This is a genomic window from Salmonella sp. SG203 (genome assembly GCF_013350575.1).
GTDB classification, from domain to species: Bacteria; Pseudomonadota; Gammaproteobacteria; order Enterobacterales; family Enterobacteriaceae; genus Salmonella; species Salmonella enterica.
In genome coordinates this window covers 114,362-172,032 of the sequence record NZ_SNMT01000007.1, presented here as the reverse complement: position 1 = coordinate 172,032, position 57,671 = coordinate 114,362, and the positions used below count along the sequence as shown (strand labels likewise).

Below are 57,671 nucleotides of genomic sequence, written 5' to 3'. Positions count from 1 at the left end.
AATACCGCCTCTACGCAGGCGTCGATTCGCGGCGAAGAGAGCGAGCAGATTGAGCTGTTGAATATCCGTCAGGAGACCCACGAAGAATATGCGCTCAGCCGCCCGGCTGGCTTGCGCGAAGCGTTGTTAATCGTCGCCTCCTTTTTGTTATTCTTTTTCTGCCTGATAACGCCAGACGTTTTTGTACCGTGGATGATAGGCGGCGCGATCCTGCTGCTGGCAGCCGGACTTTGGGGGCTTTTTGCGCCGCCGTCGAAAAGCGCGCTGCGGGAAATTCACTGTCTGCGGGGAACGCCCCGCCGCTGGGGACTGTTTGGGGAGAATAATCAGGAGCAGATTAACAATATTTCGCTGGGCATCATCGACCTTATTTACCCTGCCCACTGGCAACCCTACATTACGCAAGATCTTGGGCAACAAACGGATATTGATATTTACCTTGATCGCCATGTCGCGCGCCAGGGCCGGTTTTTATCCCTGCATGATGAAGTGAAAAACTTCCCGTTGCAGCACTGGTTACGCAGCACTGTTATTGCTATCGGTTCGCTGCTGGTGTTGTTTATGCTGCTGTTCTGGATCCCGCTGGATATGCCAATCAAGTTCACGCTATCGTGGATGAAAGGCGCGCAAACCATTGAAGCGACAACGGTAAAACAGCTTGAAAAGGCTGGCGTACGGGTGGGCGATACGCTGCACCTGAGCGGTAAAGGAATGTGTAATATTCATTCCGGCGCGACCTGGAGCGGCCAGTCTAACTCACCGTTTATGCCGTTCGATTGCTCGCAAATCATCTGGAATGACGCGCCTGCGCTACCGCTGCCGGAATCAGACCTGGTGAATAAAGCGATGGCGCTAAGCCAGGCGGTAAATCGTCAGCTCCATCCAAAACCCGAAGACGACTCGCGTGTAAGCGCATCTTTACGCTCCGCGATCCAAAAATCGGGCATGGTATTATTAGATGACTTTGGCGATATTGTTCTGAAAACCGCTGATTTGTGCGCGGCGGAAGACGAGTGCGTGCGCCTGAAAAATGCGCTGGTTAATCTCGGTAACAGTAAGGACTGGAACGCGCTGGTGAAACGCGCGAACGCCGGCAAACTGGACGGCGTCAACGTGCTGCTACGCCCCGTAAGCGCAGAGTCGCTGGAAAATCTGGTCACGACCTCAACGGCGCCGTTTATTTCTCGCGAGACCGCGCGTGCCGCCCAGTCGCTGAATAGCCCCGCTCCCGGCGGATTCCTGATCGCCAGCGATGAAGGCAGCGAACTGGTTGATCAGGCCTGGCCGTCAACGCCGCTGTATGACTATCCCGCGCAGGAACAGTGGAGCGCCTTCCAGCGTCTGGCGCAAACGCTCATGCAGACGCCATTTAGCGCCGAGGGCATTGTCACCAGCGTGTATACCGATGCCAACGGCACGCAGCATATCAGCCTGCATCGTATCCCCGATAAATCCGGCTGGTGGCGTTACCTCGGTACCACGCTGCTGATGTTGGCAATGATAGTGAGCGTGGTCTACAACGGCATTCAGGCGTTCAGACGTTATCAACGCCACCGTACCCGTATGGCGGACATCCAGGAATACTATGAAAGCTGCCTCAATCCCAGGTTAACCGTCTCTCCGGAAAATCTCATCTGATAGCGCCGCCGTGCGACAGGGTATGCTACCCTGTCGCGCAAATTGCGTTACCCTGGAGTTCCCCATGCATATTGATATTGACTGGCAAAACGTGGATACCGTTTTGCTGGATATGGACGGCACGCTGCTCGATCTCGCGTTCGATAACTATTTCTGGCAAAAGCTGGTACCGGAAACCTACGGCGCGCAGCAGGGTATTTCGCCGCAGGACGCGCAGGAATATATTCGCCAGCAGTATCATGCCGTACAGCATACGCTAAACTGGTACTGTCTGGATTACTGGAGCGAGCGTCTGGGTCTGGATATTTGCGCCATGACGACGGCGCAAGGGCCGCGCGCCGTTTTGCGCGACGATACCGTACCGTTTCTGAATGCGTTAAAAGCCAGCGGAAAACGTCGGATTCTGCTCACCAATGCGCATCCACATAACCTGGCGGTGAAGCTGGAGCATACCGGTCTGGCCTCACACCTTGATTTATTACTTTCCACCCACACATTTGGTTATCCCAAAGAGGATCAGCGGTTATGGCGCGCTGTCACTGAGGAAACGGGAATAAGCGCAGAGAAAACGCTGTTTATCGATGACAGCGAACCGATTCTCGACGCCGCCGCCCGGTTTGGTATTCGCTACTGTCTTGGCGTGACGAATCCCGATTCCGGCCTGGCGGAAAAGCACTATACGCGCCATCCGTCCCTGAACGACTACCGCCGTCTGATCCCCTCGCTGATGTGAAGGAGACGCCATGAAAGAAAAGTCCTCCGTTGAGGTCAGACTGGATAAATGGCTGTGGGCCGCGCGTTTTTATAAAACCCGCGCGCTGGCCCGCGAGATGATTGAAGGCGGTAAGGTGCATTACAACGGCCAGCGCAGTAAGCCGAGCAAAATCGTCGAGCTGAACGCAACCCTTACCCTGCGTCAGGGAAATGACGAACGGACGGTGATCGTTAAAGCCATCACCGAACAGCGCCGTCCGGCCAGCGAAGCCGTCGCTCTGTATGAAGAGACGGCGGAAAGCGTGGAAAAACGCGAAAAAATGGCGCAGGCGCGCAAGCTTAACGCCCTGACCATGCCGCATCCGGACAGGCGACCGGACAAGAAAGAGCGCCGCGACCTGTTACGATTTAAACACGGCGACAGCGAATAACTGTCACCCGCAAGAGAGATGATTATGCCGCAACATGACCAATTACATCGTTATCTGTTTGAAAACTTTGCCGTTCGCGGCGAGCTGGTGACCGTTTCGGAAACCTTGCAACAGATCCTCGACAATCATACCTACCCGCAGCCGGTGAAAACCGTACTGGCCGAACTGCTGGTCGCCACTAGCCTGCTGACCGCAACGCTGAAGTTTGCCGGTGACATTACGGTACAGCTCCAGGGCGACGGGCCGTTAAGCCTGGCGGTGATCAATGGCAATAATCAGCAGCAGATGCGCGGCGTGGCTCGCGTTCAGGGCGATATCCCTGACAATGCGGATCTCAAAACGCTGGTTGGCAACGGCTATCTGGTGATCACCATTACGCCGGAAGAGGGTGAACGCTATCAGGGCGTGGTGGGTCTGGAAGGCGATACTCTGGCGGCGTGCCTGGAAGATTACTTCCTGCGCTCCGAGCAGTTGCCGACGCGCCTGTTTATCCGTACCGGCGATGTCGACGGTAAACCGGCGGCAGGTGGAATGTTGCTCCAGGTGATGCCGGCACAGAACGCGCAGGCGGAGGATTTCGACCATCTGGCTATGTTGACGGAAACCATTAAAAGCGAAGAGCTGCTGACGTTACCGGCAAATGACGTGCTGTGGCGTTTGTATCACGAAGAAGAAGTCACGCTCTACGATCCGCAAGATGTTGAATTCAAATGCACCTGTTCACGCGAACGTTGCGCGGGCGCGCTGAAAACATTGCCGGATGAAGAAGTGGACAGCATTCTGGCGGAAGAAGGCGAAATCGATATGCACTGCGATTACTGCGGCAATCATTACCTGTTCAATGCGATGGATATCGCGGAGATCCGTAACAACGCCTCTCCTGCCGATCCACAGGTTCACTAATCGCCTCGTAGTCAGCAACGTCATTGCCTGATGGCGCTGCGCTTATCTGGCCTACAGCATCCCGCTCCGTAGGCTGGATAAGGCATTTATGCCGCCATCCGGCAAAAAGCTTACTCGTTGTAGTAATCCACATCCAACCGCTGACCATCAACAATGATATCGCGCCAGGCTTTGGGAGCTGAGTCTAACCGATGCCCGGCAATCGCGTGCAACAGTTGCGTCTTAGAAAACCCGTCCGGCAGTCGGGCGAACGCTTTCTGCGTCCATTTCCCCTCTTTTAAGCCGTAGACCTGGCTCTCGGCAACAATAAAGTTATACAGCACCTGCTCAGGCTGACCGTCGCCGTTAAGATCCTGACTCACCAGCACGCAGGCATCCGGTTCAAGGCAGGAATCGTCCGAATAACTCTGCTCTTTGACAAACGCCCAAAATGCGGCATCCGGCTTCTGGCTACCGGGCGCAATCATCACCACCCGCGCTAAATCGTCCGCCGTCGGAGAGACCTTATTTCTCTGCAAAAACGTCATCAGTTCACGATTGCGCTTTCTGTTCTGCGTAAACGCCTCGTCATCCCGCAACGATTTCAGCGCTTCCTGGCCAGGTTTGCCGCTGTGATCCAGCATATACAGGCTGATCTGATCCGCAGTAATTTTACCGCTATGGTAACGCGCCATATGGCTGTTGACGCTAATACGCCAGACATCAAGTACAGGCGAGGCCAGCAACAGCAATATCACCAGCGTCAACAAAGAGACGCTCAGTATCACCTTGCCTTGCCACTCACCAGGGTCGCGTCCGCGGCGTAACAGACCGATCAGATAACCGAAGGACCATATCAGCAAGACAGACACCGTCAGCGCGCCATACAAACGATCCGGCGTCCAGCCGTATTGCTGAATGCGTACCCATAGCGCCCAGCCCGCCAGCAGCATATATATCGGGGCAACGCACAGCGAGGCGCTAATCAAACCGCGTAATACGCGCGGATAGGGTAATACGCGCTTTTGCGGTTCGTTGACAATCGCCACGAGGAGCAGCAGCATCAGCGTCAGCGTGGATAGCAGCCCCGCAGCGGAAACACGCGCAGAAATCGCCTCCAGTCCGGTAAAGGGTAACGTCACAATAAACAGCAATGCCAGCAGCGACACCACTGGCAGTAAACCCGTCGCGATCAGCGCCAGCAGCTTTTGCACCGCCGCCACAAGGCGCGACTGCGTGCGGGCGAGAATGACCGCCAGCGCCGTAATCAAGCCGATGGTCACATAAATAAAGGTTTCAGTTTCAAAGAAAAGGGTGCTGAAAAAGCGGATGCCCACCAGCCTGAATAGCGCGCTCCAGAGCAGGAGAACCAGCCAGAACAGTCCGTTGGCGACCAGGACGATAAACAATGTCAGTACGTTATGCCATAACCGCAGATAAAACTGGGGATAACGCGCCGAACCGGTTTGCGAATGTAACTGATATTGCATCCAGGGTAAGACCAGCATCGCCATCAACACAAGCCGGAGACCATACAGCCAGAGGAGCTCGGCCAGGCGCCATTTCTCCACCGCCTCAACCTGCCATTTCAGCCAGCCGCTCATTGCCAGCACGACCACAAAGATCAGCCCCAGCCAGCCCCACAGCGCGCGCTGTTTAAAAGAGACCACGGTAAGCAATAGCATTGACGACAACGCTATCGTCGCAGGCATACCATAGAACAGCCAGTCGCTATTTTGTGGTACCAGCCAGGCCATCAGCAGGTAGCACAAGACGCCCTGCAGCAAACCGGTGAGCAACATACCCCAGCGAGTAGTACGTGAAAGCGCTACACTTTCCATGTCGTTATCCAGAATGATGAGAAAGTCGCATTATTGCATCATCTGTTCACCGCCAGACGTCGTCATGCATAATTCAGAAAAAAACGCAGAGAGGTGAATCGATATTGTTAATGTTGGTGTTACGTAACTTTCTTACATGAATGCGATTACAGTCACATTATGTCGGTCAAAAACACTTCCTTTTAACGTTTTCAGAACATTTTCCACAACAAAAGTAGGTTTCCTGCCATAATAACCGCCGCTGCGTGACAGGAGTCACAGTGTTTTTCGTCAATCGTGATTTTGTCCAGATACGTAAATCTATGAGCCTTGTCGCGGTTAACCAACCTCAAAAAACCTTACTATTTTCGGTAATATATATTGGCTAAGGAGCAGTGATATGCGCGTTAACAATTTAACCCCGCAAGATCTCAAGGCTTATGGTATCAACGACGTCCAGGATATCGTTTACAATCCCAGCTACGACACCCTTTATCAGGAAGAACTTAATCCTGGTCTGGAAGGCTATGAGCGTGGCGTGTTAACTAACCTGGGCGCTGTTGCCGTTGATACCGGTATTTTTACCGGTCGTTCGCCTAAGGATAAGTATATTGTTCGCGACGACACCACGCGTGATACGCTGTGGTGGTCCGATAAGGGTAAAGGTAAAAACGATAATAAGCCGCTTTCCCAGGAAACCTGGCAACACCTGAAAGGTCTGGTGACGCATCAGCTTTCCGGTAAACGCTTATTCATTGTTGATGCGTTCTGCGGCGCAAATGCCGATACGCGTCTTTCCGTGCGCTTTATTACGGAAGTCGCCTGGCAGGCCCACTTCGTTAAAAATATGTTCATTCGCCCAACGGACGAAGAGCTGGTAGGCTTCAAACCTGACTTTATTGTCATGAACGGCGCGAAGTGCACCAACCCGCAGTGGAAAGAGCAAGGGCTGAACTCGGAAAACTTCGTGGCGTTCAACCTGACTGAACGTATTCAGCTTATTGGCGGCACCTGGTACGGCGGCGAAATGAAAAAAGGGATGTTCTCGGTAATGAACTATCTGCTGCCGCTCAAAGGTATCGCCTCAATGCACTGTTCCGCCAACGTGGGTGAAAAAGGCGATGTCGCGGTCTTCTTCGGCCTTTCCGGTACCGGAAAAACCACTCTCTCCACCGACCCGAAACGTCGTCTGATTGGCGATGATGAGCACGGTTGGGATGACGACGGCGTGTTCAACTTTGAAGGCGGCTGCTACGCCAAAACCATCAAACTGTCGAAAGAAGCGGAGCCAGAAATTTATCATGCGATTCGCCGTGATGCGTTGCTGGAAAACGTCACCGTGCGCGAAGACGGCACCGTTGATTTCGACGATGGTTCCAAAACCGAAAACACCCGCGTCTCTTACCCGATCTATCATATCGATAACATCGTTAAGCCCGTATCCAAAGCAGGTCACGCCACCAAGGTTATCTTCCTGACGGCGGACGCCTTCGGCGTGTTGCCGCCGGTTTCCCGTTTAACCGCTAACCAGACGCAGTACCACTTCCTGTCAGGTTTCACCGCTAAACTGGCCGGCACCGAACGCGGCGTCACCGAACCGACCCCCACCTTCTCCGCCTGCTTCGGCGCCGCGTTCCTGACGCTGCACCCGACGCAGTATGCTGAGGTGCTGGTGAAACGTATGCAGGCAGCAGGCGCGCAGGCTTATCTGGTTAACACCGGCTGGAATGGCACCGGCAAACGTATCTCCATCAAAGATACGCGCGCAATTATCGACGCCATTCTGAACGGTTCTCTTGATAACGCGGAAACCTTCCGTCTGCCGCTGTTCGATCTGGCGATCCCGACTGAACTGCCAGGCGTGGATACCCACATTCTCGACCCGCGTAACACCTACGCGTCGCCGGAACAATGGCAGGAAAAAGCCACCGCGCTGGCGAAACTGTTCATTGAGAACTTCGAGAAGTATACGGATACCCCGGCAGGCGAAGCGCTGGTTAGCGCCGGACCGAAGCTGTAAGGAACAGGCCGGATGGCGGCTTTGAACGGCGTCATCCGGCGTTGAGAAGAAAGGGAGGGTAATACCTCCCTTTCTTATGCCTCTTTTGTCGTCCCCTGGACGCGAGCCACAGGAACCGGTAGCCAGGCGCGAATTGACAATCCGCCACGCTCGCTGGTGCCAATCTCCAGCATCCCGTTATGGTTATCGATAATGCGCTGCACAATCGCCAGCCCCAGCCCTGTGCCGCTGGTGCTACGGGCGCTGTCGCCACGCACAAAAGGCTGGAACAGATGTTTACGCTGCTCCGGCTTAATGCCCGGCCCGTCATCTTCTACCTGAAACCAGGCGCGATGCGACTCGGTGCCGCTGCTGACCTTAATCCAGCCGTTGCCATAGCGGGCAGCATTGACCACCATATTCGCCACCGCGCGCTTAATCGAGAGCGGGTGCATTTTCACCTGGATGCTGCCTGCCTGAAGCGCAGTGTTAATCTCACGCTCATAGCCGCTTTCCGCCGCAATCACCTCGCCCAGCACGGAATTGAGATCCGCCATCTCCATTGGCATTTCCTGACCGGTACGCAGATAGTCAATAAACTGTTCGATAATGGCGTTACACTCTTCGATGTCTTTATTGATCGACTCCGCGAGATAACCGTCTTCCTCGCCCATCATCTCCGTCGCCAGACGAATACGGGTCAGCGGCGTGCGCAAGTCGTGGCTGACGCCCGCCATCAATAGCGTACGGTCATCGGCCAATTGTTTCACGCCGGCTGCCATATGGTTAAACGCCCGGGTCACAGAGCGCACCTCAGAGGCGCCATATTCACGCAGCGGCGGCGGAATAATTCCCTTCCCTACCTGCAAAGCGGCATGTTCAAGATCCACTAACGGTCGGTTCTGTATACGAATAAACAGCCACGCGCCGCCTATCGCCAGGAGCATGATCGCCAGCGTGTAACGGAAAAGCGGAGAAAAATCGCCCTGATGAATCTCGGTCAGCGGCACGCGCACCCAGATATTGGGCGACAGCCAGGTTTTGAGCCACACGACGGGCGAGCTTTTGTTGACCTCAACGCGCACTTCCGTCGGGCCGCCTAATTGCTGCGCCATCTGGTGGCTTAAGAATTCGTAGTGTTGCGCCCAACGCAGCCCGGCCTCTTCGGCGGCTTCGTTGGTGTAGAGAGAGATCCCCAGCTCGCGATAGATTTCCCGGCGAAACGCAGGCGGCACGACTAACTGCGTGCCGTCCTCCAGTTGCAGCTTATCGGTCATCAGCATACGGACTTCGTAAGCCAGAACCTTATTAAACTGCTGGAGGCTCGGCAAAATCGCGAAGTTCAGCACCACCAGGTAGGTCGTCACCAGGCTGACGAACAGCAAGGTGACGATGAGCAACAGCGTGCGGGCAAATGAACTTCGCGGCGAGAAGCGCATTCGCCTCATGCTTTAGAACCGTCCGGTACGAAGACGTAGCCCAGGCCCCAGACGGTCTGAATATAACGCGGATGCGCCGGATCTTCTTCCACCATACGGCGCAGGCGGGAGATCTGGACGTCGATGGAGCGTTCCATCGCGGAATACTCGCGGCCACGGGCCAGATTCATCAGCTTGTCGCGAGAGAGCGGCTCGCGCGGATGGCTGACTAACGCTTTCAGTACCGCAAACTCCCCGCTGGTCAGCGGCATCGGTTCATCTTCACGGAACATCTCGCGCGTACCGAGGTTCAGTTTAAACTTACCGAACGCGATAACGGCCTCTTCCTGCGACGGCGCGCCGGGCAGTTCGTTTGCCTGACGACGTAGCACGGCGCGAATACGCGCCAACAGCTCGCGCGGGTTAAACGGTTTAGGAATGTAGTCATCGGCGCCGATTTCCAGCCCGACGATACGGTCAACTTCTTCACCCTTCGCCGTGACCATAATGATCGGCATTGGATTACTTTGACTACGCAGGCGACGACAAATCGACAGACCATCTTCACCTGGCAGCATTAAATCCAGTACCATGAGATGGAAAGATTCACGGGTCAGCAGACGATCCATCTGCTCGGCGTTAGCGACGCTTCGAACCTGGAAGCCCTGCTCGGTCAGATAACGTTCCAGTAGCGCCCGCAGACGCATATCGTCATCAACCACCAGAATCTTATAATTCTCTTGCATTGTCTGTACTCCCAAAGGTTCGCAACAAATGTAAGTGTGTATTCTTAAAAAAGCTCACGTGAGTCACCAGCAAATTCTGGTATGAATTTCAGGCTAAATTGTTACAAAGCATATTTAACAGCAGCTTAAATATACAATTAATCGGCAACCCCATTATTTATTCTGTCGGGACGATCACGTTATACCCCGTGTGCGCAATATCGACAGCAAAGGTAAATCAACGAGATGAAAACGCCCCTGATCACCCGCGAAGGGTACGAAACACTCAAACAAGAGCTCAATTATCTCTGGCGTGAAGAGCGCCCGGAGGTCACCAAAAAAGTGACCTGGGCTGCGAGTCTGGGCGACCGCAGCGAGAATGCCGACTATCAGTATAATAAAAAGCGCCTGCGTGAGATCGACAGACGCGTCAGATATCTGACCAAATGCATGGAAAATCTCAAAATCGTGGATTATTCCCCGCAGCAGGAGGGCAAAGTCTTCTTCGGCGCCTGGGTGGAAATCGAAAATGATGACGGCGATACGCTGAAGTTCCGCATTGTCGGCTACGATGAAATTTTCGGACGTAAGGATTACATCTCTATCGACTCGCCGATGGCGCGGGCGCTACTGAAAAAAGAAGTGGGCGATCTGGCGGTGGTCAACACCCCTGTCGGCGAAGCAAACTGGTACGTCAATGCGATCGAATACGTCAAATAAGACAAGAAGAATCCTAAGCCCCTGCTGATGGCTGGCATTTTTGCCAGCCAATCCGTATAACTATCCCCTGATTTTTATCCTGAAGACGAAGCTAACCCATGATGAATGATTCTTTCTGCCGCATTATTGCGGGTGAAATCCAGGCAAATGCCGGACAGGTTGAAGCTGCCGTTCGCCTGCTTGACGAAGGGAACACCGTGCCGTTTATCGCACGTTATCGTAAAGAAATCACCGGCGGTCTGGATGACACGCAGTTGCGTAACCTGGAAACGCGTCTGGGCTATCTGCGTGAGCTGGAAGACAGGCGTCAGGCCATCCTCAAGTCCATTTCCGAACAAGGCAAACTGACCGATGAGCTGGCTGGCGCCATCAACGCTACGTTAAGTAAGACCGAGCTCGAAGACCTCTACCTGCCCTATAAACCTAAACGCCGCACCCGTGGACAAATCGCCATTGAAGCCGGCCTTGAGCCGCTGGCCGATCTGCTCTGGAACGAGCCGTCCCACGATCCTGACGTGGAAGCGGCAAAGTACATTGATGGCGACAAAGGCGTGGCGGACACGAAAGCCGCGCTCGACGGCGCACGCTACATTCTGATGGAGCGCTTTGCCGAAGACGCCGCATTGCTGGCGAAAGTACGTGATTACCTGTGGAAGAACGCCCATCTGGTCGCCACAGTCGTGAGCGGCAAAGAGGAAGAAGGGGCAAAATTCCGCGACTATTTCGACCATCATGAGCCCATTGCTAACGTCCCGTCTCACCGTGCGCTGGCCATGTTCCGTGGTCGTAACGAAGGCATTCTGCAACTTTCGCTCAATGCCGACCCACAGTTTGATGAGCCGCCGAAAGAGAGCTACTGCGAGCAGATCATCATGGACCATCTCGGCCTGCGGCTGAATAACGCCCCGGCGGATAGCTGGCGCAAAGGCGTAGTGAGCTGGACGTGGCGTATCAAAGTTTTAATGCACCTCGAAACCGAACTGATGGGCACCGTGCGCGAACGTGCGGAAGACGAAGCGATTAACGTGTTTGCCCGTAACCTGCACGACCTGCTGATGGCAGCCCCCGCAGGCCTGCGCGCCACGATGGGCCTTGATCCTGGCCTGCGTACCGGCGTAAAAGTCGCTGTCGTTGACGGCACCGGCAAGCTGGTGGCGACGGATACCATTTATCCGCATACCGGTCAGGCGGCCAAAGCGGCTACCGTGATCGCCGCGTTGTGCGAAAAATACCACGTCGAACTGGTCGCGATTGGCAACGGTACGGCCTCGCGTGAAACCGAACGCTTCTATCTCGACGTACAGAAACAGTTCCCGAACGTGACGGCGCAGAAAGTGATCGTCAGCGAAGCGGGGGCGTCCGTGTATTCCGCTTCTGAGCTGGCGGCGCAGGAGTTTCCGGATCTCGACGTCTCCCTGCGCGGCGCGGTCTCTATCGCCCGTCGTCTGCAGGATCCGCTGGCGGAACTGGTGAAAATCGATCCGAAATCCATCGGCGTCGGCCAATATCAACACGATGTCAGCCAGACGCAGCTGGCGCGTAAGCTGGATGCGGTGGTCGAAGACTGCGTAAACGCCGTCGGCGTCGATTTGAATACCGCCTCCGTGCCGCTGCTGACCCGCGTCGCGGGCTTAACGCGCATGATGGCGCAAAACATCGTCGCCTGGCGCGATGAGAACGGTCAGTTCCAGAATCGCCAGCAACTGTTGAAGGTGAGCCGTCTGGGGCCGAAAGCGTTTGAGCAGTGCGCGGGCTTCCTGCGTATTAACCACGGCGATAACCCGCTGGATGCCTCCACCGTCCACCCGGAAGCCTATCCGGTTGTCGAACGCATTCTGGCGGCGACGCAGCAAGCGCTAAAAGATCTGATGGGCAACAGCAACGAATTGCGTCACCTCAAGGCCGCTGATTTTACCGACGATAAATTCGGCGTGCCGACCGTGAGCGATATCATCAAAGAGCTGGAAAAACCGGGCCGCGACCCGCGTCCTGAATTTAAAACCGCGCAATTCGCCGATGGCGTCGAAACCATGAACGACCTGCTGCCGGGGATGATTCTGGAAGGGGCGGTCACTAACGTCACCAATTTCGGCGCATTTGTCGATATCGGCGTTCATCAGGATGGCCTGGTCCACATCTCTTCCCTGTCGACTAAGTTCGTCGACGATCCACACACCGTGGTAAAAGCGGGCGACATCGTGAAGGTGAAAGTGCTGGAAGTGGATCTGCAACGTAAGCGTATTGCGCTGACGATGCGTCTGGACGAACAGCCCGGCGAAACCGCCGCTCGCCGCGGCGGCGCCGCCGATCGCGCGCAGGGCAACCGCCCGGCATCTAAAGCGGCGAAACCGCGCGGTCGTGACGCTCAGCCAGCCGGTAACAGCGCCATGATGGACGCGCTGGCAGCGGCAATGGGGAAAAAACGCTAATCGGGTAATACGCAGGCCGGGTTACTTCTTATCCGGCCTGCGATTTTGCAATACGTCCAACCCTTTCTTTTTTAATTAACAATTAAATCTTACCCATTAGAACCTGTTAATTAATTTTCTTCTGCTATCCGCACTATTAATTATCACTTTATTAACAGATGAAACCTTAATTAAACATTAAAAACGGTGAATATTTGCACATTAGGGGTATTTGCAAAAAGACAAATAAATGTTGAGCCATATCAACATCGGCGCAAATTATCGCTTATTTGTACATTCCGTCACATTTTAATCGTTGAAGATAGAAACCATTCTCATTATCATTGTGTTGTTGATTATTTACTCTTTCCTTCGTTGGCTAAACATCGGGTCTCCTGCCGCCCCCCTGAGCGCCGCATGAGGTATACATCCAGTTAGTAAGAAACAAGTAGGTCGTATGCAATTCACTCCTGACACTGCGTGGAAAATCACCGGCTTTGCGCGTGAAATCAGCCCGGCGTATCGTCAAAAACTGCTTTCGCTCGGCATGTTGCCCGGCTCTTCATTTAATGTCGTCCGCGTCGCGCCCTTAGGCGATCCGATCCATATCGAAACACGACGCGTGAGTCTGGTTTTGCGTAAAAAGGATTTGGCGTTAATAGAAGTGGAAGCGGTTTCCTGTTAATACAGTGAGTCTATAAAAATGAAAAAATTAACCATTGGTTTAATTGGTAATCCTAATTCCGGCAAGACCACCTTATTTAACCAACTCACCGGCGCGCGTCAGCGCGTGGGGAACTGGGCGGGCGTCACCGTCGAGCGTAAAGAGGGCCAGTTCGCGACAACTGACCACCAGGTCACGCTGGTAGATTTACCCGGCACCTATTCTCTGACGACCATCTCGTCACAAACCTCTCTCGACGAACAGATCGCCTGCCACTACATCCTGAGCGGCGACGCCGACCTGTTGATAAACGTTGTGGACGCCTCCAATCTGGAGCGCAACCTCTATTTGACGCTGCAACTGCTGGAGCTGGGTATCCCCTGTATTGTCGCGCTCAACATGCTGGATATCGCCGAAAAACAGCAGGTTCGTATTGATGTCGACGCTCTGTCCACGCGTCTGGGTTGCCCTGTCGTACCGCTGGTATCGACTCGCGGCCGCGGTATCGAGGCGCTGAAACTGGCCATTGACCGTCACAACGCTAACGACAACGTCGAACTGGTGCATTATGCCCAGCCGCTGCTGCGCGAAGCAGGTTTCCTGGCCGACGCGATGGCCCAGGAGATGCCTTTACAACAGCGCCGCTGGCTGGGTCTGCAAATGCTGGAGGGCGATATCTACAGCCGGGCTTACGCAGGCGAGGCGGCGCAAAACCTGGACACCTCCCTTGCCCGTCTGAAGGACGAAATGGACGACCCGGCGCTGCATATCGCCGACGCCCGTTATCAGTGTATCGCCGCTATTTGCGACGTGGTCAGCAATACCCTGACAGCCGAACCCAGCCGCTTCACCAGGGCGGTCGATAAAATTATCCTGAACCGCTTCCTCGGCTTACCGATTTTTTTGTTCGTGATGTACCTGATGTTCCTGCTCGCCATTAACATCGGCGGCGCGTTGCAACCCCTGTTTGATGCCGGTTCCGTCGCCATCTTTATTCATGGCATTCAATGGATTGGCTACACGTTGCACTTCCCGGATTGGTTAACCATCTTCCTGGCGCAAGGTCTTGGCGGCGGGATCAATACCGTCCTGCCGCTGGTGCCGCAAATCGGGATGATGTACCTGTTCCTCTCCTTCCTTGAAGACTCCGGTTATATGGCGCGCGCGGCCTTCGTCATGGATCGCCTGATGCAGGCGCTGGGACTACCGGGTAAATCCTTCGTGCCGCTGATTGTCGGCTTCGGCTGTAACGTGCCTTCCGTGATGGGCGCCCGCACGCTTGACGCTCCGCGCGAACGTCTGATGACCATCATGATGGCGCCGTTTATGTCCTGTGGCGCGCGCCTGGCGATTTTCGCCGTCTTTGCCGCCGCCTTCTTCGGGCAAAACGGCGCGCTGGCGGTCTTCTCGCTGTACGTGCTGGGTATTGTCATGGCGGTATTAACCGGCCTGATGCTGAAGCATACCATTATGCGCGGCGAAGCCTCTCCGTTTGTGATGGAGCTGCCGGTTTACCACGTACCGCATATCAAGAGCCTGATCATCCAGACCTGGCAACGCCTGAAAGGTTTTGTACTACGCGCCGGTAAAGTCATTATCATCGTGAGTATTTTCCTGAGCGCGTTTAACAGTTTCTCGCTGAGCGGCAAAATCGTCGATAACATTAATGACTCCGCCCTCGCCTCTGTAAGCCGGGTCATCACACCAGTCTTTAAACCGATCGGCGTCCATGAGGATAACTGGCAAGCGACCGTGGGTCTGTTTACGGGCGCCATGGCGAAAGAAGTTGTCGTCGGTACGCTGAACACGCTCTACACCGCCGAAAATATTCAGGACGAAGCGTTTAATCCTGCCGACTTCCACCTCGGCGATGAACTGCTGGGCGCGGTTGACGATACCTGGCAAAGCCTGAAAGACACCTTTAGCCTGAGCGTACTGGTTAACCCGATCGAAGCGAGTAAAGGTGACGGCGAAATGGCGACCGGCGCGATGGGCGTGATGGATCAAAAATTCGGCAGCGCCGCGGCGGCGTACAGTTACCTGATTTTCGTCCTGCTTTACGTACCGTGTATCTCGGTAATGGGCGCTATCGCCCGCGAGTCCAGCCGCGGCTGGATGGGCTTCTCCATCCTGTGGGGGCTGAATATCGCCTATTCGCTCGCCACGCTGTTCTACCAGGTTACCAGCTTCAGTCAGCACCCGACGTACAGCCTGATCTGTATTCTGGCAGTGATCGTCTTTAACGTTGTGGTGTTAAGCCTGTTGCGCCGCGCCCGCAGCCGTGTAGACATTGAACTGCTGGCAACCCGCAAAAACGTCAGTTCCTGTTGTTCGGGCACTGCGGGCAATTGTCACTAAGGGATGTAAAAAATGGCTTCATTGATACAGGTTCGTGATCTACTGGCGCTACGGGGGCGTATGGAGGCAACGCAAATCAGCCATACGCTGCACGCTCCGCAGCCCATGATCGACGCCATGCTGAATCAACTGGAGATCATGGGTAAAGCGGTACGTATCCCGGAAGAACCGGACGGCTGCCTTTCAGGCAGCTGTAAAAGTTGTCCGGAAGGTAAAGCCTGCCTGCGCGAATGGTGGGCCTTGCGTTAGCCTTCGCCGGGTAGCGACGTAACGCGTCTTATCCGGCCTTTATCCCGCCTTTATCCCGCGTTATGTTGCCCGGTACGCGTCACGCTGCCGGGCAATTTTGCGTCATGTCTTCCACAAAGATGAAAGCGTTACCGCCGTGCGCATTTGTCTCCCCATGCGCCTCGCAAGCGCACTAATCCTCTACTGCAATCAGCCCGGTCTGCGCGTAGTGTCACGCCATTGAACTTCACCGATGATGGATCGATATGGCGACCTCAACAACATCCACGCCGCATGACGCGGTATTCAAACAGTTTTTATGCCACCCCGATACTGCACGGGATTTTTTGGAAATTCATCTCCCGACGACATTACGTCAAATCTGTAATCTGAATACGTTACGGCTGGAGTCCGGTAGCTTTATTGAAGAGGATTTACGCCCCCATTATTCCGATATTCTTTGGTCGCTGGAAACAAGTGAAGGTGAAGGTTACATTTACGTGGTTATTGAACATCAGAGTACGCCGGACGCGCATATGGCATTTCGGCTGATGCGTTACGCAATGGCTGCAATGCAACGGCACCTGGAGGCCGGGCATAAGACGTTGCCGTTAGTGGTGCCAATGCTGTTTTATCACGGAAACCGCAGCCCGTATCCGTTCTCATTATGCTGGCTGGATGAATTTGCCGACCCGGTGATGGCGCGTAAGCTATACGCCACCGCCTTTCCTCTGGTCGATATTACGGTCGTGCCGGACGACGAGATTATGCGACACCGACGGGTCGCGCTGCTGGAACTCATACAAAAACACATCCGCCAGCGTGATCTGATGGGGCTTGTCGAACAGCTGGTCGCCCTGCTGGTTAAGGGATACGCTAATGACACCCAGCTTCAAAGTTTGTTTAATTACATGATGCACACTGGCGACGCCGCGCGCTTCAATACGTTTATCCGCCAGGTGGCTATGCGTATCCCACAGCATAAGGAGAAGATCATGACTATCGCAGAAAGATTACGTCAGGAAGGACATCGTAACGGGTTACAGCAAGGCAAGCAGGAAGGCCAACGGCTCGCCGCATTGCGCATTGCCCGCTCCATGCTAAACGATGGTTTCGATCGCGATACCGTGCTTAGGGTTACCGGGCTGGCGCCTGCCGATCTGGCGTCTGAAAGCCATTAACCTTGCAGAATGGTCCGGGCCCGGCAACGCCCTGGTTACAGCGATGATTTTAGCGTCATCAGCGCCTGACAAAACGCCGCCGGATGCGAGATAAACGGCGCATGGGCCGCCTTCGCCATTATCTGTGATGTACTGTGCGGCCATAACGTATCGAGCAAAGGCGCGATTTTACGCGGCACCAGACCGTCCAGATAACCATACAAACGCAAAAACGGCATGTTCACATTTTTAAGCGCTTCTCGTAGATCGACCGTTTTTAAGATTTCCAGTCCGCCATTGAGCACCTCTACATCCGGCATAGGCTGCGCCAGCACTACGCTTTTTAAGGTGCGGGCATCCTGACGCGCCGTCTCCGTCCCTAACGTTTGCAGCGCCAGAAAACGCTCCACCGTGCGCTGAAAATCGTCGCTAAGCTGCTGCTGGAATCCGCCGAGGATTTCTGGTTTTATTCCCGGCCACCCCTCACGCGCGCTAAAGCATGGCGAAGAGGCGACTGTCACCAGCGCCTGAACGCGTTCAGGGTGGGTGAGCGCCATCTGACTCGCCACCAGGCCGCCCAGGCTCCAGCCAAGCCAGATAGCCTGGTCCGGCGCGTTTTTCGCTACCTGCGCCGTCATCTCTTCAAGCGTCATGGCGCCAAACCCCGAGCTGCGACCATAGCCCGGCAAGTCGACCAGATGCAGCGTAAAATGCGAGCCGAGTTCCTCGCGAATGCAATGCCATACCTCCGCGTTCAATCCCCATCCGTGCAGCAGCACAAGATGACAATTTCCCTCGCCGTAGGTCTGCCACCAGATGTCATTCATCAGTTACTGTTCTCTTTTGTCTAACAAGGATGCGCCTATGCTAACAGTACCGGGATTATGCTGGCTATGCCGAATGCCGCTGGCGTTAAGCCACTGGGGGATTTGTTCCGTATGCGCGCGCGCCGTCCGCCAGCGCGTCAGCGTGTGTCCGCAATGTGGATTACCCGCCAGGCATCCTTCGCTCCCCTGCGGTCGCTGCCTGCAAAAACCGCCGCCCTGGCAGCGTCTGGTGAGCGTCAGTAACTATACGCCGCCCTTGAGTTTACTGGTGCATCAGCTTAAATTTACCCGCCGTAACGAAATTGCCGCCGCTCTGGCGCGTCTACTGTTGCAGGAAGTCCTCATGGCGCGCCGCAGCACTGGCTTGCAGCTTCCCGACAGAATCGTCAGCGTTCCGCTCTGGTCGCGCCGACACTGGCGGCGGGGATTTAACCAAAGCGATCTGTTATGCCAACCGTTAGCGCACTGGCTGGGCTGCGCGTGGGACAGCCAGACCATCACGCGGGTACGGGCGACCGCAACACAACATCATCTCAGCGCCAGGTTACGGAAACGCAATTTGAAAAACGCGTTTCGCCTTGAATTGCCGGTACAGGGTCTCCATATGGTTATTGTGGATGATGTCGTCACTACCGGAAGTACCGTCGCGGAAATCGCGCAACTGCTTTTGCGCAACGGCGCAGCGACTGTCCAGGTATGGTGCCTGTGTCGAACCTTGTAGAGCCTCGATGATGGGCGTATTATAACCAACTAAAATAGTCAACTATTAGGCCATTACTATGATCCGTATTTCCGATGCTGCACAAGCGCACTTTGCCAAACTGCTGGCAAATCAGGAAGAAGGGACGCAAATCCGCGTATTTGTCATTAATCCCGGCACTCCTAACGCAGAGTGCGGCGTTTCTTATTGTCCGCCCGACGCCGTAGAAGCCACCGATACTGCACTGAAATTTGACCTGTTGACCGCTTATGTCGACGAGCTGAGCGCGCCCTATCTGGAAGACGCGGAAATTGATTTCGTGACCGACCAGCTAGGTTCTCAACTTACATTGAAAGCGCCAAACGCGAAGATGCGCAAAGTGGCCGATGACGCGCCGCTGATGGAGCGCGTGGAATATGCTCTGCAATCGCAGATTAACCCGCAGTTGGCGGGCCACGGCGGTCGCGTCTCGCTGATGGAAATTACCGATGAAGGCTATGCAATTCTGCAGTTTGGCGGCGGTTGTAACGGTTGCTCGATGGTTGACGTCACGCTGAAAGAAGGGATCGAGAAACAGTTGCTGAATGAATTCCCGGAACTGAAAGGGGTTCGCGATCTGACCGAACACCAGCGCGGCGAGCACTCCTACTACTAAGATTTTCCCCGCATCCATGCCCGATGGCGCTTGCGCCTGTCGGGCCTTGTCTGCCCCACCGTAGGCCGAATAAGGCGTTTACGCCGCCATCCTGCGCTATCAGCCACAACTCAGAACGATGGTCCTTCTCCTTTCACCGATAACATGACCTGTGTCTCATAATTTAAATTTTGCCTGCCAGGGTCATTTTCAACACCCACATGTTACCCGTATCATTCTTATGGGCACCTAACATCCATATAACATCTGACTACGCTCATTCGTTTCAACGGTAATCAGTATTGGTGCTATTGCGACTCTGTTCCCGTCGGGAACAACAGGAATTTGTCGTCGAAACAATGACGTTACCCATAACAAAGTAAAGGCCAGGTAAATCATGCCATTAGTCATCGTTGCTATCGGTGTTATCTTGTTACTTCTTCTGATGATCCGCTTCAAAATGAACGGATTTATCGCCCTTGTCCTGGTAGCGCTCGCTGTCGGGTTGATGCAGGGAATGCCGCTGGATAAAGTCATCGGCTCCATCAAAGCCGGTGTCGGCGGTACGCTTGGCAGTCTGGCCCTGATTATGGGGTTCGGCGCCATGCTGGGCAAAATGCTTGCCGACTGCGGCGGCGCTCAACGTATCGCCACTACCCTGATCGCGAAATTTGGTAAAAAGCATATTCAGTGGGCCGTAGTGTTAACCGGCTTTACCGTCGGCTTCGCTCTGTTCTATGAAGTGGGCTTCGTTCTGATGCTGCCGCTGGTATTCACCATTGCCGCAGCAGCGAATATCCCGTTACTGTACGTCGGCGTGCCGATGGCCGCGGCGCTTTCCGTCACACACGGCTTCCTGCCGCCGCACCCGGGCCCAACCGCAATCGCCACGATTTTCCATGCCGATATGGGTAAGACGCTGCTGTTTGGTACGATTCTGGCAATCCCGACCGTGATCCTTGCCGGACCGGTTTACGCCCGTTTCCTGAAAGGTATCGATAAGCCGATCCCGGAAGGCCTGTACAGCGCGAAAACTTTTACGGAAGAAGAGATGCCGGGCTTTGGCGTCAGCGTCTGGACGTCGCTGGTTCCGGTGATTCTGATGGCGATGCGTGCGATTGCCGAGATGATTCTGCCAAAAGGCCACGCTTTCCTGCCCGTTGCCGAGTTCCTGGGCGACCCGGTAATGGCTACGTTAATTGCCGTACTGATTGCGATGTTCACCTTTGGCCTGAACCGCGGGCGTTCCATGGATCAGATTAACGATACGCTGGTCTCTTCCATCAAAATTATCGCCATGATGCTGCTGATCATCGGCGGCGGCGGCGCGTTCAAGCAGGTGCTGGTCGATAGCGGCGTGGATAAATACATCGCTTCAATGATGCATGAAACCAATGTCTCTCCGCTGTTGATGGCGTGGTCTATCGCGGCGGTGCTGCGTATCGCGCTGGGCTCTGCGACTGTCGCGGCGATTACCGCAGGCGGCATTGCGGCGCCGCTGATCGCCACTACCGGCGTTAGCCCTGAACTGATGGTTATCGCGGTCGGTTCCGGGAGCGTGATTTTCTCTCACGTCAACGACCCGGGCTTCTGGCTGTTCAAAGAGTATTTCAATTTGACTATCGGCGAGACCATTAAATCCTGGTCGATGCTGGAAACGATCATCTCCGTCTGCGGCCTGATCGGCTGTCTGCTGTTGGGTATGGTGGTTTAAGCGAGACGGCTTGTAGGCCGGATAAGGCAGCAATGTGCGCCAGGATTGCCTGATGGCGCTGCGCTTATCAGGCCTACGTGCTCTCACCATAATAAAGCCGGGGAAATCCCCGGCTTTATTACTTCTTCTTCGCGGCCGCTTTTCGGCGCTTATCCAAATCCTTAATCAGCTTGTTTACGCCCTCATCGGCAAACATGGCCTCAAGAGATGCAGACAATTTCCGCCGCCAGTTTTTATACTGATCGCTGGTGCCCGGTACGTTAACCGGATCGGCCATATCCAGCCAGTCCTCCGGCTGAAGCCCCAACAGACCGCTGTTACTGTCGGCGATGTAGCGCTGAAGCCCGCGATTTAGCGTTGGCGTCATCGACATTAACGATGCCTTATGCCCGGCGCGTTTTGGCAGACAGCCATATTTATGCAGCGCGTCCAATAGCCCCTGTTTCGCCCGCTCGCGATCCTCATACAGCCCGCGCAGAATCACTTCATCCGGATAAAGCCCCAGAGCTTTACCCAACGTCAGGTCACCGCATTCCCAATAGCCGCGCAGCGTGGGGAGATCGTGCGTCGAGGCGACAGCCATCGATTGTTGCGGATACGCGCCTGGCGCGCGGAAGTTTTTCTCAAGGTCATTTTCAAACCACAGCACTTTATAAGAATAGACCCCGCTATCGCGCAGCTTGCCGACAATCTCAACTGGCACCGTCCCCAGATCTTCGCCTATCACCATACAACGGTGACGTTGGCTCTCCAGCGCCAGAATAGAAAGCAAATCATCTACCGGATAATGGACGTAAGCCCCCTGATCCGCTGTTTCGCCATACGGTATCCACCACAGACGCAGCAACGACATGACATGGTCAATGCGCAACGCGCCGCAGTTTTGCATATTGGCGCGCAGCAGGTCGATAAAGGGCTCATACGCCCGGGCGACAATGATATGCGGGTCCATTGGCGGCAACCCCCAGTTCTGACCGAGCGGGCCGAGGATATCCGGCGGCGCGCCGACAGATGCTTTCAGGCAGTACAGCTCCCGGTCGCACCAGGTTTCCGCGCCGCCTTCCGCTACGCCAACCGCCAGATCGCGGTACAGACCAATCGGTAGTTTAAAACTCTGGCAGGTATCCCAGCAGGCGGCGAATTGGCGCCAGGCCAGCCACTGAAGCCAGAGGTAAAACTCCACCTCTTCGCGGTGCGCTTCACAGAATTGTTTTACCGCGGGAGACTCTACCGACTGGTACGCCTCCGGCCAGGCTGGCCAGCCCCAGCGCTGCTCATCCTCTTTCACCTGATACGCATGCAGCGCGTCGAATGCCGCCTGCCAGTAAAGGCTCTCGCCTTCGCGGGCGATAAAGTGACGAAACTCCGCCATTTGCGCATCGTCGCGAGCGGCAAACCGCGTCCACGCCATCCGCAGCGCCGTGATTTTCAGCGCGGTAACGGTAGCGTAATCCACCCATTGCGCATCGCGTGCCTGTCGCAGCTTTTGCTGTGTGGCGGGCATTTGCCACCATGCCTGCGCCTCTTCGCTCAGGCGGAAATCTTCGACGGCGTTGACGTCGATATATATCACGTTCAGCCAGCGACGAGACGAGGGGCTGTAGGGACTGGCGCTCTCCGGATTCGCCGGATAAAGCGCGTGGATCGGGTTCAGGCCGATAAACGCGCCGCCGCGTGTCGCCACGTCGACCAGCATCGACTTCAAATCGCCGAAATCGCCAATACCCCAGTTTTTTTCTGAACGCAGAGTATAAAGCTGGACGCAGGCCCCCCACAGTTTTTTCCCTTCCAGCAGCGCCTGCGGCTCATAGCATCGCGGCGGGGCGACGATAATCCGGCAGTGCGTACGCTGTTCATCCTGGGTCAACGTCAGGGTGTGGTAGCCCTCCGGCAACGTAGCCGGCAGGTTAAGTTTTTTACCGCCCGTCACGCGCCCTTTGTAATGCTCGCCCTCTTCCGTAGTCAGCAGCCAGGCAAACTCACCGCGCCCCTCTACCGGCAACGCCATTTTTTTACCCGCGGTATAAACCTTCACATTCGGCACGACCGCCTGTGGTCCTGTTGTCGTGCCGTGCATCGCCGCCAGCAAACGTCTCTTGGTTTCAGCGCCAATAGACTGCGGTTTGCCATGAGCATTGATGTAACTGGGACTGATCCCCGCCGCCAGCGCGGCACTATCGAGACGTTTATTTTCCATCGCGCTCCCTTAGCGTTTTGCCTGCCAGATACGGGCCTGATAATCGCGAATAGAGCGATCGGAACTGAACATACCGCAGCGCGCGGTATTGAGGATCGCGGCGCGCGTCCACGCTTCCTGGTCACGATACAGCGCATCCACCTGCTTTTGCGCCTCGACATAAGCGGCGAAGTCCGCCATGACCAGGTACGGATCGCCCCCCTGTTTGCCGAGGCTATGCAGCATCTGGTCAAAGGCATGTTTATCGCCATCGCTGTATTGACCGCTTTCCAGCTCTTTTAGCACCGCATCCAGCACTTTGTCTTTTTTACGCCATTTCACCGGATCGTAGCCTTTGGCTTTGAGCGCCTTGACCTCTTCCACAGTATGGCCAAAGATAAAGATATTCTCTTCACCCACCTTCTCAGCGATTTCAACGTTAGCGCCGTCCAGTGTTCCCACGGTCAACGCCCCGTTCAGCGCCAGTTTCATGTTGCCGGTGCCGGACGCCTCTTTCCCGGCAGTAGAAATTTGCTCGGAAATATCCGCCGCCGGAATGAGCATTTCCGCCGCCGAGACGCAGTAATCCGGCAGGAAAACCACCTTCAGCTTGTCACCCACCGCCGGGTCGTTATTAATGACTTCCGCAACCTTATTGATAGCAAAAATGATGTTCTTCGCCAGGTAATAGCCCGGCGCCGCCTTCGCGCCAAACAGGAATACGCGCGGTACGCGGTCAGCCTGCGGGTTTTCGCGGATCTCTTTGTACAGCGCCAGAATATGCAACAGATTCAGATGCTGACGCTTGTACTCGTGCAGACGTTTGATTTGAATATCAAAAATCGCATGGCTCGAAATCTCAATCCCGGTACGGGCCTGGATAAATTTCACCAGGCGCTCTTTGTTCGCCCGTTTGATGTCGCGATATTGCTGACGGAATTTGGCGTCGTCAGCGTATTTTTCGAGGTTGATCAACTGGTCGAGATCGTTAGCCCACTCTTTTTTCAGCGTTTTATCCAGCAACGCCGCAAGCTGCGGATTGCACTGTTTGATCCAGCGACGCGGTGTAATGCCGTTGGTGACATTGTGGAATTTGTTCGGCCAAAGCTGGTGATATTCCGGGAACAGATCTTTCACCACCAGATCGGAGTGCAGCGCCGCCACGCCGTTGACCGCAAAGCCGCTGACCACGCACATATTGGCCATGCGTACCTGACGGTCGTGCACCACCGCCAGTTTTGCCCATACCTGCTTATCGCCAGGCCAGGTCTTATCGACCAGCGTCTTAAAGCGATCGTTAATCTGCTTGATAATCTGCATATGACGCGGCAACAGCGCTTTGATTAACCTCTCGTCCCAGCACTCCAGCGCTTCCGGCATCAGGGTGTGGTTGGTGTAGGCGAAGGTTTTGCTGGTGATAGCCCAGGCGTCATCCCAGCTCAGCTGGTGCTCGTCAATCAGCACGCGCAGCAGTTCCGGAATGGCGATGGTCGGGTGAGTATCGTTCAACTGAATGACCTCGTAATCCGCCAGCTCATGCAGTTTGCGTCCGGCCAGATGATGGCGACGCAGAATATCCGCTACCGAGCAGGCGCACTGGAAGTATTGCTGCATCAGGCGCAGTTTTTTGCCCGCCGTGTGGTTATCGTTGGGATAAAGCACCTTCGTCAGTTTTTCCGCATCGATACCCTGCTGTTCCGCCCGCAGGAAAGCGCCGTCGTTGAATTTGGTCAGATCAAACGGATGGGCGTGGGTCGCCTGCCACAAACGCAGCGGTTGCGCGACACCGTTACGATAGCCTAACACCGGCAGATCCCAAGCCTGGCCTGTAATCACAAAACCTGGCTCCCAGCGCCCTTCTTTGGTGACTTTACCGCCGATCCCAACCTGGACGTCCAGCGCCTCGTTGTGGCGGAACCACGGATAGCTGCCGCGATGCCAGTCATCCGGCGCTTCCATCTGCTTGCCTTCAACAAATGACTGACGGAACAGCCCATACTGGTAGTTCAGACCATAGCCCGTAGCGGACTGCCCGACGGTGGCCATCGAATCGAGGAAGCAGGCGGCCAGACGTCCCAGACCACCGTTGCCGAGCGCCGGATCGACTTCCTCTTCCAGCAGATTGGTCAGATTAATATCGTGCGCTTTCAGCACATCGCTAACGTCCTGGTACCATCCCAGATTTAACAGGTTATTTCCCGTCAGGCGGCCAATCAAAAATTCCATCGAAATGTAGTTCACATGACGCTGGCCTTTCGTCGGCTGCGCTACCGGTTGCGCGCTCAGTAATTCCGCCAGCGCGCCGCTAACGGCCTGCCACCACTGACGAGGCGTCATGTCGGACGCCGACAGTAAACCGAAACGCTGCCACTGACGCGTCAGGGCGGCCTGGAATTGATCTTTATTGAAGGTTGGCTGTGACATAGGAAATCCGTCCTCGGGTAATAAAACAACGTTATCGCTAGTTTGCCAGGCTCGATGTTGACCTTCCTCCTCCCGGCAATGATTAGGGAGGGAGGAGGAGCGGGGATGAGCATAAAAGTGTGATCGCCGCCACTTACCCCTGTATAAACGCGCCGATTCCTGTCAACGACACCCAGTGTTACGCATAATCAAATGAATAAACAGAAATAACAGTAAATCGCGAAGGGGTATTTTCGAAGATTATATGAACGCCGAAATAGTTTCTTACCTGAAATATTCAGCAGCGGGAGGTTCACTAACTTAACATAATTAATTAAACGCCTGGTATCGCCATTGTGTTAAATCCGGATGATGTCCAGGACATTATTTACAATAACGGAAATATGACCTCAGCCCAGCTGTGACGCTCGTTTCAACCGCGCCGAATACTTTTTTAATACCGTTATTTAGAATTGTGACAGAGTGCAAATTCAGACACATAAAAAGTCTGCTTAGCTTGCATTAAAATGCTTTCTGGCCGACCTTATATCTATTAATTACGAAGCGCAAAAAAAATCGCAGTTCCCCCCATTTCCCACAGTGAAGTGATTGCTATGTTGATTCCGTCTAAATTAAGTCGTCCGGTTCGTCTCGACCATACCGTGGTTCGTGAGCGGCTGTTGGCTAAACTTTCCGGCGCGAACAATTTCAGGCTCGCCCTGGTAACCAGTCCTGCTGGCTATGGGAAAACCACGCTTGTCTCACAGTGGGCGGCGGGCAAAAATGAATTAGGCTGGTACTCTCTCGACGAAGGCGATAACCAGCAAGAGCGATTCGCCAGTTACTTAATTGCCGCTATCCAACAGGCCACTGGCGGACACTGCTCTACCAGCGAAGCGATGGCGCAAAAACGTCAGTATGCCAGCCTGACGTCCCTCTTCGCACAGCTCTTTATTGAACTGGCGCAGTGGCATCGCCCGCTTTATCTGGTGATTGACGACTACCATTTGATTACCAATCCGGTGATTCACGACGCGATGCGCTTTTTCTTACGGCATCAGCCGGAAAATTTCACCCTGGTGGTGTTATCGCGTAATTTGCCGCAACTGGGCATCGCTAACCTGCGCGTGCGCGATCAGCTGTTGGAAATCGGCAGCCAGCAGTTGGCTTTTAACCATCAGGAAGCAAAGCAATTTTTTGACCGTCGTCTTTCGTCGCCCATTGAAGCCGCTGAGAGCAGCCGCATGTGCGACGATGTGGCCGGTTGGGCCACTGCGCTACAGTTGATCGCCCTCTCCGCGCGCCAGAACCATACCTCTGCGCATCACTCCGCCCGCCGTCTTGCCGGGATTAATGCCAGCCACCTTTCTGATTATCTGGTGGACGAAGTACTGGATAACGTGGATGTCAGCACCCGACATTTTTTACTTAAAAGCGCGATTTTACGCTCAATGAATGACGCGTTGATCGTGCGCGTGACCGGCGAAGAAAACGGCCAGATGCGGCTGGAGGAGATTGAGCGCCAGGGGTTATTCCTGCAACGCATGGACGACACGGGCGAATGGTTCAGCTATCACCCGTTGTTTGGTAGCTTTCTGCGCCAGCGTTGCCAGTGGGAACTGGCGGCGGAACTGCCGGAGATCCACCGTGCGGCCGCGGAAAGCTGGATGGAACAAGGTTTTCCCAGCGAAGCTATACATCATGCGCTGGCGGCGGGTGACGCGCAAATGCTGCGCGATATCCTGCTTAACCATGCGTGGGGGCTGTTTAATCACAGTGAACTGGCGCTGCTGGAAGAGTCATTAAAAGCGCTGCCGTGGGAAAGCCTGCTGGAAAATCCGCGGCTGGTGTTGTTACAGGCCTGGCTGATGCAAAGCCAACACCGCTACAGCGAAGTGAATACGCTGCTGGCGCGCGCCGAGCAAGAGATCAAAGGGGTCATGGACGGCACGCTACATGCTGAATTTAACGCGCTGCGCGCCCAGGTCGCCATCAACGACGGCAATCCGGAAGAGGCAGAGCGGCTGGCGAAACTGGCGCTGGATGAGCTTCCTCTCGCCTGGTTTTATAGCCGTATTGTCGCGACCTCCGTTCACGGTGAAGTGCTGCACTGTAAAGGCGATCTCAGCCAGTCTTTATCGCTGATGCAGCAAACCGAACAAATGGCGCGCCATCATGACGTCTGGCATTACGCGCTGTGGAGCTTAATTCAACAAAGCGAAATTCAGTTCGCCCAGGGATTCCTGCAGGCCGCATGGGAAACGCAGGAGAGAGCCTTCCAGTTGATCAAAGAGCAACATCTGGAACAACTGCCGATGCATGAGTTTCTGGTACGTATCCGCGCGCAATTGCTGTGGGCGTGGGCGCGCCTTGACGAAGCGGAGGCCTCGGCGCGCAGCGGTATCGCTGTGCTGTCCACCTTCCAGCCGCAACAACAGTTGCAGTGCCTGACGTTACTGGTGCAGTGCTCGCTGGCGCGCGGCGATCTGGATAATGCCCGTAGTCAGCTTAACCGACTGGAAAATTTATTAGGCAATGGCCGTTATCACTGCGACTGGATCTCTAACGCCGATAAGGTGCGTGTCATTTACTGGCAGTTAACCGGCGACAAGAAATCCGCCGCCAACTGGTTACGTCATACGCCCAAACCGGCGTTTGCCAATAACCATTTTCTGCAAGGGCAATGGCGGAATATCGCCCGCGCGCAGATCCTGCTGGGCGAATTCGAGCCTGCGGAAATCGTGCTGGAAGAGTTAAATGAGAATGCCCGTAGCCTGCGCTTAATGAGCGATTTAAACCGCAATCTGCTGTTACTCAATCAGCTTTACTGGCAATCCGGGCGGAAAAACGATGCCCAGCGCGTATTGCTTGATGCCTTACAGCTCGCCAACCGCACCGGATTTATCAGCCATTTTGTGATTGAAGGCGAAGCCATGGCGCAACAATTGCGTCAGCTTATCCAGCTCAATACGCTGCCGGAGATGGAGCAGCATCGCGCGCAGCGCATCCTGCGAGAGATTAACCAACATCACCGACATAAATTCGCCCATTTTGACGAAGGCTTCGTCGAGCGCCTGCTTAACCATCCGGATGTCCCGGAGCTTATTCGCACCAGCCCGCTCACCCAGCGTGAATGGCAGGTGTTAGGGCTTATCTATTCCGGTTACAGCAACGAACAGATTGCCGGCGAACTGGCGGTAGCCGCAACCACCATTAAGACGCATATCCGCAACCTCTACCAGAAACTCGGCGTCGCGCACCGTCAGGACGCGGTACAGCACGCGCAGCAGTTGCTGAAGATGATGGGGTATGGGGTTTAAATTAATGCCTGATGAGCTTATCAGGCCTACGATCACGCGCAGAGTGTAGGCCTGATAAGACAGTCTCTTTAACACAGCTCCAGTTGAATATGGTTCTCCGTCAACACCTGCATCACGCCCGGCGGCGGCAGGGTATCGGTGTAGACCGCATCGACCATACTAATGCTGCCCATGTTTACCATCGCGTTACGGCCAAATTTAGAGTGATCCACCACCAGCATCACGTGGCGCGAATTTTCGATAATCGCGCGCTTGGTGCGTACCTCATGGTAGTCAAATTCCAGCAACGAGCCGTCGCTATCAATACCGCTAATACCGAGAATGCCGAAATCGAGACGGAACTGGGCGATAAAGTCCTGCGTCGCTTCGCCAATAATGCCGCCGTCGCGGCTACGGAGTTCGCCGCCAGCGAGGATAATACGAAAATCCTCTTTCGCCATTAGCGTGTTCGCTACGTTCAAATTGTTGGTCACGATCCGCAAATTACTGTGCCCTAACAGGGCGTGCGCTACGGCTTCCGGCGTCGTGCCGATATCAATAAACAGCGTTGAACCATTGGGAATCTGGGCCGCGACTTTGCGAGCGATGCGCTCTTTTTCTTCCGTTTGCGTCGCCTTACGATCGTGCCACGGCGTGTTCACCGAGCTGGAGGGCAACGCCGCGCCGCCGTGGTGGCGCAAAATCATATTCTGTTCCGCCAGATCGTTAAGATCCCGACGAATGGTTTGCGGGCTGACAGAAAAATGCTCCACCAGCTCTTCCGTACTGACGTACCCCTGTTTTTTTACCAGTTCAATGATCGCGTCATGCCGTTGTGTTTGTTTCATGAATAATCTCTGAAAGTAACCAACCTTGCGCCGGATAGCGGCATTCGCCCTACCCGGCCTGGAAAAATATCTCGACCACAGGCCGGATACGCCTCACGTTCGTTTTCGCGCATTCAGCGTATCAACAAAGGCCATCGCTAAACCGACGATAAGCCCGGCGATGTGCGCGCCGTTCGCCATAGACATGCCAAACCAGTCAAACCAACCAGCGACTATCCACAATAATGCAAAAATAATTAAGCCGCGCTGGAGGTAAATTCCGCTTTGCGGATCGCGCTCTCCACGCAGCCACACGTAGCCCATCAGCGCATAGACGACGCCAGACAGCCCGCCAAACCACGGGCCGCTAAATTTCTGCTGTACATAGCCGCTTAGCAGCGCGCTTATCACCGTAATGACGATTAATTTACCGCTGCCCAGGCGCTTCTCTACCGCCCCGCCGAGATACCACCACCACAGCAGGTTAAAAAGAATATGCATCAGTGAGAAGTGCATAAAGATATGGGTGAAGTAGCGCCAGACTTCAAATTTTAAAACCGGATCGAACGGCCACGCCAGCCACACCATCACCGTCTGATCGCCGATGAGACTCATCGCGATATAGACCAGCACGCAGGCGAGCATCACGATCCAGGTAACAGGGCCGGCTCGTTCACGCAGCGTGGCGAGAAAGGGAAAACGGCGGTAGCGTAGCCCGCTGTTAGTCTGTCCGGACTGCCAGCTAGCCGCCAGATAACGCGGATCGCCGGGATTTTCTATAAACCGCGCCAGCTCGACCCGCACACGTTCGGCCTGCGATTCATCTGCCAGCCAGATATCGCTTTGATTATGTTGCTGAATAGTAAGAATGACGCCCTGGGTGGCCATGTAATCAACAAATGCCTGCGCCACGCGAGGATTCGCAAAGGAAGTAATCATCAACATTATTGCTGTCGCTTAGTCCATACAAAAGAAGACAGTATATATACCCTTCTCGTCGGAGGCTGCATCTTTATGGGATTACGCGCCATTCGCGACATCGGCAGGGAAACGGCGATGCCAGGCCTCAAACCCGCCGTCAATGCTGTAAACCGCATCATAGCCTTGCTGGAGCAGATACTGCGCGGCGCCTTTACTACTGTTGCCGTGATAGCACATTACCATCACCGCGGTATCGAAACCATGCTCACGCATAAACGCGCCCAGCGTATCGTTAGTCAAGTGAAACGCCTGCGGCGCATGACCCATGGCATAACTTTGCGGATCGCGAATATCGACCAGCACCGCCGCGCCCTGGTGCAGTTTCTGATACGCCTCTTCTACAGTGATACATTCAAATTGTTCCATGAATCGCTCTTTCATTATTGCCGGTGAAGCCAATTAAGGCATTTTATCGCCCAGTGTACGTTGACGGAGTAGCTTAACGCCATAATGTTATACATATCACTCTAAAATGTTTTTTCGATGTTACCAATAGCGCGTTTCTTTGCTATTATGTTCGATAACGAACATTTTTGAACTTTAACGAAAGTGCAAGAGGGCAGCATGGAAACCAAAGATCTGATCGTGATAGGCGGGGGCATTAACGGTGCAGGCATCGCGGCTGATGCCGCCGGACGCGGTTTGTCCGTACTCATGCTGGAAGCGCAGGATTTGGCCTGCGCAACCTCTTCCGCCAGTTCGAAACTTATCCACGGCGGCTTACGCTACCTTGAGCACTACGAGTTCCGTCTGGTCAGCGAAGCGCTGGCAGAACGTGAAGTGCTGTTGAAAATGGCGCCGCACATCGCCTTCCCGATGCGTTTTCGTCTGCCGCACCGCCCGCATTTACGTCCGGCCTGGATGATCCGTATCGGTCTGTTTATGTACGATCACCTCGGCAAACGTACCAGTTTACCCGGTTCCACCGGTGTGCGGTTTGGCGCAGATTCGGTGCTCAAACCGGAAATCGTGCGCGGATTCGAATATTCCGACTGCTGGGTAGACGATGCGCGTCTGGTGCTGGCTAACGCACAGATGGTGGTGCGTAAAGGCGGCGAAGTCCTTACCCGTACTCGCGCAACCGCCGCTCGTCGGGAAAATGGCCTGTGGATTGTCGAAGCGGAAGATATCGACACCGGTAAAAAATATGTCTGGCAGGCGCGCGGACTGGTTAACGCCACCGGACCGTGGGTCAAACAGTTCTTCGACGAAGGGATGCACCTGCCGTCACCGTATGGCATCCGCCTGATCAAAGGCAGCCATATCGTCGTGCCGCGCGTCCATAATCAGAAGCAGGCGTATATTCTGCAAAACGAAGATAAGCGTATCGTCTTTGTCATTCCGTGGATGGAAGAGTTTTCGATCATTGGCACAACCGATGTCGAATATAAAGGCGATCCGAAAGCGGTAAAAATTGAAGAGAGCGAAATTAATTACCTGTTGAAGGTTTATAACGCGCACTTCCAGAAACAACTGGGGCGCGATGACATCGTCTGGACGTACTCCGGCGTCCGTCCGCTGTGCGATGATGAGTCCGACTCACCGCAGGCGATCACTCGCGATTATACCCTTGATATTCATGATGAAAACGGCAAAGCGCCGCTGCTTTCCGTGTTTGGCGGTAAGCTCACGACCTACCGTAAGCTGGCCGAACATGCGATGGAAAAACTGGCGTCTTATTATCCAGGCATCGGGCCGGCATGGACCAAAACGTGCGTACTGCCCGGCGGCGACATCGACGGCAGCCGCGAAGATTACGCGGCGAAGCTGCGTCGTCGTTATCCGTTCCTGACGGAATCGCTGGCGCGTCACTATTCGCGCACTTACGGCAGCAACACGGAGTGGATTCTCGGCGAAGCCACGTCGCTGCTTGATTTAGGCGAAGATTTCGGTCATGAGTTTTACGAAGCGGAACTCAAGTACCTGGTGGATCACGAATGGGTGCGCCGTACTGAAGACGCTATCTGGCGTCGCACCAAAGAAGGCATGTGGCTGACCGCCGAACAGCAGTCCCGCATCACCCAGTGGCTGGCGGCGTATGTTGAGAAACACCAACTTTCACTGGCGTCGTAATAAAATCCGGGGCGGTTTATACCGCCCTTTTTCGCCACATACCGCATTCACTCGCCGGATTTTGTACAGCCGGGCATATGATTAGTGATACGGTAGCGATCGACACTTATTTTGGTAATAAAGAAGGGTTTTGCCCGCGCTTCGCTATTCCAGAGAGTTTTCCCCGTTTTACACCAGCTTTTATGAGGAAAGTTGGCATAATGAACCACGCTCTCCTCCCCCAGCACGCTTTCAAAATGCGCGCGTTTATCACCGTCGGCCACGCTAAAGTCAGCATAAAAAAGATTGCTGTCCAGGTTAAACGTCATTTCTATTTCACTGGCGGAAGATGGAAAGAACACAGGTAGCCAGGTCCAGATACCGGATTGCTCCGGTATGGCGGCATAATCAGGAAAATAGCTTACCTGGCGATCATCGCAGGCGGTCAGCACAGCGACGATGATTAATGCCGCGCCACACCGGAGAACCTGATTAATCAGCTCAGCAACAATATCTTTATGCCACGAAGGGGATTCACGCCGTGCAATACGAATATCAGCGCCGCTGGCCGGGTCTACGCCAACCCGTTCCACATATAGTTTAACATCTTCCATTTAGTCCCTTTATTTCGCGGCCGGATACAGCGGCACATATCCCACATCCTGCACCAACTGTTGTCCCTGCGGGCTTAGAAACCAGTCCACCAGATTTTGTGTTTCCGCTGTGGGGTGTTCACGGGTAACCATATAAACATCAACCGTGTACGGGTAACTGCCGTTACGAATATTTTCAACCGTCGGGGCAACATCGTTTATCGCCAGTAATTTAATCTCTTTATTGCTGTGCATCTGCGTAGCGTAATAACGAAAGGTATAGCCAATGGCGTTGTGCGTATTGCGATACTCAGCCACGATATCCACCATTTCCCCCATTGCGGTTGCCACTGATGTTGTTTGCGCTGGCATCAGCTTCGTTTCTTTCATTACCTTCGCCAGCATCGCCGTTTGGCTGCCAGAGTTTTCCGGTCGCTGCCAGGGCTTAATGTCGATTGCCTCTCCGCCTACCTCATTCCAGTGGGTGATTCTTCCGCTAAAAATGCCGCGAATTTGTACATCACTCAACGATGACACGGGATTGCTTTGGTTGACGATAAACACAAACGCTTCACGTGCAAAGGGGGTGTAAACCAGTTTTACCCCACTGGCCTCGGCCAATTGCTTTTGAGCAGTGGAAGGCTGGGCGACAAAAATAAGATCGGCATTACCGTTAAGGATATTTTGATAGGCTTCAATGGTTCCCTGGTTTTCAAGGTAGTCTTCAGGGCAGATATCATCCGGAAAGCGCGTAAGCGCATAAAAAGCCGAGGCGTATAACGGCAAGCCAGCCGTTGCGCCATCGAGCCGCGGCCAATTTTGAGTGAGCAAAAGTGTCGGTTCATCGCGCAGCCCGGTTAGCTTGTTGCCCCATGTGTGCGCCTGATAATCGCGGAAATAAAGATATTCACTGCTCTCGGGAGCGGGATACTTCACGGCATAAAGATGTGACTGGTATACGGCACAGCTCCCGAAAAACAGCAGGCAAATCACCAGCAGGTTACGACAAGTGTAGCCCGCACCGCCGCGTAGCACTCCCCAACGCGCACCGCCATACCCTAATGCAAAACAGAGCTGCGAGCCAACCGGGATGAGCAACACTGCCCATACCCAGCCGTTGAAAAAGGATATTACGCTGGGTACTAACCAAAGCGTTTGCACCACCTGGGCGATGGGTTTACGCCCTATCGCGCGAATATTAAGATCGGTGAGAAACATCAGGATGACCCACCCCATCAGCACCACCAGAGCGGGCATAAGCAGGCAGCAATCACGCCATTCTGGATTTACCTCTGATGCATTTCCCTTTCCCCATATCCGGCCACAGAGAAAAATTAACCCTGCGCCCAGAAGCGCTACCGGGATAATGGTCGCCTTCTCAATAGATTGCGCGACGGGGATACTATTTTCAAGAACGCTAATGTACGCCCACGTTCCCCCCACGATAATCGTAATAATGTTCACCAGCAGCGGCACGCCGATAAACGCCATCATGATTGACAAAAAAAGCCACTTAGCATTTTTCATTTTTCTATCCGCTAATCCCTGCGATAGCGGAAGTATAAACCCGGTAGTCCTGAGCACCCCCCATGCATTTTTCTGAAATCGCGACGTTAAAACATTCACGATAGCGGCAGACAGAAGTTGAAAGTTCCGGCTGCCGTTTTTTATTTACAGGCTCACATTAACCTGCAAGATCGATCTTTTTCCGCGCCTGCCCAACAGCATCGGCGGCCCGCAATGCCGCCTGCACAGCCTCCGGCGTAATGGTAAACGGCTCGTTGTGTATCGTTTCCCCAGTTTGACAAGACGCCCTGGCAACGACCAGCAGTTCATCATCGCTAACGCCAGCCAGACCAATATCCGCCAGCGTGGTGGGCAAGCCTATATCTTCACAAAATTGATAAACCTCCTCGATAAGCTCAGGCGCTCTATCGGTGAGCATAAGCATTGCCAGCGTGCCAAACGCAACCTTTTCCCCATGCCAGTATTTGTGCGTGGCGGGCAGTACCGTCAGACCGTTATGAATGGCGTGCGCCGCCGCCAGCCCACCGCTTTCAAAACCGAGCCCGGATAATAGCGTATTCGCTTCGATAACATGTTCGAGCGCCGGAGTAACCTGATGTTGTTCACAGGCAAGCTTCGCCAGGCGCCCATAGCGCATTAAGGTGGTGTAGCAAAAGCGCGCCAGCTCAAATGCGGTCATCGGTCCTGGCCTGGTGGTCATATTGCCTGCCCCTTTGATGCGGCAATCTTCCGCTTCAAACCAGGTTGCCAGCGCATCGCCTATCCCGGAAACCAAAAAGCGTACCGGCGCGGCAGCAATAATACTGCTGTCCACCAGCACAAGCGTCGGGTTACGTGGAATCATCAGGTAGCGTTTGAATTTCCCTTCTGGCGTATAGATAACAACCAGTGAACTGCACGGCGCATCCGTTGAGGCCAGAGTAGGAACCACGGCAATAGGCAGCCGCAGGCTGGCGCCGGTTGCTTTTGCCGTATCCAGGGTTTTCCCGCCCCCCATACCAACAATCACATCGGCGCCAATTTCCTGCGCGCGTGCGGAGATGCGAGCAATTTCCTCATCACTGCACTCGCTACTGAACACTTCGATATCAAATTCAATCACCCCGTGCAGTGCTGTTGCAACTGTATCCCGGTAGGTGTTGTGAACAACAGGATCCTGCAAAATCAGCGCCTTATGACCGAGTGCGGCCAATTCCTGCGGGAGATGCGTTGTCAACGCTCCTTTACCCTGAACATATCGTGACGGAAAGATCGCGGTAGTAACCATTGTTTCTCCTTAAAAAGCATTAAAGTTCAATATACAGAACACAAATTCCACATAAAGAATTTAATGCTGTTTACTCTGAACGCACAATGACCAGGTGAGAGCATAATCTTATCCTGTGAGGCAGCGCACAATTTTGGCTATGTATTAGACCGATGAGCAGTTTCCATTGGGTTATCCGCTCTTTCTCACCTTATCTCCGTTCATTTTTGAAGCAAATCACAAAATATAACCTTCCTTAGAGTATGGAATTGACGCTGTATGAATACGTCGGCATAGTGTCAATATACAGAACAGTAGTTCCATATACAGAACACATTTTTGATACTAAAGGGATGCAATGATGAGCATTGAAATAGAGAAACCGACCACACGAGGGCGCTGGCTGCATATTATTCCAGCCACGATCCTCGTTTATATCGTGGCCTATATGGACAGGACCAATATCGCCATTGGGATAGCAGGCGGCATGGATGAAGATTTAGGCATGACGGCTTCTTTTGCCGGTCTGGTCGCCGGGATCTTCTTTATTGGTTATATCTTCCTGCAAATTCCCGGCGGTCAGATAGCCGAGCGGCTAAGCGCCAAAAAGTTAATTGCCTGGACAATCGTCGCCTGGGGGGGCTTTGCCCTGCTGACCGGTTTTGTTCAGACACCGACGCAGTTGTTGATTATCCGCTTTGTGCTCGGCGTGGCGGAAGGTGCTGTGTATCCCGCCATTCTGGCGCTGATTGGCCACTGGTTCCCAAATGAGGAGCGCGCCAGGGCTATCGCCTATTTCCAGATGAACCTGGCCGTCGCTTCTATTATTACCGGGCCGCTTTCCGGCTGGCTTATTGAAACCTACGGCTGGCGGGAGATGTTTATCATCGAAGGCTTGCTCTCTCTGGGACTGCTCTTTGTCTGGCTACCTTTGGTTTCCGATCACCCGCATCAGGCAAAGTGGCTGGATCCGAAAGAGCGCGCCTGGATCGAACAAAAATTGCTGGCCGATCGCGCGTTGAGTATTGGCGGAGAGCAAAGCAGCATTCGCGGCGTATTAAAAAGCATCAACCTGTGGAAGCTTGTCGGTATCTATTTCTTCGTACAGGTCGGCTTCTATGGCTTCGCGCTATGGATGCCAAATCTGATTAAACACCTGACCGGCAGCGGCATGACCATCGTTGGGGTACTCACCGCGGCGCCTTACGTTCTGTGCATTATCGGTCAGTATTACATCGCCAAATGGTGTGATAAAACGATGAATCGCCGCCTTTACACGGCTATTCCTCTGCTGGGTTTCGCGGTCTGCCTCGCCCTCTCCTTATTACTGAAAGATAACGTCTGGCTCGCCTACGGCATGATGGTCATTTGCGGATTCTTCCTGCAAGCCTATGCCGGTCCATTCTGGACGCTGCCGCCATTACTCTTCGCCCCCAACGTTCTGGGCGGCGTGCGCGGCACGATCAACGCCCTGGGCAACATCGGCGGCTTTATCGGTCCGTACCTCGTCGGGCTGTTAACGGTGACGTTCTCGCAAACAGCAGGAATGACCGTACTGGTTGCCGCCCTGCTTATCGCTGTTGGACTGCTTTTCAGCTTACCTTCTGTTACCGCTCGTCCTGCAGGTAGCAGCAACACACCTAACACCTCGACGCCGGGTGCGTCACTTAAACAGGAAGGAATCGCCAAATGAGCCAAAAATGTCAACATGCTCGCGACCTGTGGTCGCAGCTCGACGCCCTGCGTCTTGGAATGAATTACAGCAAAGAAGATGTCAATAAACTGCAGGTCCTGGTGGATGATTGCTATGGTGAAAGTCATCCGGGCAGTTTCCATCTTAACCAACTGGGCGATGAAGCCGTGCTGGGTGTTCATGAAAGCGGCGGTCGCGCGGTCCGTCACCATGTAACGGATATCTGCGACGGCTGGGGTCAGGGCCACGATGGGATGAATTACATCCTGGCATCTCGAGAAGCTATTGCCAACATGGTCGAAATTCATGCCTCAGTGGTGCCTTATGATGCCGGTATTCTGATCTCAAGCTGCGATAAATCTATCCCGGCGCATCTGATTGCCGCCGCACGCCTGAACCTGCCGCTACTGCATATTCCCGGCGGTTCTATGCGTCCGGCACCGAATATGAGTACTTCTGACCTCGGTGGGATCACTGCTAAGTTGAAGAAAGGCGAAATCGGCATTCAGCAAGTGGAAGCCATGCAGCAATGCGGTTGCCCCACCGCCGGAGCCTGCCAGTTTATGGGAACGGCCAGTACCATGCAGTGCATGTCGGAGGCCTTGGGGCTGGCCCTGCCAGGCAGCGCTTTGCTGCCATCGACCCTGGCGGAAATTCGCCGCGTTGCCAGAACTGCAGGCCACCAGGCGCTGTATCTGGCGGAGAAAAATATCACCACCCATAAGATCCTGACTCCTGCGGCGTTTGAAAATGCTATCAAAGTCCATGCTGCTATTGGTGGCAGCACCAATGCGATGATCCACCTTCCGGCCATCGCTCATGAACTTGGATGGGAGCTGAAGCCCGAACTGTTTGATCGGATCAATAACGAAATCCCTTATCTGACCAATATTCAGCCCAGCGGTGAATACGTTACCGAAATGATGTGGTTCGCTGGCGGCGTGCCAATGGTGCAATGGTATCTGCGCGATTATCTGGATCTTGATGTTCTTACCGTGACTGGCCGTACGCTCGGCGACAACCTGGAAATGCTCCATCAATCTGGCTTCTTTACCCGTAACCACGGTTACCTCAACAATTACAAAGTCAGTCCGGAGGAGGTGATCCGTAAACCAGAAAATGCCACCAAAAAAGGGTCGATTGCGGTACTGAAAGGCAACATCGCGCCTGAAGGAGCGGTCATTAAATACGCGGCCTGTGCGCCGGATATGCACCACCATACCGGTCCTGCTCGGGTCTTTAACTCCGAAGAAGACGCTCAGCAGGCCATCATCCATAACCATATCGAACCCGGCGACGTCATTTTCATTCGCTACGAAGGCGCAAAAGGCTCTGGCGCACCGGAAATGCTGATGACAACCGATGCCATCGTGTATGACAAACGCCTCGACGGAAAAGTCGCATTGATTACCGACGGTCGTTTCTCTGGAGCGACCAGCGGGCCATGTGTCGGACACGTCTCGCCAGAAGCCGCTGATGGCGGGCCGATTGCCCTGGTGGAAGATGGTGATTTAATCGAAATGGATGTGAAAGGCCGCAAGCTCAATATTGTAGGGATCGACGGGGTGCCTAAAACAGAAGAGGAAATACGCCGCTGTCTTGAAGAGCGTCGAGCAAGCTGGAAGAAACCTGATTATTCAAACCGTCGCGGCGTCTTTAAACAGTTCACCGCTAATGCAACATCATTAATGGCCGGAGCCTGGCTTAAATAATATCCCTGGCGGGCTACGGCTCGCCTGTTTTAAGGATCAATACATGACTCAGATTACGAAATTTCACGGCGTATTTCCGCCAGTTCCGACCATTGTTAATGCGCAGGGAGAGTTAGATAAAGTCGGCATGGCAACCTTGCTGGATCATCTTATTGCAAGCAAGGTCAATGGCGTATTACTGCTGGGCAGCGGGGGGGAATTTTGCCATATGACCAATGCGCTGCGTCTGGAAACCGCAGAGTTTTGCGTCCGTCATATTAACCGCCGTATTCCAGTACTATTAGGTATTAGCAGCACCAGCACGCAGGAAGTGATTGAGTATGGTCAGCATGCCGACCGACTCGAAGTCGATGCCGTGCTGGTACTCAATCCCTACTATGCCAGATTGACCGATGAGTATATTTATCATCATTTCAAAACCGTGGCTAATAACATAAAAAGCCCGGTCATTCTCTACAACTTTCCAGCATTGACGGGACAGGACCTTAGCGTTGATTTAATTACCCGGCTGGCGCAGGATCACCCCAATATTATCGGCATTAAGGATACCGTTGATAATATCAGCCATATTCGTGAAATCATCAATAATGTCAGGCCAGTGCGTCCGGACTTCGTTATTTTCTCCGGCTATGATGAATATATGATGGATACACTTATCTTAGGCGGCAACGGCGGGATCCCAGCGACAGCGAACTTTGCGCCGCAGCTAACCTGCGGGATCTACCGCGCGTGGTGTGAAAAAGAGTATGAGACAATGTTCGGATTACAGCGCCGGCTGTCCGCGCTTTCCACTATTTACAGCCTGGATTCACCTTTCTTCGGGATAATCAAAAAGGCAATTCAGCTTAGCGGAGTCGATATTTCAACTCATGTAATGCCCCCCGTTTTGCCGGCAAATGAAGAACATATTTCGAATTTGAAGCAGATCTTACAGCGTGCGGGACTTTAAGCGATGACGAAAGCGGGCTTCTTGCCCGCTGTGTCTTTTTATTTCAGCACATCAGACGCGTCAGGCTACGGCTGGCATCCATCATCAGCGTAGCAAGCGACTCGCGTTTATCATCGGGGATCTGGAACGTAACGCCGGATACGCTCAGGGCGGCGATCACTTTCCCCTGCGTATTGAATACCGGCACCGCAATGCAGCGCACGCCAAGGGAGTCTTCTTCGTTATCATAACCCCAGCCGCGACGGCGAATTCCTGCTAACTCCTGCTTAAGGATATTCACATCTGTGATCGTCGTATCCGTAAAACGCGTTAATATCTGATCTGGAGGCAGCAACTCCTCCAGCTCTTCCCCGCTAAGCCATGCAATCAGCACCTTCCCCAGCCCTGAGCTATGTAATGAGAGGCGCTTGCCCTCCCAGCTTCGAATCACAATAGCCTGTGGGCTTTCGACTTTCAGAAGATAAATGGGGGCATCGCCCTCCAGAACGCCAAGATGGCAGGTCAGGCCGGTGTTATCGCGAATCTCTTCAAGAATCGGTAACGCGATTTTTTTAATGTCATACTGTTCCGCCGCTTTATTACCTAATTCATACAGGCGTAGCCCCAGATAATACTTGTCTTTTTCCTGGCGTAATAACCCATGCTCCACCATGCCGTTGAGCAAAGATGAGGTACTGCTTTTCGCAATCCCTGAATTTTGATGGATCTGGGTAAACGTTGCGCCATCGCACTCCAGAAGGTAAGCAAATACGCGCATAATTTTATCGAGAGCCGGAATAGATGTCGTAATCTTTTTCATATTATTATCAATTAATTATGGATTTTTCTGCTAATACTATACACCAGTACTCAACCCTTTTTCCATGACAGAGACCAAGTGCCGCTAACAGATTCAGCAGACGAATATCGGCATACCCCCCGAATATACCACGATAAAAAACGGGGCCGTTTGGCCCCGTTCTCAAGCGTTAAACCGCTACAACCGCACCGGATCAATATGCCAGATATTTTCGGCATACTCTTTGATGGTTCTGTCCGATGAGAAGTAGCCCATATTGGCAATGTTGAGCATCGCTTTCGTCGTCCACTCTTCCGGGCGACGATACAACTCATCCACCTTATCCTGGCAGTCCACGTAGCTGCGGTAGTCCGCCAGCACCTGATAGTGATCGCCAAAGTTAATCAGCGAATCTACCAGATCGCGGTAACGGCCTGGCTCTTCCGGATTAAAGACGCCGCTACCAATCTGCGTCAGTACCTGATGTAGCTCTTCATCTTTTTCATAATAGTCGCGAGGCTTATAACCCTGCCTGCGCAACGCTTCCACCTCTTCGGCAGTATTACCGAAGATAAAGATATTCTCCTCGCCGACATGCTCTTGCATCTCTACGTTCGCGCCATCCAGCGTACCAATGGTGAGCGCGCCGTTCAGGGCAAATTTCATATTACTGGTGCCGGAAGCTTCTGTCCCTGCCAGCGAAATCTGCTCAGACAGGTCGGCAGCGGGAATGATCACCTGCGCCAGGCTGACGCTGTAGTTCGGGATAAACACTACTTTCAGCTTGTCGCCAATCTGCGGATCGTTGTTAATCACTTTCGCCACGTCGTTGATCAGATGAATAATGTGTTTTGCCATGTAATAGGCGGAAGCCGCCTTACCGGCAAAAATATTCACCCGCGGCACCCAGTCGGCCTCCGGATTTTCTTTAATGCGGTTATAGCGGGTAATGACATGCAGCACGTTCATCAGCTGACGTTTGTACTCGTGAATACGCTTGATCTGCACGTCAAACAGCGCCTTCGGGTTAACCACCACATTAAGCTGCTGCGCTATCACTACCGCCAGCCGTTTTTTATTTTCCAGCTTCGCCTGACGCACCGCATGATTGACCAGCGGATAATCACAATGCTGCTTCAGCTCGCTGAGCTGACTAAGATCGGTACGCCAGGTACGACCAATATTCTCATCCAGCACGTCAGACAGCGGTGGGTTTGCCAGCGCCAGCCAGCGGCGCGGCGTAACGCCGTTAGTGACGTTACAAAAACGGGTCGGAAAAATCTTCGCAAAATCCGCGAACAGCGACTGCACCATCAGGTTGGAATGGAGTTCAGAAACGCCGTTGACTTTATGGCTGACCACCACCGCCAGCCAGGCCATCCGTACCCGGCGGCCGTTCGACTCATCAATAATCGACGCGCGTCCAAGCAGGCTGGTATCGTTGGGATATTGCTCCTGCAACGTTTTCAGGAAATAGTCGTTAATCTCGAAGATAATCTGCAGGTGACGGGGCAGAATTTTCCCCAGCATATCGACGGGCCAGGTTTCCAGCGCCTCGCTCATCAACGTATGGTTGGTGTAAGAGAAGACCTGACAGCACACCTCAAACGCGTCGTCCCAGCTAAATTTATGTTCATCAATCAGCAGGCGCATCAGCTCCGGAATTGACAGCACCGGATGCGTATCATTGAGGTGAATGGCGATTTTATCCGCCAGATTCTCATAGGTTTTATGCAGTTGATAATGACGGTGCAGGATATCCTGCACCGTCGCCGAGACCAGAAAATACTCCTGACGCAGGCGTAGCTCTCGTCCGGAATAGGTGGAATCGTCCGGATAGAGCACCCGTGAAACGTTCTCAGAGTGGTTTTTATCTTCCACCGCCGCAAAGTAGTCGCCCTGGTTGAATTTACCGAGGTTGATTTCACTACTGGCCTGCGCATTCCACAGCCGCAGTGTGTTAGTGGCGTCGGTGTCGTAACCGGGGATGATCTGATCATACGCGACGGCCAGAATCTCTTCCGTCTCAATCCAGCGCGCTTTTTTACCTTCCTGCTGAATGCGCCCGCCAAAAAGCACCTTATAGCGCGTATTGTGGCGCTTGAACTCCCACGGGTTGCCATATTCCAGCCAGTAATCCGGAGATTCTTTTTGCCGCCCGTCGACAATATTCTGCTTAAACATGCCGTAGTCGTAGCGAATGCCATACCCGCGACCCGGTAATCCTAGCGTCGCCAGCGAGTCCAGGAAGCAAGCCGCCAGCCGTCCTAAGCCGCCGTTGCCAAGCCCTGGGTCATTCTCTTCATCGATCAGCTCTTCGAGATCTAAGCCCATGGCCTCCAGCGCGCCTTTAACGTCGTCATAAATGCCCAGCGAGAGCAGCGCGTTAGAGAGAGTACGACCAATCAAAAACTCCATCGACAGGTAATAAACCTGCCGGGTTTCCTGCGATAATTGGGCTCGATTAGAACGCAGCCAGCGCTCCACCAGACGATCGCGCACCGCGAACAACGTGGCGTTCAGCCATTCGTGTTTATTGGCAATGACCGGGTCTTTACCAATCGTAAACATCAGCTTATAGGCAATAGAATGCTTAAGCGCCTCAACGCTGAGTGTGGGCGATGCATAAGTAAACGGAGCATTCATATAAATGATTCCTGGATGACTATTTCAAGCGATAGTACAGCTCGCGGTATGATTTCGCGGCAACTTGCCAGCTAAAATCCATCGCCATCGCCTGCCGTTGTACAAACCGCCAAAGCGAAGGCCGTGACCACAACACAAAAGCACGCCGAATCGCGCGTAGCAACGACCAGGCGTTACTGTCTTCGAAGACAAAACCGCTGGCGATACCGTCCGCCAGATTTTCCAGCGAACTGTCGGAGACCGTATCGGCCAACCCCCCGGTACGCCGCACCAGAGGCAGCGTGCCATACTTTAAGCCATATAACTGCGTTAAGCCGCACGGTTCGAAACGACTGGGCACCAGAATAACGTCCGCGCCGCCCATAATGCGATGCGAGAAAGCTTCGTGATAGCCGATCTGTACGCCAACCTGCCCTGGGTGTTCCGCCGCCGCCGCGAGGAACCCTTCCTGAAGCACCGGATCGCCCGCGCCGAGTAGCGCCAACTGCCCGCCCTGCTCCAGCAGCCCCGGTAACGCCTCCAGCACCAGATCCAGACCTTTCTGGTTGGTCAGACGGCTTACCACGGCAAACAGCGGCACTTTGTCGTTAACCTTCAACCCCATCGCAATTTGTAGCTGACGTTTGTTTTCCGCCTTCTCTTCCAGGGTATCGCGCGTGTAGCGCGACGCCAGCAGCAGATCGGATTCCGGGTTCCAGATCTTCTCATCCACGCCGTTCAGTATGCCGGACAAGCGCCCTTCCAGATGACGCTGGCGCAGCAGGCCTTCCATACCATAAGCAAACTGCGGTTCGGTAATTTCACGCGCATAGGTCGGGCTCACCGCCGTAATATGGTCGGCATAGTACAAACCGGCCTTCAAAAAGGAGAGTTGTCCGTTGAACTCCAGCCCATGCATATTAAAGAATGACCACGGCAGTTCGATGTCATCCATATGCTTTGCATAAAACATGCCTTGATAGGCCAGGTTGTGTACGGTAAAGACCGATTTCGCCGGCCGCCCGCGCGCCGCCAGATAGGCGGGCGCCAGCCCAGCGTGCCAGTCATGGGCGTGCACCACGTCGGGGCGCCAGAATGGATCAAGTCCGCAGGCCATTTCACAGCCGACCCACCCTAACAGGGCAAAGCGCAGCACGTTATCGGTATAGGCATATAAATTCGTATCGTGATAGGGACTGCCTGGACGCTCGTACAGATGCGGCGCGTCGATTAGATAAATGCCTACGCCGTTATAATGCCCAAACAGCAGCGATATCTTACCTGCGAAAGTATCGCGGCGGCTCACCACATGCGCGTCGGGTATCCCCCGACGGATATCGGGAAACCCTGGAAGCAGAACGCGAACATCAACACCATCCGCAATTTGTGCCGCAGGCAACGCGCCTATCACATCCGCCAGCCCCCCAGTCTTCAGCAGGGGGAACATCTCTGAACATACATGTAAAACCTGCATTATCGCTCCTGTTTGACCTGCAGTTTGCGCAGCATTTCACGCGTGACCAGTACAATACCTTCTTCTGAACGGTAGAAACGACGAGCGTCCTCTTCCGCATTTTCACCAATCACCATGCCTTCCGGGATAATACAGGCACGGTCAATAACACAGCGACGTAAACGGCAGGAGCGCCCTACCCAAACCTCAGGTAACAACACTGCCGAATCAATATTACAAAAAGAATTTATTCTCACCCGGGGGAAGAGCACAGATTGCACCACCACCGAACCAGAGATAATGCAGCCGCCGGAGACCAGCGAGTTCAGCGTCATACCGTGGCTACCGGAGCGGTCCTGCACGAATTTCGCAGGCGGTAGCGATTCCATATGCGTACGGATAGGCCAGTTCTGGTCATACATATCCAGCTCCGGCGTCACCGAGGCTAAATCCAGGTTCGCCTTCCAGTAAGCTTCCAGCGTACCTACATCACGCCAGTACGGTTCGGCTTGTGGATCGGACTGCACGCAGGAGAGCGGGAAAGGATGCGCGTAAGCCATACCTTCGCGGGTGATTTTGGGGATAATGTCTTTACCGAAATCGTGGCTGGAAGCGTCATCTTTATCGTCTGCCGCCAGCAATTCATACAGGTAATCGGCGTCAAAAACGTAAATGCCCATACTGGCCAGCGCTTTGCTGGCGTCACCAGGCATTGCGGGGGGATTCGCCGGTTTTTCGACAAAATCAATAATCTTGTCGCTTTCATCGACCGCCATCACGCCGAACGCCGTCGCTTCTTTGATCGGCACCGGCATACAGGCCACCGTGCAACGCGCGCCCTTTTCAACGTGATCGATCAACATACGCGAGTAGTCCTGCTTGTAGATATGATCGCCTGCCAGGATGACGACATATTCCGCTTTATAGCGACGAATAATATCCAGGTTCTGGGTCACCGCGTCTGCCGTGCCGCGATACCAGTTTTCGCCCTTCATACGCTGTTGAGCTGGCAGCAGATCGACAAATTCGTTCATCTCTTCGCTAAACAGTGACCAGCCGCGCTGAATATGCTGCACCAGCGTGTGGGACTGATACTGAGTGATCACGCCGATACGGCGAATCCCGGAGTTCAGACAATTAGATAAGGCGAAATCGATGATGCGGAACTTCCCACCAAAGTGGACGGCTGGTTTGGCGCGTTTGTTCGTTAAATCTTTTAGACGCGTGCCGCGGCCGCCGGCCAGGATTAGGGCAACAGATTTCAGTGGCAGCTGGCGCGCCAACATTACACGATCGTTCTTCTCTAAACTCACCATGATTAACTCCTTTTTTATCCTCTCTGGAACACACACAGTCCATGCGCAGGTCCCTGCCAGACCGCCGTTATCACCGGATTATCCTCTCCAGCGAATGGGGGAACGGCGCGCCATTCCCCTTCGGGTAAAACTATATCTGTCACCTCAAGCGTGGCATTTATCGCAATCAGAAAACGGTCCGACAACAGAATTTGCATCAGCTTAGGCCCGTTTTGCCACTCATCCGCACTCAAGGGTTGCGCGTTTTTATTCAGCCAACGCACGTTGCCATCGCCTTCTTCCCACCAGCTATTGCCGGTTAAAGCCGGTATCTGCTGACGCAAACGAATCAGCGCGGCGGTAAACGTGGTTAACCCACGATTTGCCTGCTGCCAGTCCAGCCAGGTTAAGGCATTATCCTGACAGTAGGCGTTATTGTTGCCGTGCTGGCTATGGCCGTGTTCATCGCCTGCCAGCAGCATCGGCGTTCCCTGAGAGAGCAGTAGCGTCGCCAGCAGGGCATGAATGCTGTCGCGCCGCCGCTCCATTAAATCAAGCGGACCGCCTAATCCTTCTTTACCATGATTGTCGCTGTAATTGCTGTTGGTGCCGTCGCGATTTTCCTCACCGTTCGCCTCATTGTGTTTCTGATTGAAACAGACGCAGTCCCGGAGCGTAAAACCGTCATGCGCCGTGAGCAGATTGACAGAGGCGCCGGGCGCGCGGCCATTGCGTTTAAACACATCGCTGGAAGCGGCGAAACGACAGGCAAATTCCCCGGTCGTCAGGTTACGCGGCAACCAGAATCGGCGGGCCGCATCGCGAAAATGGTCGTTCCACTCGGCAAACGGTGGCGGAAAATTCCCGACCTGATAGCCGCCCTCGCCAATATCCCACGGTTCAGCAATCAGCTTGACCGTTGATAACACAGGACACGCTTTAATCGCGGCGAACAGCGGCGCATCCTGGCGAAACGTCGGCGTGCGCCCCATGACGGACGCCAAATCAAAACGAAAACCATCGACATGACAGGTTTCCACCCAATAGCGCAAACACTCGCACGCGTATTCCACCACGCCGGGATGGCTTAAATTGAGCGTGTTGCCGCACCCCGTCCAGTTGTGATAATCGCCATCGTCCCTTATCCAATAATAGCTACGGTTATCAATTCCGCGCAGGGAGAAGGTTGGACCGTCCAGATCCAGCTCGGCGCTATGGTTTAATACGATGTCCAGAATGACCTCAATCCCCGCGCGATGCAGCGCTTTCACCGCATCGCGAAACTCGTCCAGCGCCGTCTCGGGCGAACTGGCCCAGGCGGGATGCAGCGCGAACATCGCCATCGGGTTGTAACCCCAATAATTGGTCAGTCCCATACGTTGCAGGCGCGGCTCGCTGGCAAACTGCGCCACCGGCAACAGTTCCAGCGCCGTAATGCCAAGCTGTTTGAAGTACGCCACCATGACCGGATGACCGAGCGCTTTATAGGTGCCGCGTATCTCCTGGGGGAGCTCCGGATGCAGGTAGGTAAGCCCTTTGACATGCGCTTCATAGATGACCGTTTTTCCCCACGGCGTGCGCGGCGCGGCGTCATCTTCCCAGTCATAATGGTCGCTGATTACCACGCTTTTCGGCGCCACCGCCGCGTTATCGCGGTAGTCCGGTTCATCGTGTCCGCCGTGCAACAGCGGATGATCTTTTAGTTCGCCCTCGACCCGGCGCGCATAAGGGTCAAGCAGTAACTTCGCCGGATTAAACCGATGCCCCTGCGCTGGCTGCCACGGGCCATGTACGCGATAGCCATAGCGCAAACCTGGCCTGGCGCCTGCCAGATAACCATGCCAGACATCGCCGCGACGTCCTGGCAGGTCATAGCGACGCTCATTCCCGCGGGAATCAAAAACGCACAGCTCTACGCGCTCCGCATGAGCGGAAAAGAGCGTGAAATTCACGCCATGACCGTCATACGTTGCGCCATGCGGCGTTGCTTCGCCGATCGCAAGCTGCGTCATTCCCCCTCCCGCATCAGCCAGATCGTCGCCAACGGCGGTAACGTCAGGCTAAGAGAGTGCTGACGGCCATGGCTTTCGATCTCATCGCTGTGCACCACGCCGCCATTGCCGGTGTTGCTACCGTGATAATGCATCGAATCAGTATTGAGAATTTCACGCCAGCGTCCCGGCTGGTTGATGCCAAAGCGGTAGTCGTGGCGAGGAACGGGCGTAAAGTTGCTGGCGACGATGATCTCGTTACCGGCTTTATCACGGCGTACAAAAATCAGTACCGAGCGTTCATTGTCATCGACCACCAGCCACTCAAAGCCGTAAGCATCAAAATCCAGCTCATGCAACGCTTTATGATGGCGATAGGTGTGGTTGAGATCGCGTACCAGACGCTGAACCCCGTGGTGCCAGTTATCGCCCCCCTCCAGCAGGTGCCAGTCGAGGCTGGCGTCATGGTTCCACTCGCGTCCCTGGGCAAACTCATTCCCCATAAATAGCAGTTTCTTGCCGGGGAAGGCCCACATCCAGCCATAGTAAGCGCGCAGGTTAGCGAATTTTTGCCACGCATCGCCCGGCATACGATCGAGAATGGATTTCTTGCCGTGAACCACCTCATCGTGCGACAGCGGCAGAACAAAGTTTTCGGTATGGTTGTACAACATACCAAAGGTCAGCTTGTCGTGATGATACTGGCGGTACACCGGGTCCAGCTTCATGTAGTCCAGCGTGTCGTGCATCCAGCCCAGATTCCACTTGTACCAGAACCCCAGGCCGCCCGTTTCCGGTGGACGCGTCACGCCAGCGAAGTCTGTCGACTCTTCCGCCATGCTGACCGCGCCGGGCACCTGCTCGCCAATAATGCGGTTGGTATTACGCAGAAACTCAATGGCTTCCAGGTTTTCACGACCGCCGAACTCGTTCGGTATCCACTCGCCCTCTTTGCGGCTGTAGTCGCGGTAGATCATAGAGGCCACCGCATCGACACGCAGCGCATCAATCCCAAAACGCTCCATCCAGTACAGGGCGTTACCCACCAGATAATTACTGACTTCACGACGACCATAGTTGTAGATCAGCGTATTCCAGTCCTGGTGATAGCCCTCGCGCGGGTCGCTGTGCTCATAGAGGTGGGTGCCGTCAAACTCCGCGAGGCTAAATTCATCGGACGGGAAATGGCCCGGCACCCAGTCGAGAATGACGTTAAGGCCCGCCGCATGGGCCGCATTGATGAAATAGCGGAAGTCGTCCCGCGTACCAAAGCGGCGGGTCGGCGCGTAGAGGCCGGTCGGCTGGTAGCCCCAACTGCCGTCAAACGGATGTTCGTTAACCGGCAAGAGTTCAAGGTGCGTAAAGCCCATCCATTTGGCGTAAGGCACAAGCTGATCCGCCAGCTCACGATAGCTCAGCCAGAAATTGTTATCCGTATGGCGGCGCCATGAACCTAAATGCACCTCATAAATCGAGATCGGCGCATCAAACTGATTGGCTTTTTGTCGTTCTTCGCTTGGCGTCACTTTCTCCGGCAGTCCGCAAATCATCGACGCCGTTTCCGGACGCATCTGTGCCTCAAAAGCATAGGGATCGGCTTTAATGCGCAGATTACCGTTCGCATCAAGCAGCTCGAATTTATACAGTTGTCCATTATGCGCGCCGGGGATAAACAGCTCCCAAATACCGCTCTCTTTGCGCAGACGCATCGGGTGGCGACGCCCATCCCAATAGTTGAATTGCCCGACAACCGAAACGCGACGAGCATTAGGCGCCCAGACGGAGAAACGGGTGCCGGTGACGCCATCCATCGTATCGGCGTGCGCGCCCAGCGTTTCATAAGGACGCAGGTGGGTGCCTTCCGACAATAGCCAGGCATCCATTTCCTGTATTAATGGACCAAAACGGTAAGGATCGTCGATGAGGTTCTGCTGTCCGTGCCAGGTCACGGCGAGCTGATAGCGAAAGAAATTTTTACGTCGGGGTAAAACGCCGCAGAAAAAACCGCGAGCGTCGAGACATTCCAGTTTGCCGACTTTACGTCCGGTTTTGGGTTCAATCACCCATACGTCGGTGGCGTCAGGTAAGAGGGCGCGAACTTCTAGTCCGGCTTGGGTCTGGTGCATTCCGAGTACGGAAAAAGGGTCCGCAAAATGTCCTGCAATTAGCGCATTAATCACGTCTCTATCGATACGACTGGACATGGTTTGTCATCCTGTTTTGTGGCGTCACTCCATCTCACTGAATTCAACATCAGGTAGTGACACTTCTTTGACCTGAACGGCGCAGCACACTGTGCATCCTATCTGCGTCGTCCTACCTTCAGGTTAGGCTTAATACCCGTGGGATTAAGCTACCCTTAAAGAATAGCCAATGCTCTGCTTAACTCCTGATAAAAATGAAACATCTGCGTTTACTCCTGTATTACGCAAAAAAAAGGGTGACGATGCACCCTACATATCAATCTGACGTCTGCTTGCCGACTACGCCTTATCTGGCGGATATTGCTGGATGGCGGCGCTGACGCGCCTTATCCGGCCTACAGAACCACACGCAGGCCCGATAAGCGCTGCAATAGCCACTACGCCAACTGGCGCAGCATTCGACGCAGCGGCTCGGCGGCGCCCCATAACAACTGGTCGCCTACGGTAAACGCCGACAAGAACTCTGGCCCCATGTTCAGCTTACGCAGACGACCAACCGGCGTAGTCAACGTGCCGGTCACCGCCGCCGGGGTTAATTCGCGCATAGTGATATCACGATCGTTCGGTACCACTTTCGCCCACGGATTATGTGCCGCCAGCAGTTCTTCCACCGTCGGAATGGATACCTCTTTTTTCAGCTTAATGGTGAACGCCTGGCTGTGACAGCGCAGCGCGCCGACGCGCACACACAAGCCATCAACCGGAATCACAGAGGCAGTATTGAGAATCTTGTTGGTTTCCGCCTGGCCTTTCCACTCTTCGCGGCTCTGGCCGTTATCGAGCTGTTTGTCGATCCAGGGGATCAGGCTTCCCGCCAGCGGTACGCCAAAGTTATCAACCGGCAGCTCGCCGCTGCGGGTCAATGCCGTAACTTTGCGTTCAATATCAAGAATTGCGGAAGACGGCGTCGCCAGTTCATCGGCGACATGGCCATACAACTGACCCATCTGGGTTAACAGCTCGCGCATATGGCGCGCGCCGCCGCCGGAGGCGGCCTGATAGGTCGCGACGGATACCCAGTCAACGAGATTATGGGCAAAGAGACCGCCCAGCGACATCAACATCAGGCTAACGGTACAGTTACCGCCCACAAAGGTCTTCACGCCATTGTTCAGGCCGTCGGTAATCACGTCCTGGTTGACCGGGTCGAGAATAATAATGGCATCATCTTTCATGCGCAGCGTAGAAGCCGCGTCAATCCAGTAACCCTGCCATCCGCTTTCGCGCAGCTTTGGATAAATTTCGTTGGTATAATCGCCGCCCTGGCAGGTCACGATGATATCGAGCGCTTTTAGCGCATCCAGATCAAAAGCGTCCTGTAGCGTGCCGGTGGAGGTGTCGCCGAAGGTGGGCGCCGCCTGTCCAAACTGGGAGGTAGAAAAGAAAACAGGGCGAATAGCGTCGAAATCGCGCTCCTCTACCATGCGTTGCATGAGAACAGAGCCGACCATTCCGCGCCAGCCGATAAAACCAACATTTTTCATAGCGTTTTTTTCCTGCAAAGAGATGTGCTGTGTATGCGCGCCAGTATCCTGTGGCGCATCCTTCACCATACAAAAAGCAGCCAAAGTCGCAAGTGAAATTAATCAATGATAGCGAAGCCATCAGTAATGCGACTTATCCTGCCTTACCGCGCAAGCAGAAAGTCCAGTGGCGATTATCAGGGAATTTGCGTTAGGAAGGGAATCATTTCCGTCGCTGTTTTATTGATCCTAATTATGGATCAGCGTAGAAATTTGCCTGTTTTTATGCGCGTACTGAAACATGGCGAGGCAAAACGTCGTTGGGCGATTGCCATGCACACCTCAATAAAAAAACCGGGTAGCGATTACGCCTTACCCGGCTTACGGTGTCGATATGTGCCCGTTTCCAGGCCCGGTAAGCACAGCGCCACCGGGCAACAAGACTCAGCTCAGCAACTGAAACGCAATCATTCCGACAATCGCGCCGACCGTACCGAGGATAGTTTCCATCATCGTCCAGGTCTTCAGCGTCTGTGCTTCGGTCGCGCCGGTAAATTTACCGAACAGCCAGAAACCGGCGTCGTTAACATGAGAAACCACAATTGAACCGCCGGCGATACAGATAGAGAGCGCCGCCATCTGCGCGCCGGAGAAATTCAGTTGCTCAATGACCGGCATCACCAGACCGACCGCGGTTAAACACGCCACGGTCGCGGAACCCTGAATGATGCGCACCGCCGCCGCCAGCACAAAGCAGGTAATGGCAATCGGCAGTCCCATACCGGTTAACGCTTCGCCCAGCGCCGGGCCGACGCCAGAGTCAACCAGTACCTGTTTGAACACCCCGCCTGCGCCAATCACCAGCAGGATAATGCCCGCCGGTTGCAGCGCGTGGCCGCAGATTTCCATCACTTTGTCTTTCGGCATCCCCTGGCGCATCGCCAGGCCGTAAATCGCTACCAGACAAGCGACCAGAATCGCAGTGAAGGGGTGGCCGATAAACTCAAACCATTCGTAAGCGGTGGAACCTTCCGGCACAAAACGCGCGGCGATCGTTTTCAGCCCTACCAGCACCAACGGCAACAGAATCAGCGACAGGCTGAAGCCGAAAGAAGGCATTTTACCTTCACCCAGATGCGGCTCGGTAATGTCGTCAGGAATACGCAGCTCAACGTAACGGCTGATAAAATTCCCCCACAGCGGCCCGGCGATAATCATGCCAGGAATGGCGGCGCACAGCCCAATCAGGATCATCCAGCCGAAATCAGCATGCATCTGGGAAGCCAGCAGCATCGGCGCAGGCCCAGGCAACAAAAACGCCGCGGCTGCCGCCACGCCCGCAAACAGCGGAATGACCAGCTTCACCAGGTTTGTGCCGGTATGACGCGCCATAGAGAATGCCACACTTATCAGCAGCACAATCGCCACTTCAAAGAACAGCGGGAGCGCGCAAATCAGCCCGGCAAGGCCAATCGCATAGTGCGCGCGGTTATGGCCAAAGGATTTAAGCATCTTGACGGCTATCTGATCGACCGCGCCGGTTTCATGCAGAATCTTGCCGAACATCGCCCCCAGCGCGACCACAATCGCCAGGAATCCCAGCGTGCCGCCCATCCCTTTTTCCATGGTCGCGGCGATTTTATCAAGCGGCATCCCTGAAAAAAGCCCCGCGCCCATTGAGACGACCATTAACGCGACGAAGGCGTGCATACGCGCCTTCATCACGAGAAATAGCAGCAGTAAGACGGAACCGACGGCGGTTAAAACCAGTGTTAATGTACTCACAGCGTACTGCCTTTATTGATGACCTCAATGGTGCTCGCCACGACGCCTTCCAGCGGCTGGTCGATATCCACCACCAGAACATCGCGTTCGTCGGCACCCGGCTCTTGCAGCGTTTCAAACTGCGTCACCAGCATCTGGGTTTTGAAGAAATGACCTTTGCGCGCTTTCAGACGGCTTTCAATGACGTCGAAATCACCTTTCAGATAGATAAAGGAGAGGTTCGGGTTTCCCTCGCGCAGCAGGTCGCGATAGTGTTTTTTCAGTGCGGAGCAGACGATCAGCGAGATTTTATTGGTACGCTGCATCGCGAAAGCGGCGTCGTTCAGCGCCTGTAACCACGGTTTGCGGTCATCATCATTCAACGGCTCGCCGGAAGCCATTTTTTCAATATTGCAGCGCGGATGCAGAAAATCGCCGTCCAGAAACGCGGCATGAAGCTGATGCGCCACGGCGCTTGCGACAGCGGATTTACCGCTGCCTGATACGCCCATCAGAACGTAAACGTGGTGATCATGATTAGTCGTGCTCAAAGCGGGCCCCCACTCTACAAGTTGCAAAATTTGTTACGGGTAACTGTTATCGGTAACATTGTCCAACCGCACCATTCACGACGCAATGACCATTCGTGCCAAAAGTGAATAAGTGTGAGCTACTTCAAAGTTGTCAGACTAAATAGATCCGCCCGGTGACAAGGTGAAACCTAAATCTAACATTTTCGGCGTGACCGTTTCGCCGCGAATGCGAGCCAACAGGCGTTCCGCGCCAATGCTGCCCATTCGCTCGCGCGGCGTCAGGACGCTTGCCAGACGCGGTTCCATCACCTGGCCGATGTCATGACCGTGGAACCCGGCGATCGCCATGTCGTCCGGGATTTTTAGCCCCAGGCGCTGGCATTCGAAGGCCGCCCCCACCGCCAGGTCATCGTTGGTGCAAAAAATACCGTCAAGCTGTGGGTATTCACGTCGCGCCTGGCGCATGAGTTCGATACCGGAAGAGTAGGATGAAGATTGCTCCATCATCACACTGTAAGGAACCAGGCCTGCGTCCCGCATCGCCTGTTCATAGCCCTTCTGCTTGATGATAGTACGTTCGTCGAGGCGCGCCCCCAGATAGGCGATATGACGATGACCACGCGCGATAATCGCGGCGGTCATCTGACGGGCGGCCTCGAAGTTGTCAAAACCGACGGCAATATCGAGACACGGCGACTGGCTGTCCATCAGTTCCACCACCGGAATCCCGGCGACTTCGATCATTTTTAAGGTGCGCGGCGTATGGGTACGCTCAGTGAGGATCAGGCCGTCGATATTCCAGGAGAGCATCGATTCCAGGCGCTCCTGCTCCATCTCCGGTTTATAGCCGTAGTGCGCCAGCATGGTTTGATAACCATGCGCGTCGGTGACAGCCTCAATGCCGCGTAACACTTCCGCAAAGACCTGGTTGGTGAGAGACGGTAACAGCACGCCAATGGCGCGGCTGGTGGCGTTGGAAAGAATGTCAGGCGCGCGATTAGGAATGTACCCGAGCTCATCAAGCGCAGCCGCAATTTTACCCCGCAGCGCGACGGAGACCTGCTCCGGATTACGCAAAAAACGGCTGACCGTCATTTTGGTCACGCCCACGCGGTCGGCTACATCCTGAAGTACGGGTCTTTTCTTTTTCATCGTCCTGAAAGGTATAAAAGGGATAGATTTGCCCAGTTTACCACGGACGTGCGGAATTAATGACAAACGATGAAAAGCCGGATGGCAACGCTTTCGCGTCTTATCCGGCCTACAAAAGGTTACAGCACGTTAGACTGGCGGCAAGTCAAACAGCAACACTTCGCTGTCGCTGTCGGCATGAATCGAGATTGCCTGCTCATCCCAAATCGCCAGGCCGTCGCTGGTCGTCGCTTTGGTACCGTTAATGGTCACGTTACCTTTTACCACCTGGATCCAGACGCGGCGCTCGGCGGCAATCTGATGCACCGATTGCTCATCTTTGAGCAGCGCCCAGCGGTACAGCTTCATATCCTGGTGGACCTTCAGCGAACCATCGCGAGCATCTGGCGAAAGCACCAGTTGCTTGCCCTGCGCGGCGTCGAAGCGGCGCTGTTCGTAGCGCGGCGTGATGCCTGTTTCTTGCGGAATGATCCAGATCTGGTACAGCCGCAGACGATCCGTTTTGCTCGGGTTGTACTCGGAGTGGCGAACGCCGGTCCCGGCGCTCATAATCTGGAATTCACCTGCCGGAACCTGTTCTTTATTGCCCATACTGTCCTGGTGTTCTACGGCACCTTCCAGCACATAGGTCAAAATTTCCATGTCTTTATGCGGATGCGTGCCGAAACCCTGGCCTGCGTCGATCACATCGTCGTTAATCACACGTAGCGCCGAGAACCCCATAAAGTTCGGATCGTAATAATCGGCAAAAGAAAAGGTATGCCAGGAGTCAAGCCAGCCATGATTCGCATGACCGCGGTCGTTTGCTTTGCGTAAGTAGATCATTGTGTTCACCCCCAGATGTTTTCGATGGAATAAGTGTGGACTCATTCCGTCCGGGATCATAGAGGGTGAAAATTGACTCCTCTGTTCAAAAAATATGAATAAGCGCAGAGGAGTCTGTAAGGGCTATTTAGCGAGGGTTATCGTCGCAGGCGTTGCCTGTTCGAAGGCACGTTCGAGGATTTCCAGATTGGTAAGAACTTCAGATTCCTTGACGTAATTAGGCGTACCGATGGTCAACGTCTGGTACAGCGCATCATAGACGCGACCATAGTCACCCGTTTCCGGTTTCACCTCTTCTTTCACCGTAACGCCTTCATCGTTAACATATTCCAGCACACCGACGGATTCGTCAGCGGCAAAACCCGGCTCGCCAGGCATAATGTTCGCTTTCAGGCTGGTTTCTTGTTGATCGATACCGTATTTCACAAACGAACCTTTGGTGCCGTGAACAATAAACTTCGGATAGTCGATTTTCACCAGATGGCTGGTTTTCACAATGGCTTTCAGGGCACCGTAGAACAATTGCGCTTCAAAGGTGTCATCCGGATTCGCTTTATTACGCAGGCTACGAATGTCATACGCGACATGATCCGGGCGGCCAAATAGCGAAATAATTTGATCCATAGTGTGGACGCCAAGTCCATAGAATGCGCCATCCTGCGGCAGGCCCGGTTTGGTTTCTGCTACCGGGCGGTAATAATCGAAATGGCTTTCAATTTCGACAATCTTGCCCAGTTTGCCGCTCTCAATCGCTTTTTTAGCCGTGAGAAAACAGGAATCAAAACGCCGATTCTGATACGGCGTGACGGTCAGTCCTTTGCTTCGCGCCAGTTCGAACAACACTTTTGCTTCCGCCAGTGTCGGCGTGAAAGGTTTCTCAACCAGCACATTTTTACCCGCTTCCAGCGCGCGTTTGGCGTATTCGAAATGGCTGTCAGCATGCGTACAGACGATCACCAGTTTTACCTGCGGATCGCCCAACACCTCATCCAGATCGCTGGTGAAGTGAATATGCGAATACTGCGGCGCCTGCTCTTCCGGTTTAGCGTGACGACGGAAAATATGCGCGACATGCCAGGTATCTTTCCGA

At 54.2% G+C, this 57,671-nt stretch carries 43 protein-coding genes and 1 pseudogene (2 of these 44 running past the window's edge); 20 read left to right on the top strand and 24 right to left on the bottom strand.

Features of this window, described 5'->3' with window-relative positions; genetic code table 11:
• The 4 genes from igaA to hslO form a co-directional block, all read left to right on the top strand.
• A protein-coding gene (igaA, locus tag HV477_RS12810) for an intracellular growth attenuator protein IgaA (protein WP_079898856.1) crosses the window boundary here: on the top strand, positions 1-1,638 show its 3' portion. The gene continues 495 nt to the left of window position 1, outside the view; 1,638 of the gene's 2,133 nt are visible here — the last part of the coding sequence; its start codon lies beyond the left edge, outside the window; the stop codon is at positions 1,636-1,638.
• 64 nt (positions 1,639-1,702) lie between these two features.
• A complete protein-coding gene (yrfG, locus tag HV477_RS12805) occupies positions 1,703-2,371 on the top strand; it encodes a GMP/IMP nucleotidase (RefSeq protein ID WP_001520508.1) in 669 nt (222 codons plus the stop codon).
• A 10-nt stretch (positions 2,372-2,381) separates the two neighbouring features.
• Positions 2,382-2,783, top strand: a complete 402-nt coding sequence (hslR, locus tag HV477_RS12800; RefSeq protein ID WP_000660721.1) for a ribosome-associated heat shock protein Hsp15 — start codon at positions 2,382-2,384, stop codon at positions 2,781-2,783.
• A 24-nt stretch (positions 2,784-2,807) separates the two neighbouring features.
• Positions 2,808-3,686, top strand: a complete 879-nt coding sequence (gene hslO, locus HV477_RS12795) for an Hsp33 family molecular chaperone HslO (protein ID WP_001135571.1) — start codon at positions 2,808-2,810, stop codon at positions 3,684-3,686.
• Positions 3,687-3,796: 110 nt separating this feature from the next.
• Here the strand turns inward: hslO and HV477_RS12790 are convergent, their stop codons facing one another.
• A complete protein-coding gene (locus tag HV477_RS12790) occupies positions 3,797-5,506 on the bottom strand; it encodes a DUF4153 domain-containing protein (protein WP_079898857.1) in 1,710 nt (569 codons plus the stop codon).
• Positions 5,507-5,885: 379 nt separating this feature from the next.
• Between HV477_RS12790 and pckA the strand changes: the two genes are divergently transcribed.
• Positions 5,886-7,505 (top strand): phosphoenolpyruvate carboxykinase (ATP), encoded by a 1,620-nt coding sequence (gene pckA / locus HV477_RS12785; RefSeq protein ID WP_001265689.1) that lies wholly within the window; start codon positions 5,886-5,888, stop codon positions 7,503-7,505.
• Positions 7,506-7,579: 74 nt separating this feature from the next.
• On the opposite strand, the gene envZ is transcribed toward pckA, so the two are convergent.
• Positions 7,580-8,932 (bottom strand): two-component system sensor histidine kinase EnvZ, encoded by a 1,353-nt coding sequence (gene envZ, locus HV477_RS12780; protein ID WP_001253818.1) that lies wholly within the window; start codon positions 8,930-8,932, stop codon positions 7,580-7,582.
• On the bottom strand, positions 8,929-9,648 hold the full coding sequence (ompR, locus tag HV477_RS12775) for a two-component system response regulator OmpR (RefSeq protein ID WP_001157751.1): 720 nt from the start codon (positions 9,646-9,648) through the stop codon (positions 8,929-8,931). The genes envZ and ompR overlap by 4 nt, the downstream gene beginning before the upstream one ends.
• A 225-nt stretch (positions 9,649-9,873) precedes the next feature.
• Between ompR and greB the strand changes: the two genes are divergently transcribed.
• The 6 genes from greB (at position 9,874) to HV477_RS12745 (ending at position 17,186) form a co-directional block, all read left to right on the top strand.
• Entirely contained in the window at positions 9,874-10,347 is a 474-nt protein-coding gene (gene greB / locus HV477_RS12770; RefSeq protein WP_000856695.1) for a transcription elongation factor GreB, read from the top strand.
• 98 nt (positions 10,348-10,445) lie between these two features.
• The gene (locus HV477_RS12765) at positions 10,446-12,776 is read left to right on the top strand and encodes a Tex family protein (RefSeq protein ID WP_079898858.1); all 2,331 of its coding nucleotides are present in this window, start codon (positions 10,446-10,448) and stop codon (positions 12,774-12,776) included.
• Between the two features lie 436 nt (positions 12,777-13,212).
• Positions 13,213-13,440, top strand: coding sequence for a ferrous iron transporter A (feoA, locus tag HV477_RS12760; protein ID WP_001160955.1), 228 nt, complete (start codon positions 13,213-13,215; stop codon positions 13,438-13,440).
• A gap of 18 nt (positions 13,441-13,458) precedes the next feature.
• Positions 13,459-15,777, top strand: coding sequence for a Fe(2+) transporter permease subunit FeoB (gene feoB / locus HV477_RS12755; RefSeq protein ID WP_079898859.1), 2,319 nt, complete (start codon positions 13,459-13,461; stop codon positions 15,775-15,777).
• A 12-nt stretch (positions 15,778-15,789) separates the two neighbouring features.
• Positions 15,790-16,026 carry a [Fe-S]-dependent transcriptional repressor FeoC gene (gene feoC, locus HV477_RS12750; RefSeq protein WP_000157589.1) on the top strand — a complete coding sequence of 79 codons (237 nt, stop codon included), beginning with the start codon at positions 15,790-15,792 and terminating at the stop codon, positions 16,024-16,026.
• Between the two features lie 245 nt (positions 16,027-16,271).
• The gene (locus HV477_RS12745; protein ID WP_000235959.1) at positions 16,272-17,186 is read left to right on the top strand and encodes an Rpn family recombination-promoting nuclease/putative transposase; all 915 of its coding nucleotides are present in this window, start codon (positions 16,272-16,274) and stop codon (positions 17,184-17,186) included.
• Between the two features lie 35 nt (positions 17,187-17,221).
• On the opposite strand, the gene bioH is transcribed toward HV477_RS12745, so the two are convergent.
• Complete coding sequence (bioH, locus tag HV477_RS12740) at positions 17,222-17,992, bottom strand: pimeloyl-ACP methyl ester esterase BioH (protein ID WP_000998145.1); 771 nt, start codon at positions 17,990-17,992, stop codon at positions 17,222-17,224.
• Between the two features lie 37 nt (positions 17,993-18,029).
• Here bioH and gntX point away from each other — a divergent pair, with 37 nt between their 5' ends.
• The 3 genes from gntX to gntT all read left to right on the top strand — a co-directional run bounded on the left by gntX (position 18,030) and on the right by gntT (position 21,040).
• Positions 18,030-18,713: a DNA utilization protein GntX gene (gntX, locus tag HV477_RS12735; protein ID WP_000958742.1), complete on the top strand. Its 684-nt coding sequence runs from the start codon at positions 18,030-18,032 to the stop codon at positions 18,711-18,713.
• Between the two features lie 58 nt (positions 18,714-18,771).
• Positions 18,772-19,347 carry a Fe-S biogenesis protein NfuA gene (nfuA, locus tag HV477_RS12730; RefSeq protein ID WP_000619387.1) on the top strand — a complete coding sequence of 192 codons (576 nt, stop codon included), beginning with the start codon at positions 18,772-18,774 and terminating at the stop codon, positions 19,345-19,347.
• A gap of 376 nt (positions 19,348-19,723) precedes the next feature.
• Positions 19,724-21,040: a gluconate transporter gene (gene gntT / locus HV477_RS12725; protein ID WP_001131737.1), complete on the top strand. Its 1,317-nt coding sequence runs from the start codon at positions 19,724-19,726 to the stop codon at positions 21,038-21,040.
• Between the two features lie 118 nt (positions 21,041-21,158).
• Here gntT and malQ read toward each other — a convergent pair whose 3' ends face one another.
• Together malQ and malP are read right to left on the bottom strand one after the other, a co-directional pair.
• Positions 21,159-23,237 (bottom strand): 4-alpha-glucanotransferase, encoded by a 2,079-nt coding sequence (malQ, locus tag HV477_RS12720; protein ID WP_023227434.1) that lies wholly within the window; start codon positions 23,235-23,237, stop codon positions 21,159-21,161.
• Between the two features lie 9 nt (positions 23,238-23,246).
• Positions 23,247-25,640, bottom strand: a complete 2,394-nt coding sequence (gene malP / locus HV477_RS12715; RefSeq protein WP_131535272.1) for a maltodextrin phosphorylase — start codon at positions 25,638-25,640, stop codon at positions 23,247-23,249.
• A 593-nt stretch (positions 25,641-26,233) separates the two neighbouring features.
• Here malP and malT point away from each other — a divergent pair.
• Entirely contained in the window at positions 26,234-28,939 is a 2,706-nt protein-coding gene (gene malT, locus HV477_RS12710) for an HTH-type transcriptional regulator MalT (protein ID WP_000907030.1), read from the top strand.
• A gap of 68 nt (positions 28,940-29,007) precedes the next feature.
• On the opposite strand, the gene HV477_RS12705 is transcribed toward malT, so the two are convergent.
• The 3 genes from HV477_RS12705 to glpE all read right to left on the bottom strand — a co-directional run bounded on the left by HV477_RS12705 (position 29,008) and on the right by glpE (position 31,092).
• The gene (locus HV477_RS12705) at positions 29,008-29,766 is read right to left on the bottom strand and encodes a DeoR/GlpR family transcriptional regulator (protein WP_000815085.1); all 759 of its coding nucleotides are present in this window, start codon (positions 29,764-29,766) and stop codon (positions 29,008-29,010) included.
• Positions 29,767-29,859: 93 nt separating this feature from the next.
• A complete protein-coding gene (gene glpG / locus HV477_RS12700) occupies positions 29,860-30,690 on the bottom strand; it encodes a rhomboid family intramembrane serine protease GlpG (RefSeq protein ID WP_000928702.1) in 831 nt (276 codons plus the stop codon).
• Positions 30,691-30,765: 75 nt separating this feature from the next.
• Positions 30,766-31,092: a thiosulfate sulfurtransferase GlpE gene (glpE, locus tag HV477_RS12695; RefSeq protein WP_000434523.1), complete on the bottom strand. Its 327-nt coding sequence runs from the start codon at positions 31,090-31,092 to the stop codon at positions 30,766-30,768.
• Between the two features lie 198 nt (positions 31,093-31,290).
• On the opposite strand from glpE, the gene glpD reads away from it, so the two are divergent.
• Positions 31,291-32,799: a glycerol-3-phosphate dehydrogenase gene (glpD, locus tag HV477_RS12690; RefSeq protein WP_000448178.1), complete on the top strand. Its 1,509-nt coding sequence runs from the start codon at positions 31,291-31,293 to the stop codon at positions 32,797-32,799.
• A 47-nt stretch (positions 32,800-32,846) separates the two neighbouring features.
• On the opposite strand, the gene HV477_RS12685 is transcribed toward glpD, so the two are convergent.
• The 3 genes from HV477_RS12685 to HV477_RS12675 form a co-directional block, all read right to left on the bottom strand.
• A complete protein-coding gene (locus HV477_RS12685) occupies positions 32,847-33,392 on the bottom strand; it encodes a hypothetical protein (RefSeq protein WP_079898861.1) in 546 nt (181 codons plus the stop codon).
• A 9-nt stretch (positions 33,393-33,401) separates the two neighbouring features.
• Positions 33,402-34,898, bottom strand: a complete 1,497-nt coding sequence (locus tag HV477_RS12680) for a PstS family phosphate ABC transporter substrate-binding protein (RefSeq protein WP_240772898.1) — start codon at positions 34,896-34,898, stop codon at positions 33,402-33,404.
• A gap of 157 nt (positions 34,899-35,055) precedes the next feature.
• Positions 35,056-36,165: a glycerol dehydrogenase gene (locus HV477_RS12675; RefSeq protein ID WP_000258841.1), complete on the bottom strand. Its 1,110-nt coding sequence runs from the start codon at positions 36,163-36,165 to the stop codon at positions 35,056-35,058.
• Between the two features lie 337 nt (positions 36,166-36,502).
• Between HV477_RS12675 and HV477_RS12670 the strand changes: the two genes are divergently transcribed.
• From HV477_RS12670 to HV477_RS12660, 3 genes are read left to right on the top strand one after another with little or no spacing between them, the layout of a single operon-like run.
• Positions 36,503-37,837, top strand: a complete 1,335-nt coding sequence (locus tag HV477_RS12670; RefSeq protein ID WP_001518078.1) for an MFS transporter — start codon at positions 36,503-36,505, stop codon at positions 37,835-37,837.
• Positions 37,834-39,549 carry a dihydroxy-acid dehydratase gene (ilvD, locus tag HV477_RS12665; protein ID WP_000078497.1) on the top strand — a complete coding sequence of 572 codons (1,716 nt, stop codon included), beginning with the start codon at positions 37,834-37,836 and terminating at the stop codon, positions 39,547-39,549. Before HV477_RS12670 ends, ilvD begins: the two co-directional genes overlap by 4 nt.
• A 43-nt stretch (positions 39,550-39,592) precedes the next feature.
• A complete protein-coding gene (locus HV477_RS12660; RefSeq protein ID WP_000192193.1) occupies positions 39,593-40,498 on the top strand; it encodes a dihydrodipicolinate synthase family protein in 906 nt (301 codons plus the stop codon).
• Between the two features lie 43 nt (positions 40,499-40,541).
• Here the strand turns inward: HV477_RS12660 and HV477_RS12655 are convergent, their stop codons facing one another.
• From HV477_RS12655 to asd, 7 genes are all read right to left on the bottom strand, one after another.
• Complete coding sequence (locus HV477_RS12655) at positions 40,542-41,297, bottom strand: IclR family transcriptional regulator (protein WP_000724553.1); 756 nt, start codon at positions 41,295-41,297, stop codon at positions 40,542-40,544.
• A 177-nt stretch (positions 41,298-41,474) separates the two neighbouring features.
• Positions 41,475-43,922, bottom strand: a complete 2,448-nt coding sequence (glgP, locus tag HV477_RS12650) for a glycogen phosphorylase (protein WP_000993424.1) — start codon at positions 43,920-43,922, stop codon at positions 41,475-41,477.
• 19 nt (positions 43,923-43,941) lie between these two features.
• Positions 43,942-45,375, bottom strand: a complete 1,434-nt coding sequence (gene glgA / locus HV477_RS12645) for a glycogen synthase GlgA (protein WP_001197669.1) — start codon at positions 45,373-45,375, stop codon at positions 43,942-43,944.
• Positions 45,375-46,670 carry a glucose-1-phosphate adenylyltransferase gene (gene glgC / locus HV477_RS12640; protein ID WP_000253994.1) on the bottom strand — a complete coding sequence of 432 codons (1,296 nt, stop codon included), beginning with the start codon at positions 46,668-46,670 and terminating at the stop codon, positions 45,375-45,377. The genes glgA and glgC overlap by 1 nt, the downstream gene beginning before the upstream one ends.
• A 14-nt stretch (positions 46,671-46,684) precedes the next feature.
• Positions 46,685-48,661 (bottom strand): glycogen debranching protein GlgX, encoded by a 1,977-nt coding sequence (gene glgX, locus HV477_RS12635; protein ID WP_000192491.1) that lies wholly within the window; start codon positions 48,659-48,661, stop codon positions 46,685-46,687.
• On the bottom strand, positions 48,658-50,844 hold the full coding sequence (gene glgB / locus HV477_RS12630; protein WP_020899336.1) for a 1,4-alpha-glucan branching enzyme: 2,187 nt from the start codon (positions 50,842-50,844) through the stop codon (positions 48,658-48,660). Before glgB ends, glgX begins: the two co-directional genes overlap by 4 nt.
• A gap of 377 nt (positions 50,845-51,221) precedes the next feature.
• Positions 51,222-52,328: an aspartate-semialdehyde dehydrogenase gene (gene asd, locus HV477_RS12625; protein WP_000799940.1), complete on the bottom strand. Its 1,107-nt coding sequence runs from the start codon at positions 52,326-52,328 to the stop codon at positions 51,222-51,224.
• A 234-nt stretch (positions 52,329-52,562) separates the two neighbouring features.
• On the opposite strand from asd, the pseudogene HV477_RS29010 reads away from it, so the two are divergent.
• Positions 52,563-52,637, top strand: a pseudogene (locus HV477_RS29010) (MarC family protein); the annotation flags it as partial.
• Positions 52,638-52,751: 114 nt separating this feature from the next.
• Here HV477_RS29010 and gntU read toward each other — a convergent pair.
• The 5 genes from gntU to HV477_RS12595 form a co-directional block, all read right to left on the bottom strand.
• Entirely contained in the window at positions 52,752-54,092 is a 1,341-nt protein-coding gene (gene gntU, locus HV477_RS12615; RefSeq protein ID WP_000105950.1) for a gluconate transporter, read from the bottom strand.
• Positions 54,089-54,622: a gluconokinase gene (gntK, locus tag HV477_RS12610; RefSeq protein WP_000108342.1), complete on the bottom strand. Its 534-nt coding sequence runs from the start codon at positions 54,620-54,622 to the stop codon at positions 54,089-54,091. The genes gntU and gntK overlap by 4 nt, the downstream gene beginning before the upstream one ends.
• A gap of 138 nt (positions 54,623-54,760) precedes the next feature.
• Positions 54,761-55,756, bottom strand: a complete 996-nt coding sequence (gntR, locus tag HV477_RS12605; RefSeq protein ID WP_000730239.1) for a gluconate operon transcriptional repressor GntR — start codon at positions 55,754-55,756, stop codon at positions 54,761-54,763.
• A 129-nt stretch (positions 55,757-55,885) separates the two neighbouring features.
• Positions 55,886-56,581, bottom strand: a complete 696-nt coding sequence (locus tag HV477_RS12600) for a pirin family protein (RefSeq protein WP_079898863.1) — start codon at positions 56,579-56,581, stop codon at positions 55,886-55,888.
• 123 nt (positions 56,582-56,704) lie between these two features.
• Positions 56,705-57,671 carry the 3' portion of an oxidoreductase gene (locus HV477_RS12595; protein WP_000172399.1) on the bottom strand. Its footprint extends 71 nt past the window's final position, so 967 of the gene's 1,038 nt are visible here — the last part of the coding sequence; its start codon lies off the right edge, out of view; its stop codon occupies positions 56,705-56,707.

Excerpts from the sequence above, each read along its gene's own strand:
- hslO (WP_001135571.1), top strand. The coding sequence starts at position 2,808 with ATGCCGCAACATGACCAATTACATCGTTATCTGTTTGAAAACTTTGCC.
- HV477_RS12765 (WP_079898858.1), top strand. The coding sequence starts at position 10,446 with ATGATGAATGATTCTTTCTGCCGCATTATTGCGGGTGAAATCCAGGCA.
- gntT (WP_001131737.1), top strand. The coding sequence starts at position 19,724 with ATGCCATTAGTCATCGTTGCTATCGGTGTTATCTTGTTACTTCTTCTG.
- malT (WP_000907030.1), top strand. The coding sequence starts at position 26,234 with ATGTTGATTCCGTCTAAATTAAGTCGTCCGGTTCGTCTCGACCATACC.
- glgC (WP_000253994.1), bottom strand. The coding sequence starts at position 46,670 with ATGGTGAGTTTAGAGAAGAACGATCGTGTAATGTTGGCGCGCCAGCTG.
- HV477_RS12660 (WP_000192193.1), top strand. The coding sequence starts at position 39,593 with ATGACTCAGATTACGAAATTTCACGGCGTATTTCCGCCAGTTCCGACC.
- ilvD (WP_000078497.1), top strand. The coding sequence starts at position 37,834 with ATGAGCCAAAAATGTCAACATGCTCGCGACCTGTGGTCGCAGCTCGAC.
- hslR (WP_000660721.1), top strand. The coding sequence starts at position 2,382 with ATGAAAGAAAAGTCCTCCGTTGAGGTCAGACTGGATAAATGGCTGTGG.
- ompR (WP_001157751.1), bottom strand. The coding sequence starts at position 9,648 with ATGCAAGAGAATTATAAGATTCTGGTGGTTGATGACGATATGCGTCTG.
- glgA (WP_001197669.1), bottom strand. The coding sequence starts at position 45,375 with ATGCAGGTTTTACATGTATGTTCAGAGATGTTCCCCCTGCTGAAGACT.
- glgP (WP_000993424.1), bottom strand. The coding sequence starts at position 43,922 with ATGAATGCTCCGTTTACTTATGCATCGCCCACACTCAGCGTTGAGGCG.
- gntR (WP_000730239.1), bottom strand. The coding sequence starts at position 55,756 with ATGAAAAAGAAAAGACCCGTACTTCAGGATGTAGCCGACCGCGTGGGC.
- glgB (WP_020899336.1), bottom strand. The coding sequence starts at position 50,844 with ATGTCCAGTCGTATCGATAGAGACGTGATTAATGCGCTAATTGCAGGA.
- bioH (WP_000998145.1), bottom strand. The coding sequence starts at position 17,992 with ATGAATGACATCTGGTGGCAGACCTACGGCGAGGGAAATTGTCATCTT.
- HV477_RS12655 (WP_000724553.1), bottom strand. The coding sequence starts at position 41,297 with ATGAAAAAGATTACGACATCTATTCCGGCTCTCGATAAAATTATGCGC.
- glpE (WP_000434523.1), bottom strand. The coding sequence starts at position 31,092 with ATGGAACAATTTGAATGTATCACTGTAGAAGAGGCGTATCAGAAACTG.
- asd (WP_000799940.1), bottom strand. The coding sequence starts at position 52,328 with ATGAAAAATGTTGGTTTTATCGGCTGGCGCGGAATGGTCGGCTCTGTT.
- HV477_RS12685 (WP_079898861.1), bottom strand. The coding sequence starts at position 33,392 with ATGGAAGATGTTAAACTATATGTGGAACGGGTTGGCGTAGACCCGGCC.
- HV477_RS12705 (WP_000815085.1), bottom strand. The coding sequence starts at position 29,766 with ATGAAACAAACACAACGGCATGACGCGATCATTGAACTGGTAAAAAAA.
- nfuA (WP_000619387.1), top strand. The coding sequence starts at position 18,772 with ATGATCCGTATTTCCGATGCTGCACAAGCGCACTTTGCCAAACTGCTG.
- feoB (WP_079898859.1), top strand. The coding sequence starts at position 13,459 with ATGAAAAAATTAACCATTGGTTTAATTGGTAATCCTAATTCCGGCAAG.
- malQ (WP_023227434.1), bottom strand. The coding sequence starts at position 23,237 with ATGGAAAATAAACGTCTCGATAGTGCCGCGCTGGCGGCGGGGATCAGT.
- feoA (WP_001160955.1), top strand. The coding sequence starts at position 13,213 with ATGCAATTCACTCCTGACACTGCGTGGAAAATCACCGGCTTTGCGCGT.
- HV477_RS12790 (WP_079898857.1), bottom strand. The coding sequence starts at position 5,506 with ATGGAAAGTGTAGCGCTTTCACGTACTACTCGCTGGGGTATGTTGCTC.
- HV477_RS12675 (WP_000258841.1), bottom strand. The coding sequence starts at position 36,165 with ATGGTTACTACCGCGATCTTTCCGTCACGATATGTTCAGGGTAAAGGA.
- yrfG (WP_001520508.1), top strand. The coding sequence starts at position 1,703 with ATGCATATTGATATTGACTGGCAAAACGTGGATACCGTTTTGCTGGAT.
- HV477_RS12745 (WP_000235959.1), top strand. The coding sequence starts at position 16,272 with ATGGCGACCTCAACAACATCCACGCCGCATGACGCGGTATTCAAACAG.
- glpG (WP_000928702.1), bottom strand. The coding sequence starts at position 30,690 with ATGTTGATGATTACTTCCTTTGCGAATCCTCGCGTGGCGCAGGCATTT.
- HV477_RS12600 (WP_079898863.1), bottom strand. The coding sequence starts at position 56,581 with ATGATCTACTTACGCAAAGCAAACGACCGCGGTCATGCGAATCATGGC.
- malP (WP_131535272.1), bottom strand. The coding sequence starts at position 25,640 with ATGTCACAGCCAACCTTCAATAAAGATCAATTCCAGGCCGCCCTGACG.
- envZ (WP_001253818.1), bottom strand. The coding sequence starts at position 8,932 with ATGAGGCGAATGCGCTTCTCGCCGCGAAGTTCATTTGCCCGCACGCTG.
- glpD (WP_000448178.1), top strand. The coding sequence starts at position 31,291 with ATGGAAACCAAAGATCTGATCGTGATAGGCGGGGGCATTAACGGTGCA.
- feoC (WP_000157589.1), top strand. The coding sequence starts at position 15,790 with ATGGCTTCATTGATACAGGTTCGTGATCTACTGGCGCTACGGGGGCGT.
- pckA (WP_001265689.1), top strand. The coding sequence starts at position 5,886 with ATGCGCGTTAACAATTTAACCCCGCAAGATCTCAAGGCTTATGGTATC.
- HV477_RS12680 (WP_240772898.1), bottom strand. The coding sequence starts at position 34,898 with ATGAAAAATGCTAAGTGGCTTTTTTTGTCAATCATGATGGCGTTTATC.
- greB (WP_000856695.1), top strand. The coding sequence starts at position 9,874 with ATGAAAACGCCCCTGATCACCCGCGAAGGGTACGAAACACTCAAACAA.
- HV477_RS12670 (WP_001518078.1), top strand. The coding sequence starts at position 36,503 with ATGATGAGCATTGAAATAGAGAAACCGACCACACGAGGGCGCTGGCTG.
- gntX (WP_000958742.1), top strand. The coding sequence starts at position 18,030 with ATGCTAACAGTACCGGGATTATGCTGGCTATGCCGAATGCCGCTGGCG.
- glgX (WP_000192491.1), bottom strand. The coding sequence starts at position 48,661 with ATGACGCAGCTTGCGATCGGCGAAGCAACGCCGCATGGCGCAACGTAT.